Source organism: Achromobacter sp. UBA4530 (assembly GCF_002388205.1).
Taxonomy (GTDB): domain Bacteria; phylum Pseudomonadota; class Gammaproteobacteria; order Burkholderiales; family Burkholderiaceae_B; genus Achromobacter; species Achromobacter animicus.
Window position 1 is genome coordinate 239,522 of sequence record NZ_DGMA01000031.1, and the last position, 57,671, is coordinate 297,192.

At 66.2% G+C, this 57,671-nt stretch carries 44 protein-coding genes, 1 pseudogene and 2 riboswitches (2 of these 47 running past the window's edge); of the genes and pseudogenes, 24 read left to right on the plus strand and 21 right to left on the minus strand.

Going from position 1 to position 57,671, the window contains the following annotated elements; all coding sequences use genetic code 11:
* Positions 1–510, plus strand: the 3' portion of a protein-coding gene (locus B2W22_RS22260) for an EAL domain-containing protein (RefSeq protein WP_286939588.1). 255 nt of this gene lie to the left of the window's left edge; the window shows 510 of its 765 coding nt (coding positions 256–765); the start codon falls outside the window, past its left edge; the stop codon is at positions 508–510.
* Here B2W22_RS22260 and kch read toward each other — a convergent pair.
* Positions 487–1,698 carry a voltage-gated potassium channel protein gene (kch, locus tag B2W22_RS22265; RefSeq protein ID WP_175137823.1) on the minus strand — a complete coding sequence of 404 codons (1,212 nt, stop codon included), beginning with the start codon at positions 1,696–1,698 and terminating at the stop codon, positions 487–489. The genes B2W22_RS22260 and kch overlap by 24 nt on opposite strands.
* A 391-nt stretch (positions 1,699–2,089) precedes the next feature.
* Positions 2,090–2,905 (minus strand): response regulator transcription factor, encoded by an 816-nt coding sequence (locus tag B2W22_RS22270; protein WP_175122474.1) that lies wholly within the window; start codon positions 2,903–2,905, stop codon positions 2,090–2,092.
* Between B2W22_RS22270 and B2W22_RS22275 the strand changes: the two genes are divergently transcribed.
* Entirely contained in the window at positions 2,895–3,296 is a 402-nt protein-coding gene (locus B2W22_RS22275) for a hypothetical protein (protein WP_286939589.1), read from the plus strand. The genes B2W22_RS22270 and B2W22_RS22275 overlap by 11 nt on opposite strands.
* 175 nt (positions 3,297–3,471) lie before the next feature.
* Positions 3,472–3,870 (plus strand): helix-turn-helix domain-containing protein, encoded by a 399-nt coding sequence (locus B2W22_RS22280; RefSeq protein WP_175137991.1) that lies wholly within the window; start codon positions 3,472–3,474, stop codon positions 3,868–3,870.
* On the opposite strand, the gene B2W22_RS22285 is transcribed toward B2W22_RS22280, so the two are convergent.
* Positions 3,851–5,002, minus strand: coding sequence for an acyltransferase family protein (locus tag B2W22_RS22285; RefSeq protein ID WP_175122477.1), 1,152 nt, complete (start codon positions 5,000–5,002; stop codon positions 3,851–3,853). The two genes, B2W22_RS22280 and B2W22_RS22285, sit on opposite strands and share 20 nt — an antisense overlap.
* Before the next feature lie 306 nt (positions 5,003–5,308).
* Here B2W22_RS22285 and B2W22_RS22290 point away from each other — a divergent pair, with 306 nt between their 5' ends.
* From B2W22_RS22290 to B2W22_RS22300, 3 genes are all read left to right on the plus strand, one after another.
* Positions 5,309–5,839 carry an META domain-containing protein gene (locus B2W22_RS22290; RefSeq protein WP_175122478.1) on the plus strand — a complete coding sequence of 177 codons (531 nt, stop codon included), beginning with the start codon at positions 5,309–5,311 and terminating at the stop codon, positions 5,837–5,839.
* Between the two features lie 33 nt (positions 5,840–5,872).
* Complete coding sequence (locus B2W22_RS22295) at positions 5,873–6,670, plus strand: META and DUF4377 domain-containing protein (RefSeq protein ID WP_175122479.1); 798 nt, start codon at positions 5,873–5,875, stop codon at positions 6,668–6,670.
* Positions 6,671–6,796: 126 nt separating this feature from the next.
* Positions 6,797–7,534 carry a sulfurtransferase gene (locus B2W22_RS22300; RefSeq protein ID WP_175122480.1) on the plus strand — a complete coding sequence of 246 codons (738 nt, stop codon included), beginning with the start codon at positions 6,797–6,799 and terminating at the stop codon, positions 7,532–7,534.
* A gap of 67 nt (positions 7,535–7,601) precedes the next feature.
* On the opposite strand, the pseudogene metG reads toward B2W22_RS22300, so the two are convergent.
* Positions 7,602–9,701: pseudogene (gene metG / locus B2W22_RS22305) on the minus strand (methionine--tRNA ligase); the annotation flags it as partial.
* A gap of 228 nt (positions 9,702–9,929) precedes the next feature.
* The gene (locus tag B2W22_RS22310) at positions 9,930–10,205 is read right to left on the minus strand and encodes a hypothetical protein (RefSeq protein WP_056325207.1); all 276 of its coding nucleotides are present in this window, start codon (positions 10,203–10,205) and stop codon (positions 9,930–9,932) included.
* Positions 10,206–10,307: 102 nt separating this feature from the next.
* Between B2W22_RS22310 and apbC the strand changes: the two genes are divergently transcribed.
* From apbC to dcd, 4 genes are all read left to right on the plus strand, one after another.
* Positions 10,308–11,396 (plus strand): iron-sulfur cluster carrier protein ApbC, encoded by a 1,089-nt coding sequence (apbC, locus tag B2W22_RS22315; RefSeq protein ID WP_175122482.1) that lies wholly within the window; start codon positions 10,308–10,310, stop codon positions 11,394–11,396.
* Positions 11,397–11,399: 3 nt separating this feature from the next.
* On the plus strand, positions 11,400–13,295 hold the full coding sequence (locus B2W22_RS22320) for an autotransporter assembly complex protein TamA (protein WP_175122483.1): 1,896 nt from the start codon (positions 11,400–11,402) through the stop codon (positions 13,293–13,295).
* The gene (locus B2W22_RS22325) at positions 13,292–17,170 is read left to right on the plus strand and encodes a translocation/assembly module TamB domain-containing protein (RefSeq protein WP_414632010.1); all 3,879 of its coding nucleotides are present in this window, start codon (positions 13,292–13,294) and stop codon (positions 17,168–17,170) included. The genes B2W22_RS22320 and B2W22_RS22325 overlap by 4 nt, the downstream gene beginning before the upstream one ends.
* 110 nt (positions 17,171–17,280) lie before the next feature.
* On the plus strand, positions 17,281–17,844 hold the full coding sequence (gene dcd, locus B2W22_RS22330; RefSeq protein ID WP_008166733.1) for a dCTP deaminase: 564 nt from the start codon (positions 17,281–17,283) through the stop codon (positions 17,842–17,844).
* Between the two features lie 4 nt (positions 17,845–17,848).
* On the opposite strand, the gene B2W22_RS22335 is transcribed toward dcd, so the two are convergent.
* Positions 17,849–18,748 (minus strand): GNAT family N-acetyltransferase, encoded by a 900-nt coding sequence (locus tag B2W22_RS22335; RefSeq protein ID WP_286939590.1) that lies wholly within the window; start codon positions 18,746–18,748, stop codon positions 17,849–17,851.
* A gap of 105 nt (positions 18,749–18,853) precedes the next feature.
* Between B2W22_RS22335 and B2W22_RS22340 the strand changes: the two genes are divergently transcribed.
* Positions 18,854–20,095: a GGDEF domain-containing protein gene (locus B2W22_RS22340; RefSeq protein ID WP_286939592.1), complete on the plus strand. Its 1,242-nt coding sequence runs from the start codon at positions 18,854–18,856 to the stop codon at positions 20,093–20,095.
* A 9-nt stretch (positions 20,096–20,104) separates the two neighbouring features.
* Here the strand turns inward: B2W22_RS22340 and B2W22_RS22345 are convergent, their stop codons facing one another.
* Positions 20,105–20,623, minus strand: coding sequence for a GNAT family N-acetyltransferase (locus B2W22_RS22345; RefSeq protein ID WP_175122487.1), 519 nt, complete (start codon positions 20,621–20,623; stop codon positions 20,105–20,107).
* Between the two features lie 107 nt (positions 20,624–20,730).
* Here B2W22_RS22345 and B2W22_RS22350 point away from each other — a divergent pair, with 107 nt between their 5' ends.
* From B2W22_RS22350 to gcvP, 8 genes are all read left to right on the plus strand, one after another.
* The gene (locus B2W22_RS22350) at positions 20,731–21,183 is read left to right on the plus strand and encodes a hypothetical protein (RefSeq protein ID WP_175122488.1); all 453 of its coding nucleotides are present in this window, start codon (positions 20,731–20,733) and stop codon (positions 21,181–21,183) included.
* Positions 21,184–21,359: 176 nt separating this feature from the next.
* Complete coding sequence (locus B2W22_RS22355; protein WP_062839975.1) at positions 21,360–23,621, plus strand: arginine/lysine/ornithine decarboxylase; 2,262 nt, start codon at positions 21,360–21,362, stop codon at positions 23,619–23,621.
* A gap of 23 nt (positions 23,622–23,644) precedes the next feature.
* Positions 23,645–24,847, plus strand: coding sequence for an NAD(P)/FAD-dependent oxidoreductase (locus B2W22_RS22360; protein WP_286939593.1), 1,203 nt, complete (start codon positions 23,645–23,647; stop codon positions 24,845–24,847).
* 209 nt (positions 24,848–25,056) lie between these two features.
* Positions 25,057–25,671, plus strand: a complete 615-nt coding sequence (locus tag B2W22_RS22365; RefSeq protein WP_175122490.1) for a superoxide dismutase — start codon at positions 25,057–25,059, stop codon at positions 25,669–25,671.
* A gap of 30 nt (positions 25,672–25,701) precedes the next feature.
* Complete coding sequence (locus tag B2W22_RS22370; RefSeq protein ID WP_105240605.1) at positions 25,702–26,595, plus strand: ZIP family metal transporter; 894 nt, start codon at positions 25,702–25,704, stop codon at positions 26,593–26,595.
* 65 nt (positions 26,596–26,660) lie between these two features.
* Positions 26,661–26,762: riboswitch (glycine riboswitch) on the plus strand.
* Between the two features lie 45 nt (positions 26,763–26,807).
* Positions 26,808–26,930: riboswitch (glycine riboswitch) on the plus strand.
* Positions 26,931–27,016: 86 nt separating this feature from the next.
* On the plus strand, positions 27,017–28,117 hold the full coding sequence (gcvT, locus tag B2W22_RS22375) for a glycine cleavage system aminomethyltransferase GcvT (RefSeq protein ID WP_175137812.1): 1,101 nt from the start codon (positions 27,017–27,019) through the stop codon (positions 28,115–28,117).
* A gap of 98 nt (positions 28,118–28,215) precedes the next feature.
* Complete coding sequence (gene gcvH, locus B2W22_RS22380) at positions 28,216–28,593, plus strand: glycine cleavage system protein GcvH (RefSeq protein ID WP_175137811.1); 378 nt, start codon at positions 28,216–28,218, stop codon at positions 28,591–28,593.
* Between the two features lie 76 nt (positions 28,594–28,669).
* Complete coding sequence (gcvP, locus tag B2W22_RS22385) at positions 28,670–31,543, plus strand: aminomethyl-transferring glycine dehydrogenase (RefSeq protein WP_286939594.1); 2,874 nt, start codon at positions 28,670–28,672, stop codon at positions 31,541–31,543.
* A 189-nt stretch (positions 31,544–31,732) separates the two neighbouring features.
* Here the strand turns inward: gcvP and B2W22_RS22390 are convergent, their stop codons facing one another.
* From B2W22_RS22390 to B2W22_RS22435, 10 genes are all read right to left on the minus strand, one after another.
* A complete protein-coding gene (locus tag B2W22_RS22390; protein WP_175122493.1) occupies positions 31,733–33,688 on the minus strand; it encodes a DUF945 family protein in 1,956 nt (651 codons plus the stop codon).
* A gap of 229 nt (positions 33,689–33,917) precedes the next feature.
* Entirely contained in the window at positions 33,918–35,393 is a 1,476-nt protein-coding gene (locus B2W22_RS22395) for a M81 family metallopeptidase (protein WP_279974440.1), read from the minus strand.
* Positions 35,394–35,422: 29 nt separating this feature from the next.
* Entirely contained in the window at positions 35,423–36,832 is a 1,410-nt protein-coding gene (locus B2W22_RS22400) for an amidase (protein ID WP_286939595.1), read from the minus strand.
* A gap of 27 nt (positions 36,833–36,859) precedes the next feature.
* Positions 36,860–38,557: an ABC transporter ATP-binding protein gene (locus B2W22_RS22405; protein WP_175184662.1), complete on the minus strand. Its 1,698-nt coding sequence runs from the start codon at positions 38,555–38,557 to the stop codon at positions 36,860–36,862.
* 5 nt (positions 38,558–38,562) lie between these two features.
* On the minus strand, positions 38,563–39,468 hold the full coding sequence (locus B2W22_RS22410; protein WP_175137806.1) for an ABC transporter permease: 906 nt from the start codon (positions 39,466–39,468) through the stop codon (positions 38,563–38,565).
* A gap of 10 nt (positions 39,469–39,478) precedes the next feature.
* Positions 39,479–40,420 carry an ABC transporter permease gene (locus B2W22_RS22415; protein ID WP_175122498.1) on the minus strand — a complete coding sequence of 314 codons (942 nt, stop codon included), beginning with the start codon at positions 40,418–40,420 and terminating at the stop codon, positions 39,479–39,481.
* 66 nt (positions 40,421–40,486) lie between these two features.
* Complete coding sequence (locus B2W22_RS22420; protein ID WP_056559034.1) at positions 40,487–42,052, minus strand: ABC transporter substrate-binding protein; 1,566 nt, start codon at positions 42,050–42,052, stop codon at positions 40,487–40,489.
* A 79-nt stretch (positions 42,053–42,131) separates the two neighbouring features.
* Positions 42,132–43,643, minus strand: coding sequence for a M81 family metallopeptidase (locus tag B2W22_RS22425; RefSeq protein WP_286939596.1), 1,512 nt, complete (start codon positions 43,641–43,643; stop codon positions 42,132–42,134).
* 230 nt (positions 43,644–43,873) lie between these two features.
* Positions 43,874–45,367: a CoA-acylating methylmalonate-semialdehyde dehydrogenase gene (locus tag B2W22_RS22430; protein ID WP_175122501.1), complete on the minus strand. Its 1,494-nt coding sequence runs from the start codon at positions 45,365–45,367 to the stop codon at positions 43,874–43,876.
* Between the two features lie 105 nt (positions 45,368–45,472).
* Positions 45,473–46,798 carry an aspartate aminotransferase family protein gene (locus B2W22_RS22435; protein WP_286939597.1) on the minus strand — a complete coding sequence of 442 codons (1,326 nt, stop codon included), beginning with the start codon at positions 46,796–46,798 and terminating at the stop codon, positions 45,473–45,475.
* Positions 46,799–46,956: 158 nt separating this feature from the next.
* Between B2W22_RS22435 and B2W22_RS22440 the strand changes: the two genes are divergently transcribed.
* Positions 46,957–48,375, plus strand: coding sequence for a PLP-dependent aminotransferase family protein (locus B2W22_RS22440; RefSeq protein WP_175122503.1), 1,419 nt, complete (start codon positions 46,957–46,959; stop codon positions 48,373–48,375).
* Positions 48,376–48,473: 98 nt separating this feature from the next.
* Here B2W22_RS22440 and B2W22_RS22445 read toward each other — a convergent pair whose 3' ends face one another.
* The 4 genes from B2W22_RS22445 to B2W22_RS22460 form a co-directional block, all read right to left on the minus strand.
* Positions 48,474–48,959 (minus strand): dihydrofolate reductase, encoded by a 486-nt coding sequence (locus tag B2W22_RS22445; protein WP_286939598.1) that lies wholly within the window; start codon positions 48,957–48,959, stop codon positions 48,474–48,476.
* A gap of 74 nt (positions 48,960–49,033) precedes the next feature.
* Positions 49,034–51,097: a putative bifunctional diguanylate cyclase/phosphodiesterase gene (locus B2W22_RS22450; RefSeq protein ID WP_175122505.1), complete on the minus strand. Its 2,064-nt coding sequence runs from the start codon at positions 51,095–51,097 to the stop codon at positions 49,034–49,036.
* 407 nt (positions 51,098–51,504) lie between these two features.
* Positions 51,505–52,476, minus strand: coding sequence for a thymidylate synthase (locus B2W22_RS22455; RefSeq protein WP_175122506.1), 972 nt, complete (start codon positions 52,474–52,476; stop codon positions 51,505–51,507).
* A gap of 114 nt (positions 52,477–52,590) precedes the next feature.
* Positions 52,591–53,034: an OsmC family protein gene (locus B2W22_RS22460; RefSeq protein ID WP_286939599.1), complete on the minus strand. Its 444-nt coding sequence runs from the start codon at positions 53,032–53,034 to the stop codon at positions 52,591–52,593.
* A gap of 123 nt (positions 53,035–53,157) precedes the next feature.
* On the opposite strand from B2W22_RS22460, the gene coq7 reads away from it, so the two are divergent.
* The 4 genes from coq7 to B2W22_RS22480 form a co-directional block, all read left to right on the plus strand.
* Positions 53,158–53,835, plus strand: a complete 678-nt coding sequence (coq7, locus tag B2W22_RS22465; RefSeq protein ID WP_175122508.1) for a 2-polyprenyl-3-methyl-6-methoxy-1,4-benzoquinone monooxygenase — start codon at positions 53,158–53,160, stop codon at positions 53,833–53,835.
* A gap of 779 nt (positions 53,836–54,614) precedes the next feature.
* Complete coding sequence (locus tag B2W22_RS22470; protein ID WP_286939601.1) at positions 54,615–55,721, plus strand: MraY family glycosyltransferase; 1,107 nt, start codon at positions 54,615–54,617, stop codon at positions 55,719–55,721.
* Positions 55,722–55,814: 93 nt separating this feature from the next.
* On the plus strand, positions 55,815–57,092 hold the full coding sequence (tviB, locus tag B2W22_RS22475; protein WP_175122510.1) for a Vi polysaccharide biosynthesis UDP-N-acetylglucosamine C-6 dehydrogenase TviB: 1,278 nt from the start codon (positions 55,815–55,817) through the stop codon (positions 57,090–57,092).
* A 12-nt stretch (positions 57,093–57,104) separates the two neighbouring features.
* A protein-coding gene (locus B2W22_RS22480) for an SDR family oxidoreductase (protein ID WP_286939603.1) crosses the window boundary here: on the plus strand, positions 57,105–57,671 show its 5' portion. It continues 459 nt past the right edge of the window; 567 of the gene's 1,026 nt are visible here — the first part of the coding sequence; it begins with the start codon at positions 57,105–57,107; its stop codon lies off the right edge, out of view.

A 57,671-nucleotide genomic window follows, 5' to 3' on the forward strand; every position in this document is an offset into this window, starting at 1 on the left:
TTCACCACCGACGTCGAGCGCTTCGCCGCCAACATCGCCCATCGTGACCCGACCCTGGTATTGGAGATCACCGAACGCAGCCTGATCACCGATGACGGCCAGGCGCGGCGCAACATCGATACGCTGCGGGAGCAGGGGGTGCGTGTTGCCATCGACGATTTCGGCACCGGCCACTGCTCGCTGTCGTATCTGCAGCGCTTTCCAGTGGATTACCTGAAGATCGACAAGGGCTTCGTACATGCCATCGAACCCACTGGCGAAGACGCGCCGGTGCTGGACGTCATCATCACGCTTGCGCATCGCCTGGGCCTGGCGGTGTTGGCCGAAGGCGTTGAAACGGATCTGCAGTTCCGCTATCTCACCGGGCGCGGCGTCGCGTTCATCCAGGGCTACCTGTTTGCGCGGCCCATGCCGTCGGATCAGTTCGTGGCGTGGTACGCCAGGCACGTGCCACCGAACGCACCGGTGGGCGAGCCGCAATCGCGTTCAAGTGGTCTTGGCGTTGGATGACGGCTTGGCAAAGAACAGGTCCGTGATGGCCTGGCTGTCCATGGGTTCGCCGTTGATTGCGCGCGTCAGCATTTCCGCGCCCAGCAGTTGCACCGAAAACACCAGATCGGGCTGCACCCGGCGGATCTTCTCCAGATGCTTGCTGGTGTTGACCAGCGCCACCGTCTTGGCGCCGTCCGCGCCGGTCGCTTCCTTTGCGGCCAGCACGATGAATGCGTTTTCCGCGTCGTCGTCGCGCAGCGCCAGCACATAACGCGCTCGCGCGACGCCCGCCACGTGCAGCACGTCCACGCTGGAGGGATCACCTTCGATCAGGTCGGCGGCGGCGGGATAGTCGTGCGCCATGCCCGTTGGGACGATGACGGTGACTTCTTCGTTGCGGCTGCGCAGGCCCTGGTAGACGCTCAGCGCGAGGGGCGTCGCGCCGGCGATGATGATGTGGTTTTTTCTCATGGCCGAAGAAAACCTGCCTTTGACGAGCCGTTTCAGATTGCCGCCGATCACCGGTCCGGCGATCGCGCTGACGGAGGTGGCGAACACGGTAATGCCGAGGATGATAATCGACGCCGTGAACAGGCGCGCCGTGCCGCTATGCGGCACGATGTCGCCGTAGCCCACCGTGGACATCGAGACGATCGAGAAATACAGCGCGGTGCCCGCGTCCAGGATCGGCGGGTTGAATTCGTTGCCCAGGTATAGCGTGCCGAACACCGCGTAGATCATCAGCGACAGCACGCTGACCAGCGCAAACAGCGAGCCGGCGGTCACGCTGGCCCGGTCAAAGCGCCGCCAGTACGCCACCAGCGCAATCACCAGGACCAGCGTGTAGATGCCCAGCCCCGCGCGGCCCCCGTCGCCCAGGATGGCGAACGTGCCGATACCGATCAGCAGCACCAGCGAGAACGCCCACGCGATGCGCGCCTTAAGGATCAATCCCAGCGCAATCACCTGCAAACCGACGCCGAGCACCAGGCGTGGAATCTCCAGCAGACCGACCACGCGCATGATCTCGTGCCAGTTGTCCAGCGCGAGCCAGAACGAATACTCGCGGGCACGGACTTCGCGCAGCACCGGGTGCATGAACGCGTATCCGTCCAGCGCCACCAGGATGGCAAGGCACCAGTTTGGCGGGAAAAACGCCAGTATCTTGCGGAGGCGATGGCGCAGGGATGGCTGGGGCAGGGGCATGGAGGGGAGGGGCTTGCTATATCAATCTGGTATGGAAGACTATCAACAAAGAATTACTGGAAACGCGTCCGAGGTCCTAAACTTTCCTCATCAGGCGGCTATCCGGAAGGAACACCGCCGATATGGCAGTAACGCCCCCCAGCAGCACGGGTGGACGCATTGCCAGGCGTTGATCACGTTGCAGCCCGTGCAGGGACTAGAGACCCGGCGCAGGCCACGGTCGGACCGTGCGTGAGTAGTATGAGGCACGAATGTTGGAATCGCGTGATCCAGGTAGAAGGCATCGGTGCCGGCCGATGACTCCGGGTTCACGTGTTGTTTTAGCGCGGCGTCTTACCCTTCGGGGGCAGCGCCGCGTTTTTTTCGCCTGGCGGTCTTGCGCCGGGCGATTTCAGGCAGACGCGTTCGCGTCCGCTTCTTCGCTGCGCCAGGCTTGTTGCCCGTCCGTGCGCGCGGTTGGCGTTGACACCCGATAGTCCAGATCCAGCGTGATGTCGGCTGCAAACATGTAGCCCCATCCGTGGACCGCGCGGATCGGCAGCGTCATCTGATTGGCCGCGGCCTTGCGGCGCAGGCGGCTGATCATCACATCCACGAAGCGGCGGCGCGTGATGCCGCTGTCGGCTTCGTCCGCGCCATCGGCCAGAAAGGCGTCGCGGCTGATCTTGCGGTCGGGCGACTTCACCAGCCGCGACAGAAAATCGCGTTCACCGGTCGTCAGGCCCAGCGTCCGGCCCTTGGGGCTGATGAGCGTCCATCCCTTGTTTGCCAGCCGCCAGCCCTCCTGGGCCGGTTCTTCTATGGCTTCCGTACCCGCGCCCGGCTCCATCCCGTCCAGCCCGACCGCGCGTCGCACCAGCGCCTGCAGCACCGCCGCGAGCTCCAGGCCGGTCACGTCCGGCGGCAGGCAGGCGTCCGCGCCGCAGAGCAAGGTGCGGATACGGCTTTCGGAATCGGTGAATGGGGCGATGGCCACGATGCCCAGGCTGCGATCGATGGCGCGCAGCCGCACGGCGGCGTTGTGCACATCGGTAAGCGGGGCTTCCAGGACGACCAGCGGGCTGGGCCGGCGGGAAAATCGGTCGTAGACATCCACGAGATCGTGGCAGCGGCGGACGTTGAATCCCAGGTGGGAAAGGGACTCGACGAGTCTGGCATGCCTGGCGTCGTCATTGCCAAGAAAAATGACATCCAGCGTGTTGTTCATTGATGCTTCCAATGAGGCGCCGCGACGGGGCGCTGGCGCCTTGAAAAAGCCGGACGTCTGGCAGAGCCATGCCGTTTCCGGCCGTTGCGGCGCTTGTCCTTCCAGAGTCACGCCTGTGTTGCATTTAAACACGGGCGTGTTTTTTTGTGAAGATACGTTTCTATGGTTTCGGACGGTAACAGTCGTCCAGGGGGAAATAGCCCGGCATCCATTGAAACAGCGTTTGATCCCCGATTTGCGTCAGAAAAATATTATGTATTACCGATACATTATTTTCTCTTTCGGCCGATTTCTGCCCATAAACTCATGCGCCTTTTTTTGCTCCGATTTTGCTGCAACGTCGCGCGACGGCAGCGGTGGGATGGGCGGGCACGGCGCTGCAAGCCGATGAAAGATATGACTTTTAACGGGACGGACTGCGGCGTGAAGCGAGGGCGCGCGGCAGCATGCGCGCAAGGCCAGGGGGGCCAAGCGGCGATTTATGAATTAGCCCGGAAATTGGGGTCTAATCCCTTTATTTGGCCGTAGATTTGAAATGCTTTAATCCAAAAAAACCATACAAATTAATGTCTCAGGTTGATCGATTGGACACGTTTAGCCATCGTCTGCGCAACGCAAGAATGCTTCAGGGGTGGACTCAAAAAGACTTGGCGGTCGCAAGCAACCTGTCGCAAAGCGCTATTGGCAACTACGAAAGCGGACAGCGCCAGCAGCCGTCCAGCGAGGCGCTCATCAAGCTGACGCGCGCCCTGCGCGTCAACCCCCTGTGGCTGAGTACCGGCGAAGGGCCCATGCTCGACACGCCGTCCGGCCATGTTGCTGCGGGCAGACTGGGCGAAATCCCCGACCCGCCCGCCTGGCCCTTCGAAACCATCTCCTACGCGGCCTACGCCCGGCTTTCGCACCAGGAAAAACGGCAGATCGAGCTGGTGCTGGGCGCCTACATCAAGGCACGCGGCGAATAGTCCCCATCGGTTGCGCAGGAACCTGCGGGCGCGGCCGCACATCGGCGGGCGCGATGGCGCCGGTGCCGCGGGGATCGGTGCGCAGGCGGCTGCGCAGGCGTTCCACGGGATCCGCAATCAGGTAGTTCAGCACCGCCGAGACCCCGATGCATCCCGTGATGGCCATGGCGGCGAACAGCATGGGTTGATGCTCCTGCACATCGTGCATCAGCCAGCTGAACGCCATGATGACCAGCATGTGGCAGATGTACAGGGGATAGCTGAGTTCACCAATGGCCTTGTCCAGCTTGTGGCGCGATTGGAACAGGAATGCCAGCGGCAGCAGTGCGGCAAACAGCAGGACCGCCAGGCCATCGCGCACGGTGGGGTTGATGCCGATCGAGAAGTGCGCAACCGTATACAGGAACAGGATGCCGGTGCCCAGTTCGGGCAGTCGCTTCACGCGCTGCGTCCAGGCCTTCATGCGCGGCAGCAACACCTGATGCGACAGCGAACCGATCAGGAACAGCGCCAGCTCCGTGGGGAAAAAGCGATAGGTCCAAGGATCCGAGCGGCCGACCCCCGTCCAGATCAGGATCGCGCGCAGGGCCAGCGAGGCGGCCAGCAGCGCCAGCAACCGGCGCGGCGAGCGCAGGATGAAGGGCGCAACCAGGTAGAAGCTCATTTCCACACCAAGCGTCCACGCTTGCGGCACCAGCAGACCCTTGTAGAGCGGCACGTCGCTGTTCGCGAAGCTGCCCGTGAAGGCCAGCGCCGAATCGCGGATGCCGAAGAACATCAGCCAGTCCTGGCCGAAGATGAAGAGGTTGGAGAGGAACAGGAAGACTTCGGCGCTGAAGGGCAGGGCTTCGTAGATGCGGAAGAACGAGCCGCCGCTGACGATGTGGGCCGTCAGGGTCAGGGCCGCCACCGCCAGATAGATCGGGAAAAGCCGCAGGAAACGATTGGCGTAGAACTTGCCCGTGGCGCCCTGATAATGGTCCGTCGCCGTCAGCACGTAGGAAATGAGGAAGCCGGAAATCACATAGAAGAGCTGCACGGCAAGCCTGCCGCCGACAAGCTGATCGGCGTAGCCGCCGCCCAGGTGGTCCAGCACCACTGACAATGCCAGTAAGGTTCTCAAGAAGCCCATCGCGCATCTCCCCGGTCGATATTGTTCTCAGCCCCGATGGGCCGGACACTGCGCATGCGGTTGTCGCGGGCTCCGCTCCTCTTTCCCTGTATTACTTTTTAGGCCGGAGTCATCAACTGTCATCGATTCTGCTCGCGGCCACCCACCCCCGCCATGCGGCATTCGATGCAGAACCGGCGATCATCGGAGCTAGAACCTCCGGCTCAAGCGTGCATCTTTTGGATACGGCTGACGGACGGAGAAAATCGCGTGATGGTCCACGGGGCGGTTACATTACGACGATACGCATCAATTGGAGGCTTGCTCATGCCCAATTTCATGTCCACGCCCAGCAGAATGCTCTGCCTGGGGCTGTTGACCGCGGCCCTGGCCGGATGCGCCGGCATGACCGGCGGCGCGCGTCCCGAAGGCGCCGCTGCGGCCAGCGCGGCCACCAGCAAGGATTCGCTGGCGCAGACGAGCTGGGAACTGGTCCGCTGGGCACAACCCGGTGGCCAGCTGCGCGACATCCCGCACGGGGACAACGGCGAGCCCATCCGCCTGACGTTTCTTGCGCAGGGCAAGCAATACCAGGTCAACGGATTCTCCGGCTGCAACCGTTACACCGGCACGTACAAGCTCGAGCGCAACAAGCTCGTCATCGACGCGCCCGCCACCACGCGCATGGCCTGCGTGCCGCCCGAGCGCGCAAAGCTGGAAGCTGACTACCTGCGCGCGCTGCGCGCCATCGACACGTTCACGCTGGACAGCGGCGGCGCGCCGCGCCACCTGACGTTCAATCTGCGGGGTGGCGACGTGCTGGAGTTCGAGCGCCGCCAGGATCCGCCGACCCCCTGATTCCCGCTTCGCTGAACGATCCGAGAGACCTGCATGCGCTCATTCCTTTTCCAGCGCCGCCTGGCGTCCGGCCTGCTGTGCGCGGGTCTCGTTGCCTGCTCGCCGCCGCCGATGCGCGCGGCCGATGGCCAGGATCCGCGTTTCCAGCCGGCCTCGGCCTCCGACATCCTGGTGCAGACGAACTGGGACTTGGCGCGCTGGACGCTGCCCGGCGGCGCGCTGCGCCCCGTGCCGCATCCGTCGTCCTCCACGCGCCCGATCACGGCTGCGTTCATCCACGACCAGGGCTCGCCCCGGATGATGGGATTCAGCGGATGCAATACCTACAACGCGCCGTACACCATCGCCAATGGCCAGTTGATCGTGCGCGCCGACCCGGTGTCGACCCGCATGGCCTGCGCGCCGCAGACGATGACGCTCGAGCACGATTTCCTGGCGTCGCTCACCCGGATCACGGCCAGTTCCTTCGATAACGCCAACAATCCGCAACGCATGACGTGGAAGCTCAGCACCGGCGACACGCTGGACTTCGGGCGCCGCGCGGATCCCGTGGCGGGCGGCCAGCGCGGCCCCACCAAGCTGGTCTACGTCAACGCCGAGCGGGTGCCCTGCGACACGGCCGGTGGCCGCGGTATGTGCTATCAGGTGCGGGACAGCGCCTCGCAGCCCTGGCAGGCCTGGCCGGGCGAGATCACGGGGTTCAATTTCCAGCCCGGCGTGCACTACCGCCTGCGCGTGGTCGAGATCAATGACCCGAATGCCACCTTGGGAGCTGCCCCGCTGCGCTGGGTGCTGGACGCGGTGGTCGAGCAGCAGGTCGTCACCCGCTAGGGACGGCAGGCGGTCTGGGCGGTGCGCGGTCTGGGCACCGGCCGCCCAGCGGTACTCCGTTCTGCGGCGCAAATGGCCCAGCGATTATGATTACGGGCTTCGCCGCCTGTTTTCTATCGCTTTGCCATGACTTCCGTCGTCAATATCGCCGCTTACAAATTCGTTCCGTTGGATAACCTGCCTGCGTTGCGCGAGCGCCTGCTCGCCGAGGCCGGCGCCGCCGGGCTCAAGGGCACGATCCTGCTGGCCGGGGAAGGCATCAACCTGTTCCTCGCGGGGGCGGCCGGCGGCATCGACACCTTCTTGCTGGGCCTGCGCGCCGATGCGCGGTTCGCGGACCTGGAGGTCAAGTTCAGCCACAGCAACGACGTGCCGTTCCGCAAGCTGCTGGTCAAGATCAAGCGCGAGATCATCCGCATGAACCACCCTGCCATCCGGCCGGCAGCGGGCCGCGCGCCCGGCGTCGATGCGCACACGCTGGCGCGCTGGCTGGCGGCGGGCGTGGACGACAATGGCCGGCCCGTGGTCATGCTGGACACGCGCAACGCCTTCGAGGTGGACGAAGGCACGTTCAAGAACGCCATCGACTGGCGCATCGACCGCTTCACGCAGTTTCCCGCCGCGGTCGAGGCAAACCGGGCGCAACTCGAGGGCAAGACCGTCGTCAGCTTCTGCACGGGCGGCATCCGCTGCGAAAAGGCCGCCATCTTCATGAACGAGGCCGGCATCGAAAACGTCTACCAGCTCGACGGCGGCATTCTGAAATACTTCGAGGAAACGGGCGGCCCCGGCTATGAAGGCAAGTGCTTCGTGTTCGACGAGCGCGTCTCGCTCGACCCGGCGCTGGCGCCCAGCAACGCCTGATCGGATTTCCCGCAGAAACAAAAAAGCGCCCGCATTGGCGGGCGCTTTGCATTGGCAGTGACGCGGTTCAGCGCACGCGCATGCCGGGCTTGGCGCCGGGGAACGGCTCCAGCACGTAGATGCCGGCGTCGACGGCTTCATCCGCATGGCTGGCGGCCAGCACCATGCCTTCGGACACGCCGAACTTCATTTTGCGCGGCGCCAGGTTGGCGACCATGACGGTCAGCTTGCCGACCAGGTCTTCCGGCTTGTAGGCCGACTTGATGCCCGAGAACACGTTGCGGTGGCGGCCTTCGCCCACGTCCAGCGTCAGGCGCAGCAGCTTGGTCGAGCCTTCGACGTGCTCGCAATTGACGATCTGCGCGATACGCAGGTCGACGCGCGCGAAGTCGTCGATGGAGATGGTCTCGGCCAGCGGCTCGCCGCCGGGCACCGCGACGGGCGCGGCGGGCGGCTCGAACAGGTCTTCCAGCATCTGCGGTTCGACGCGCTGCATCAGGTGCTTGAACGGCGCCACGCGTTGCGGCAGGACCGAGGCATCGGCCCAGGTGAAGGGCGCCTGCGCGCCGAACAGTTCCAGGGCAACGCGTTCGGCCAGTTGGGGCAGCACCGGCGCCAGCATCACCGACAGCGCCTTAAAGCCGGCCAGCGAGCGCGAGCAGATGTCCTGCAGCGCGGCCTTCTGCGCGTCATCGGCGGTGGCGATGCCCTTGGCCAGCACCCACGGCTGCGCGGTGTCGAACGCCTGGTTGATGCGGTCGGCGTAAGCCATGATCTCGCGGATGGCGCGGTTGTACTCGCGGGCCTCGAATGCGGCGCGGATGGACTCGGCCTGTTCGGCGTATTCAGCGGACAACGCGCTGGTGTCGCCGGAATAACCCAGGACGCCGTCGAAATGCTTGGTGATGAAGCTGGCGGCGCGGCTGGCGATGTTGACGTACTTGCCGACCAGATCGCTGTTCACCCGGGCAATGAAGTCCTCGGGATTGAAGTCCACGTCTTCGACGCGCGCGTTCAGCTTGGCGGCGATGTAGTAGCGCATCCATTCGGCGTTCATGCCGAGTTCCAGGTAGCGCAACGGCGAAATGCCGGTGCCGCGGCTCTTGGACATCTTTTCGCCGCTGACGGTGATGAAGCCGTGCACGTTGACCGCGTCCGGCGTCTTGCGGCCGGCGAACTTCAGCATGGCGGGCCAGAACAGGGCGTGGAAGTACACGATGTCCTTGCCGATGAAGTGGACCTGTTCGGTGTCGCCGTTGGGGTCGAGCAAGGCGTCAAAATCCATGCCCTTGACCGCGCAATAGGACTTGAGCGACGCCAGATACCCGACCGGCGCGTCCAGCCAGACGTAGAAATACTTGCCCGGCGCGTCCGGGATCTCGATGCCGAAATAGGGCGCATCGCGGGAGATGTCCCAGTCGCCCAGCTTGGCCTCGCCGTCTTCGCCGCCCAGCCATTCGCGCGTCTTGGCCAGCATTTCAGGTTGCAGATGCTTGGCGCCTGCCTTGTTCGAACCCGTGGTCCACTGCTGCAGGAATTCCACGCAGCGCGGATCGGACAGCTTGAAGAAGAAGTGGTCGGACGACTTCAGGACGGGCGTGGCGCCCGTCAGCGCGGAGTACGGATTGATGAGTTCGGTGGGCGCATACACCGCGCCGCAGACCTCGCAGGAATCGCCGTACTGGTCCTTGGCGTGGCACTTGGGGCACTCGCCCTTGATGTAGCGATCGGCCAGGAACATGCCCTTGACCGGATCGTAGAACTGCTCGATGGAGCGCGTTTCGATCAGGTCCTGCGCCTTGAGCGCGCGGTAGATGTCCTGCGACAGCGCGACGTTTTCCGCCGAATCGGTGGAATGCCAGTGGTCGAAACGGATGTGGAACCCGTTCAGGTATTGCGGACGCTCGGCCGCGTAACGCGCAACCAGCGCCTGCGGCGTGATGCCTTCCTTTTCGGCCTTCAGCATGATCGGCGCGCCATGCGCGTCGTCGGCGCCCACAAAGTGCACCGTGTGGCCCGCCATTCGCATCGAACGAACCCAGATATCGGCCTGGATGTACTCCATGATGTGGCCGATGTGGAAAGATCCGTTGGCGTAGGGCAGCGCAGTGGTGACAAAGAGGGTGCGAGACATGGTTGTCGACTGAGGTTGAGGGGAAAAGGGATTTGGCCGGCCATTTTAGGGCAAGCGCGCGCGCCTGCCGCTGATGCGGCCCCGGATGCGGTCCCGGACAGGGTTCCGGAGATGGTCCCGGAAAGTACACAACCCGCCCATCGCAGTGATGCGAATCAGGCGGGTTGAGGGAAGCGTGACCAGGCGATGAGCGCGATTTCAGCGCAGCACGCATTGGCCGGCTTGCGCGGAATCACGCGCAAGCCAGGTTGAAAACCGCCGTCAGCGGATTTCGCGGGCCTCGACGTCAATCACATCGCCACGCGGTTGCGTGGCGAACGGGGCAGTGGCGGACTGGAATGGTCCAGGGCGGGCGCCTTGGCGCTGGCTCCAATAGGCGCGAACGCCGAAGGGCTTGCCGCGCACCTTGGCGACCACATAAAGGATCGCCACGGCGAATGCCGTGGAAAGCATGAACACCAGCGCCATCGCCATGCCGATCAAGGCCAGGGCGGCGAATAAGACGGCACGAAAGAAGCGGATAAGTGTGTTGGTCATGAATGGTCGGATGCAAAACGCAGCGAAAGGTTCCCGTGTATCCGCTATCCTTTAGGGGATGGCGGCCCGCAGACGCCGCGCTGCCTACGGAACCATAGTGACATGAGTATAACGATAGAAAACATCCGCGCCGCACTGCGCGCCGCGCAAGACCCGAATACCGGTTTGGATTTGGGCGTTTCTGTAAAAGATCGTGACATTCAACTGGCCGGCGGCCGCGTCGCGTTGACGCTGGAGCTGGGCTATCCCGCCGATGCCGTTCGCGACCAGATCCGCGACATCGCCGTGCGTGCGTTGGCGCAAGCCGGCGCGCCCGATGCGCAAGTCACCGTCACCTGGAAGGTCGCCGCGCACGCGGTGCAGAAGGGCCTGAAGCCGCTGCCCAACGTGCGCAACATTATTGCGGTCGCCTCCGGCAAGGGCGGCGTGGGCAAGAGCACCACCGCCGTGAACCTGGCCCTGGCGCTGGCCGCCGAGGGCGCAACGGTCGGCGTGCTGGATGCCGACATCTACGGCCCCAGCGTGCCGACGATGCTGGGCATCTCGGGCCGTCCCGAAAGCCGGGACAACAAGAGCATGGAGCCGCTGACCGGCCACGGCCTGCAGGCGAACTCCATCGGTTTTCTGATCGACGCGGACTCGCCCGCCATCTGGCGCGGCCCGATGGTGACGCAGGCGCTGGAACAACTGCTGCGCCAGACCAACTGGCGCGACCTGGATTACCTGATCGTCGACATGCCGCCCGGCACGGGCGACGTGGCCCTGACGCTCGCGCAGAAGGTGCCGGTCGTTGGCGCGGTCATTGTCACCACGCCGCAGGACGTGGCGCTGCTGGACGCGCGCAAAGGCCTGAAGATGTTCCAGAAGGTGGAGGTGCCGATTCTGGGCGTGGTCGAGAACATGGCCATCCACATCTGCTCGCAGTGCGGTCACGCCGAGCACATCTTCGGTGAAGGCGGCGGCCAGCGCATGGCCGAGCAATACCAGACGCCCTGGCTGGGCAGCCTGCCGCTGACGCTTGCCATTCGCGAACAGACAGACGCCGGCACGCCGACCGTCGTGTCGGACGCGGGCAGCGAAGCCGCGTCGCTGTACCGTGCGATCGCTCGAAAGCTGGCCGCGGGCGTTGCGGCGCTTCCGCGCGACATGGCCGGAAAGTTTCCCTCCATCGTCGTTCAACAACCGACCTGACGCATGCGGTGGGCTGCCCGAGCCTTATTGGCAGGACTTTGCATGATGGCGGGCGAGGCGTTGGCCAAGCGCCCGGAGGTTATTGTCGACCCCGGGGGCGTGCCCCCGGCCGCGCTGCAGGCGATCACCCAGGCGGTCGATGCGATCGCGCGTCTGGCCGAAGACCAGGACGGCGGTGAAATCAACCGCCTGCGCCGACGCGCGCGCGACGCGACGCTGGCGGCGCTGGCCACGCAGGGCTATTTCTCGCCCAAGGTGACGCTCGAAGCCGGTACGGATATCGGCGGCGAAACCTGGGACATCGCGATCGTGCCGGGCAAGCGCACGACCGTCGAATCCGTGAACCTGGAATTCTCCGGCCGCATCACGCGCCCCGAGTACGCGCAGCGCGTGCAGAAGCTGCGCGATGACTGGAGCTTGAGGAAGGGCCAGCCGTTCATCAACGGCGACTGGAACCGTGCCAAGGCCACGCTGCTGGACGACGTGTCCACGCGCGACTTCCTGCTGGCGCGCATGACGTCCTCGCGCGCCGACATCGACGCGGACAACGCGGCGGCGCATCTGCACGTCACCATCGACAGCGGGCCGCAGGTGCGCATGGGCGAGCTCAACACCCAGGGCCTGAAGCGCGTGCCGGAGACGCTGATCGACCGCTACGTGCGCTACAACGTGGGCGCCGCATTCGACCAGAACCGGCTGGACCAGTGGCAGCAGGACCTGCAATCGACCGCGTTTTTCCGCGGCGCGTTCGTCTCGCTGCAGGAGCCGCCCAGCCAGAACGATCAGCCCACCGATCCCATTTCCGACCGCGCCCGCGGCCCCGGATCCGAAGACGCCGCTGCCGCCGCGCCGGCGGGCGATCCCACGGTGTCGGGCGGCATGCCCCCGCCGCCGGCGCAATTCGATTCCGACGGCGAGATCACGCTGCCGGTGCAGGTGCGCGTGGTCGAGGCGCCGCCCAAGCGGTTTTCCGCGTCGATCGGCGTGGACGATGAGGCCGGCGTACGGGTGGAATCGGTGTATCGCCAGAACGTCGTGTTCGGCCAACCGGTCACCATGGAAACGGGCTTTGGCGTGGACCGGTTGCGCCAGCGCGCTTTCATGGACATCCTCTTGCCCCCTTCCGAGCGCGGCTACCGCGATTCCGTCGGGATCTTGGCGGACCGGTCCGACATCCAGGGGCTGGAAGTGACCCGCTACGCGCTGGGCGCCACGCGCACGCAAGAGCGCAAGGGCGCGGGCGACAGCCGCGTCGAATATGAAACACGCTACGGCGTGCTGCTGGCGCAAGACCACGTCAAGATCGACGGCGGCGACAGCTACACGCTGCCCACCATCACCACCACGGCCGAATGGCTGCGGCGCGATGTCGACAACAAATACGATCCGCGCGAGGGCAACCTGATTTCCGTGGGCGGCGGTGTCGGCGTGACGCTGGATACCGGCGAGCCCTACACCCGCCTGCGGCTGCGCGGCCAGAAATGGTGGCCTTTCGGCAAATGGGACGTGCTGACGATCCGTGGCGAGGTTGGCCGCGTGTGGTCCAACGGCGACGTGCAGGTGCCGGACGACTTCGGTTTCCGGACGGGCGGTGCGCGGTCGATCCGCGGCTATCGCTATCAAAGCATCGGCGTGCACCGCGACAACGCTGTCGTCGGCGCGCCCACGCTGCTCGTGGGCAGCATCGAGTACGACCATTATTTTGACGAGCGCTGGGGCATGGGCGTGTTCGTGGACGCGGGCGATGCCGCCGAATCGTTCGGCGACATGAAGATGTCCGTAGGCTACGGCGTTGGCGCGCGCGTGCGCACGCCCGCCGGGCCGCTGTTCCTTGACGTGGCCTACGGCCAGCGCGAACGTGACCTGCGTCTGCATTTCTCGCTGGGGATCGCGTTTTGAAGTTCGTGCGTAAATTCCTGCGCCATGTGCTGGTGTGGTGGCTGCCCGGCCTTGCCATGCTGGTTGCGCTGGCGGCTGGCTTCATCTTCTGGCTGGTGGCCTCGCAGAACGGCACGCGCCTGTTGCTGACGACCGCCGCGCAGCAACTCGAAGGCCAGGCGCTGGACGTGAACGGCTCGCTGCTGCACGGGGTCACCGTGGGGCGTCTGGAGCTGACGGCCGGCGGCACGCACGTCGACATCCACGACCTGGATTTGTCCGTGCGCTGGAGCGCGCTGGGCGACCGGCTCTTGCATGTGCGCAATCTGTCCGCCGGCTCGGTCCGCGTGGACATGGAGTCCTCGCCCGAGACGCCGCCCGCCGAGGAAAGCAGCGAACCCTTCACGTTGCCCAAGCTGCCTGTGACTATCGCCGTGGACCGGCTGGCGCTGGGCGACTTCCAGTTCACCCAGGACGGCGAGCCGCTGCCCGTCACCTTGAATGACCTGAACGCGACCTTTGCCGCCAGCCAACAGGGCGCGCAATTGCGCATCGCCAGCCTGCGCGTTGGCCACGAGGTGGGCGAGGCCGATGTGACCGGCCAGGCCGATCTGCAGGCTCTGGCCGACCCCTGGCCCTTTGCGGCGCGCCTGGACGTGACGGCGCGCGGCGCGGGTCCCGACTCTCCCCTGTGCCAGGCCGATCGGCTGAGCGGCGTGTTTGGTCCGGTGGCGGGGCAGGCGCCGGCCAAGGACAAGGCCGAAGAATCGGCCAAGGAGCCCGCTGCGGCCAAGAAATCGGCTGCGTCCAAGGCCCAGGCTCCGGCCAACCGCGCAGGCGCTCGCAAGGCCGAGGCCGCCGCCAAGGGCACAAATGCCGCCAAGCCGGCGGAAACGGCCAAGGGCCGCATCGACGCCGCAGCAGCTTCCAAGGGCAAGGCAGAGCCTGCCGCCACCGCGGCCGCGCCGATGGGGCCGCCCGTGCCTGCGTGCCTTGTCGTGCTGCACGCCGACGCCGCGGGATCGCTGGACGGCATCCAGGCCAAGATCGACGGCACGGGATCCAATTTCGTGCTCGATGTGGTGGCCGATCTGGCGCCGCGCACGGCGCTGGTGCTGCGCAGTGCCAGGGCGCGAGCGCAGTTGCCGGACAAGTCCACGCTGGCCGCGCAATTCGACCTGCAGGCGGGCGACGCGCCCGGCCGCGACCGCATCGTCGGATCGCTGGATGCGCAGCGTCTGGACCTGGCGCCCTGGACGGGCAATGCCATTCCACCCGCGCTGCTGACCGTTCGTGCCGATGTGCAGGCCGACATTGAAAACCTGAGCGCGCTGCGCCATGCCGCCGTCAACCTGCGTTTTGAAGAGGGCAGCCGCTGGAACCGCCAGCCGCTGAGCGGGGATCTGAAGGCGCAGGTGGATGTGACTGGGACGGGGGGCGGTGCGGCAGCCGGTGCTGCGGCAGCCGATGCTGCGGCAGCCGGTGCTGCGGCTGGCGCCGCAGTGGCGCCTGCCGGGACTGCCGCGCGTGATCCGGCGGTGGACCCGTTGGCCGGCCTGCGCATCCATGGCCTGGACGTGGACCTGCGGCTGGGCCGCAATCGCGTCCGCGCGACGGGCGAACTGGGCGCATCCAGTGGCGCCATCACGCTGGATGCCCAGGCGCCGCAACTGGACGCCTTCTGGCCCGACATACCCGGCGGCGCCGACGTGAAGGCCCGCATCGACGGCACGGTGGCCGCGCACCGCGGCGAGCTCACCGCCAGCTATACGCCGCCGCGGCCCCGGCCCGGCATCATCGGGCAATCCCGCGCGCAGGCCAATCTGACCTTCAACGGCGGCTGGGGCAGGGGCCCCACAGGCCAGCCCGACGCGGCGCTGGTGGGCTGGCGCGGCACGTTTTCACGGCTGAGCGCGGATACCGCCGGATTCGCCGTTTCCCTGGAGCGCCCGGTCACGCTGTCCTTCCTGCCCGCTGCCGTGGCGCCGCAATGGCAGTGGCAGGTCGGCCAGACCGGCGTGAGCCTGACCCTCCCGGGCAAGGAGCGCCTGTCCGTGGCGCACCAGGGATCGCGCGGCGGCGGCAAGCGCTGGGAAACCGCCGGGCAGTCGGACAACCTGGTCATCACGGCTGGCGTGGCGCGCCAGGTGGTCGGCGCATTCGATCCGGAAGCCGCGGCCAAGCTGGGCCGCAACGCCGGCCGCGTGAACGCGATGGTTCCCGATGGCCAGCGCCGCATCGCGCTCGACCTGCTGTGGGACTTGAAATTCGACGGACGCCTGGCCGGCCGGGCCCGCATCGCGCGCCGGGCGGGCGACCTGCTGATTCCGGGCGATCCCCCGGTGCCGCTGGGCGTGAAGGCGCTGGTCGTCGACGTGACCGCCACGCCCACCTCGGCCAACGCCAGCCGGCTAGACGCCCGCCTGGACCTGTCGACGGAAAAGATGGGGTCGATCAACGGCACCGGCACGGCGGTCCTGCTGGTGGACGCGCAGGGCGGGATGGCGCTGGATTCGCGCCAGCCGCTGCGGGCGCGCCTGAATGCGGACATCGCCGACCTGGCGTGGGTCGGCCTGTTCGTGGGCGACGCCATGGAAGTGGGCGGTACGCTCAAGGCCAACATCGACGTGCAGGGCACGCTTGCCGGCCAATGGGGCGCCACCGGTTCGATCCGGGGCGACAAGCTGAGGCTGGTGCGCATCGACGATGGCGTGCGGCTGATCGATGGCACGCTGTCCGCCCGCCTGGACGGCCAGCGGCTCATTCTGGACAGCCTGCGCTTTCCGGCGTCGCTGCGCGTGATGCCTGCCGAATGGCGCACCAAGGAATGGATCACGACCAACGCGGGCGCCAAGGGCGGTTACGCCGAAGCGAAGGGCGACTGGAACATCATGGACGGCGGCGGCGCGATCAAGCTGACGCTGTTCCGATTCCCGGCCCTGCAGCGATCGGACCGCTACGCCATGGTGTCCGGCACGGTCGAGGTGCGGGCGGCCATGCCGCGCCTGGAGATCGTGGGCAACCTTAGCGCCGACGCGGGCTGGTTCAGCCTGGAGATCCTGCAGGGCGTGCCGACGCTGGATGACGACGTGCGCGTGATCCGCGCGGGCGACGATCCCAACAAGGTCTCGACGCCGCTGCAGACCAGCATGGACCTGAAGTTCGACATGGGGCCGCGCTTCTACATCACGGGCATGGGGCTGGACGCCGGCCTGCTCGGTTCCATCCAGATCCGGCTGAACGAGGGCCGGCTGACAGGCTGGGGCCAGTTGCGCACGCGCGGCGGCGGCATCGAGGCCTATGGCCAGCGGCTGCGCCTGAGCCGCGGAACCCTGACGTTCCAGGGCCGTCTGGACAACCCCATCCTGGACATCGAGGCGCTGCGCACGGGTGAACTGGTCGAGGCCGGCGTGCGCGTGGTGGGCACGGCCCAGCGTCCGCGCATCGACCTGGTGTCCTATCCGGAAGTCAGCGACGTCGAAAAGCTGTCGTGGCTGCTGCTGGGCCGGGGGCCGGACGAAAGCGGCGGCGACGCGGCCTTGCTGGTGTCGATCGGCACCGCGCTGCTGGGGGGCGGGCAGCCGTTCTACAAGCAGTTCGGGCTGGACGACGTGGCGGTGCGCACCGGCAACATGGGCAGTTCGGGCAGCATCCTGCCGGACCGTACGGTGGCCGGCAATGTGAACCGCGATATCGGCAGCGACCTGTCCACGCAATTCCTGGTGGCCAGCAAGAACTTCGCCAACGGCATCACGCTGAGCGTCGAGCAGGCGCTGTCCGGCAGCGATACCGTAGGGCGTGCCAGCTACCGGCTGGCGCGTGGTCTGTCCCTGGATTTGAAGGGCGGCTCGGTCAACGGGATTTCGCTGGTGTACCGCACCCTGTTCGGCAATTGAGCCGGCGCCCGGCTTGAGGCGGGACAAGTCTGTCCCGCCCGGCCGGAATCAGGTCCGGCGCGCTCGGGATAAAATGATGCCCATTCCAAATCCCTAGCACCACACCCACCATGAGCATCAAAAGCGACCGCTGGATCCGCCGCCAGGCCGAAGCCGGCATGATCGAACCCTTCGAACCGGGGCAGGTTCGTACGGCCAATGGCGGGCGCATCGTCAGCTACGGCACCAGCAGCTACGGCTACGACGTGCGCTGCGCCGACGAATTCAAGATCTTCACCAACATCAATTCGACCATCGTCGATCCCAAGAACTTCGACGAAGGCTCGTTCGTGGATTTCAAGGGCGACGTCTGCATCATCCCGCCGAATTCCTTCGCCCTGGCGCGCACGGTGGAATACTTCCGCATCCCGCGCAGCGTCCTGACTGTCTGCCTGGGCAAGAGCACGTACGCGCGCTGCGGCATCATCGTCAACGTGACCCCGCTTGAACCCGAATGGGAAGGCCACGTCACGCTGGAATTTTCAAACACCACGCCGCTGCCCGCCAAGATCTACGCCGGCGAAGGCTGCGCACAGATGCTGTTCCTGGAAAGCGACGAGGTCTGCGAAACCTCGTACCGCGATCGCGGCGGCAAATATCAAGGCCAGCGCGGCGTCACGCTGCCGCGCACCTGATCGTTCAGCCTGGCTGCGCCGGGCGCGGGTTATCGCTCGGGCAGTCACGCAGGTAGTCGATATCCCACTCGCCTTCGCCGGTCTGCACGAAGCCGTGCCGGCGATAGAAGCGGTTCGAATTGCTGCCGCGCAACGCGCTCAATGTCACCCCGACGCCGCGGCGGTCGGCGTCCTGCAAGATCCGGCGCAGCACCTGGCCGCCCACGCCTCGCCCCTGCGCAGAGGGATGCACGTACAGATGATCCAGCCGCAATCCCTTTCCCTCCGGCCGCAGGCAATAGAACCCGATGCGTGTGCCGTCTTCTTCGATGTGCCAGGTGCACTCGGGGCGGAAGGTGCCGCGCAGCCGCTCGCGCGCCCGGTCCGGGTCAAAGCGGCCCAGCCGTTCCAGGCTGTCGCGCATGGCCTCGATCCGCAGCGCCAGCAGCGCTTCGAAGTCGGCCTCGGCTGCAGGCGTGAAGCGCAGCGACGCAGGCGCCAGCTCGTCATAGCCCCGGCCCAGAAACTGCAGGATGCAGATGCCGTGGCCATAAGGATCGGCCAGATGCGCAATGCGGCCCCAGTCATGCGTGATGGGCGGATCCTCCAGGCGCGCGCCCGCGGCGACCGCCCGGGCCACGGCCTGGTCCACGTCCTCCACCACGACGTCCAGATGCACGGGCGTCCAATGCCGCGCGTAGTCGCGGCGCTGACGGACTGCGCCGCCGGCCGGCGGTCCGGCGGCCGCCGGACCGCCGGTCGGCGTGCCCGCCGCCTTTTCGAGCAGATAGATGGGGGCGTCGGCGCCCAGCAGTTCGGCCCCCGTGGAACCCAGCCGCCGGTTCAGCGTCAAGCCGAAGGCCGACTGGTAGAAACCGATCGCGTGTTCGAGATCGGGAACATCGATATTGACCAGGATTCTCATGGGGACATTCTGCGCTAAAGAACCTTATGCCGCGTCCGTAAAAAGATTACATGTGTTTGCCGATTTGGCGACGTCATTTCTGCAAGCGTTAGCAAGGCCCAATCCGTGCGTTACCCCCATATTCCCTGGCTGCCCCTGTTGTTCTATCCCGCGTTGCCGGTGGCCGCAGCGGTCGGGCTGCTGTTCTGGCGGGATTGGCCGCCCGCGCTCAGCCTGATCGTGCCGTTCGTGCCATGGGTCATGGCGCTGATCGGATCGGCGATCTGCCTGATGTATCAACGCTCGCAGACCATGGCGCTGATGCTGTGCGTGCTGGCCGTCACGGCGGCCTGGCCCACGCTTGCCCGGGAAGCCCCGTGGGCCATGGGGCCGGTGCTGGCCTGGTGGTCGCTCGTCTACACCATCAATGCCCTGTGGTCCGAACGATCCAGCATGCTGATCGACGTGGCGCTGCGCATCGGCTTGATCGCCGCCGGCGTGGCTGTGATTGCGCTGGTGGGCAAGGACGGCGTGGGCGAAATCTTCAGCACCGTCGCGCTGCAGGGCATGCTGGCGCGCCTGGGCGTACCGGCCGAGGCGCTGATCGCGCTGCTGGGCACCGGCCTGACGTTGACGCTGCTGCTGTTGCGCTACGGGCGCCCGCAGCAGGCAGGGCAGTGGCTGGGCTTCGTGTGCATGGCCTGGGCGCTGCCGCGTGGCGCGGCGCATCCGCTCGAACTGGCGCTGATGTCCGCCGCGGCGTTGACGGCCCTGTGCATCTCGTTGGCGCACGAAGGCTTTCACATGGCGTTCCGCGACGAGCTCACCGGGTTGCCCGGCCGCCGCGCGCTGAACGAGCGGCTGCAACGCATGGGCCGCCTCTACACGCTGGCCATGGCTGACGTGGACCATTTCAAGGCCTTCAACGATACGCACGGCCACGATGTGGGCGATCAGGTGCTGCGCATGGTCGCCTCGCAGTTGCGGCGCGTGCCGGGTGGCGGCCAGGCCTACCGCTACGGCGGCGAGGAATTCACGCTGGTGTTTCCCGGCAAGACTGCGGCCGAGGCCATGCCGCACCTGGAAACGGTGCGGCGCGCCATCGAGGCCTACCAGATGCGCCTGCGCGACAAGCCGGCCCGGCCCAAGGCGGACCAGATCGGCCAGCGCCGCCGCGGCGGACGGGGAGGGCGCGGCACCCGGCCCTTGCGCGTGACGGTCAGCATCGGAGTGGCGGAACGCAGCGATGCCCTGCGCGCCCCGGACGCCGTCATCAAGGCGGCCGACCAGGCGCTCTACAAGGCCAAGGACGGCGGTCGCAATCAGGTGTGTGCCTTCGGCGCGCGCCGCCGCGCGGGCGCTGCCTGAAGCCCGGGGCTAGCGGTCGGCCAGCGGCATCGCCATCAGCGCTTCGTCGTACAGCTTGCCGTTGACGCACAGCGCCTCGCGCTCGTGGCCATACACGGTGAATCCCAGGCTGGCGTAAAGCGCGGACGCCGCGACGTTGTTGGCGGTGACGCTCAGCTGCACCTGCCGGATGCCGCGCATGGTGCGCGCATGGTCGATCGCCGCGTGCATCAGCATCCGGCCCAAGCCCCGGCCGCGCTCGGCGGGTGCGACGTACATGCTCCAGATGTGCGCCTTGTGCCGCACCTTCAGCTTGCGCTGGCGTCCCACGCCGACGATCCCGGCCAACGCCTCGCCCAGAAACACGCCAAACATCGCGCCATCGTTGGCCGGCGAAATCCATTCGCGGATGTCCGCCAATGTCAGCGTGTGTTCCTCTTCGTAACTCGATCCAAAGGACTCGGGCGTTTCGACCAGCGCATTCAAACGCAATTGCCGCAGGGGCGCGGCGTCGGCAGCGATCAGTCGTCGGACGACAGGCTCGTTCATGGCGGCTTTGAGAGTGTTGGGATTAGGTAACGTTTGAGGAGTATAGGGGGATGGGCTTGCCTATAATGGCTCCAACGCCGCTTGCGGTTTTCAACAAGGAGCCATTGATGTTCGGTTTCCTCAAGACAAACCAGGATGCGACGCGCCACGAAGTCCAGGAAGAATTCGTGGCCCGTGTCGCGGGTGCAGCGCAGGACTTCGTGGAGGCGGCCGGTTCAACCGGCGCCGTGCTGGACTACTCCCCGTCCAGCGTCCATGCGCTGGATGACGCACTGGAGGCCGCCCATCTGGGCACCCTGCCTCTGACCCCCATGCAAACCGTCGGTGCTGCCGCCTACCTTTACGAGGTTGGCCGCCGCGCGCATGGCGGGTTGTACGAGGTCTGCGACGACGAAGATCCCGTGGTCCTCGTCTGCGGAGAACCCGGGTCCGAAGTGTGCTTTGGCGCCATCGCCAAGGTCGAGCGGCGCATCCGTTACGGGGCCGCCGAGGCCATCCCCGCCTACTTTGAGCGCTTCATGACAGCCCTCCAGACTGGCGAAGCGCAGACCATCCGGTAGGCTGATCTGGCGCTTCTGGGGATTTCCCTTAGGGCTGTAAGAAAAACAGCCCTACAATTCCGCAATTCCCGCCGGCCGGCGGGTGCTCGTGCCGTCTGTCATCGGACGGTTTTTTACTCGCAGTACATTCGCGCCGCGATACGCGTCCGATCCGCCATGCCCCCAGGAGCGCCTGCATGAAATTCCGCTTCCCCATCTTCATCATCGACGAGGACTACCGTTCCGAGAACGCGTCCGGTTTGGGTATCCGTGCCTTGTCCGCAGCAATCGAGGCCGAGGGCGTCGAGGTGATCGGGGTGACCAGTTACGGCGACCTGAGTTCGTTCGCGCAGCAGCAGAGCCGCGCCAGCGCCTTCATCCTGTCGATCGACGATGAAGAGTTCGACGTGGACTCGCCCGAGGACGTGGCCAGCGCAATCAAGAACCTGCGCGCCTTCATTGGCGAGCTGCGCTTTCGCAACGCGGACATTCCCATCTATCTGTACGGCGAAACGCGCACGTCGGAACACATTCCGAACGACATCCTGCGCGAGCTGCACGGCTTCATCCACATGTTCGAGGACACGCCGGAGTTCGTGGCGCGCCACATCATCCGCGAAGCCCGCAGCTACGTCGACAGCCTGCCGCCGCCGTTCTTCCGCGAGCTGGTGAAGTACGCGCAGGACGGTTCGTATTCGTGGCACTGCCCGGGGCACTCGGGCGGCGTGGCGTTCCTGAAGAGCCCGGTCGGCCAGATGTTCCACCAGTTCTTCGGTGAAAACATGCTGCGCGCCGACGTCTGCAACGCCGTGGACGAACTGGGCCAGCTGCTGGACCACACCGGCCCGGTCGCCGAATCCGAACTGAACGCCGCACGCATCTTCCACGCGGACCATTGCTTCTTCGTGACCAACGGCACGTCGACCTCGAACAAGGTCGTGTGGCACGCCAATGTGGCCGCGGGCGACGTCGTGGTGGTGGACCGCAACTGTCACAAGTCGATCCTGCACGCCATCACGATGACGGGCGCGATTCCGGTGTTCCTGCGCCCCACACGCAACCACCTGGGCATCATCGGCCCGATCCCGCTCGAAGAATTCCACCCGGACAACATCCGCAAGAAGATCGAAGCGAACCCCTTCGCGCGCGAAGCGGTGAACAAGAATCCGCGCATCCTGACGCTGACGCAGAGCACGTACGACGGCGTCATCTACAACGTCGAAATGATCAAGCAGCAGCTCGGCAGCTATGTCGACACGCTGCACTTTGACGAAGCCTGGCTGCCGCACGCGTCGTTCCACGAGTTCTACCAGGACATGCACGCCATCGGCCAGGACCGCCCGCGCAGCCAGGACGCCATGGTGTTTGCCACGCACTCCACGCACAAGCTGCTGGCCGGCATTTCGCAGGCCTCGCAGATCATCGTGCAGGAATCCGAGACCCGCAAACTGGACCGCAACGTCTTCAACGAGGCGTACCTGATGCACACGTCCACGTCGCCGCAATACGCGATCATCGCGTCCTGCGACGTGGCCGCGGCCATGATGGAACCCCCGGGCGGCACCGCGCTGGTCGAGGAAAGCATCCGCGAAGCCCTGGACTTCCGCCGCGCCATGCGCAAGGTGGAATCCGAGTTCGGCAAGAACGACTGGTGGTTCAAGGTCTGGGGCCCGAACCGCCTGGTGGCCGAAGGCATCGGCAACCGCGACGAATGGATCCTGGAAGCCAACGATCACTGGCACGGCTTCGGTGAAATGGCCGAAGGCTTCAACATGCTGGACCCGATCAAGGCCACGGTCATCACGCCGGGGCTGGACATGTCGGGCAGCTTCGGCGAAACCGGCATTCCCGCCGCGCTGGTCTCCAAGTACCTGACCGAGCACGGCGTGGTGGTTGAAAAGACCGGCCTGTATTCGTTCTTCATCCTGTTCACCATCGGCATCACCAAGGGCCGCTGGAACACGCTGCTGACTGCGCTGCAGCAGTTCAAGGACGACTACGACCGCAACCAGCCGCTGTGGCGCATCCTGCCGGAGTTCTGCCGCGACCATCGCCGCTACGAGCGCATGGGCCTGCGTGACCTCTGCCAGCAGATCCACGAGGCCTACCGCGAGCGCGACGTCGCCCGCCTGACGACCGAGATGTACCTGAGCGACATGGTGCCGGCGCTGAAACCGTCGGACGCCTTTGCCCGCATGGCGCACCGCGAAGTCGAACGCGTCGACATCGACAAGCTGGAAGGCCGCGTCACGGGCGTGCTGCTGACGCCGTACCCGCCGGGCATTCCGCTGCTGATCCCGGGCGAACGCTTCAACCGCACCATCGTGCAGTACCTGCAATTCGCGCGCGAGTTCAACGAACGCTTCCCCGGCTTCGAAACCTACATCCACGGCCTGGCTGACGAAGTGGGTCCGGACGGCGAAAAGCGTTACTACGTTGACTGCCTGATCGAAGAGTAAGCACGGGCGGGCCGGAAATCTTGATGTTCGATGTTGCAGTGCTTGGCGCGGGCGCCGCGGGCATGATGTGCGCGGCGGTCGCGGGTCAGCGCGGCCTGCGCGTGGTGCTGGTCGACCACGCGCAGCGCCTGGCCGAGAAGATCCGCATTTCGGGCGGCGGGCGCTGCAACTTCACGAACATCGGGGCCGGGCCCGCCAATTTTCTGTCCGACAATCCCCATTTCTGCCGGTCGGCGCTGTCGGCCTACACGCCGCAGGACTTTCTGGCGCTCATGAAGCGCCACCGCATCGCCTGGCACGAGAAGCATCGCGGCCAGCTGTTCTGCGACGACTCCAGCGAAAACATCATCGACATGCTGCGCGCCGAGTGCGACGCGGGCAATGTGCAATGGCGCATGGGCTGTTCGGTGGCCGAGGTCGCGCATGGGGCCGAAGGTTTCGAGCTGCGCACCAGCCAGGGCGTCATCCGGGCCGCCAAGCTGGTCGTCGCGACCGGCGGCATGGCGATTCCGCAACTGGGCGCGACGGACTTCGGGCTGAAGATTGCCCGCCAGTTCGGCCTGAAGGTCGTCGAGCCGCGCCCCGCGCTGGTTCCACTGACCTTCGACCCCGCGCAGTGGCAGCCGCTGTCCGAGCTGTCCGGCGTGGCGCTGGAAGTGAACCTGCAGACGGGGCAGGGCAAGACGCGCGGTGAATTTCTGGAAGACCTGCTGTTCACACACCGCGGTCTGTCGGGGCCCGCGATCCTGCAGATCTCCAGCTACTGGAAGCCGGGCGAGCCCATCGTGATCGACCTGGCGCCGGGGCGCGATCTGGCGCAGGAACTGCTGACATCCAAGTCCGGCAACCGCCAGCAGCTTCATACGGTGCTGGGCGGGCTATGGCCCAAACGGCTGGCCGACCGCTGGCTGCAATTGGCCGAGCAGGGGGGCAAGCCGGGCCTCGCGGCGCTGCGCCTGGCCGACGCGCCGGACAAGACGCTGCGCGGGCTGGCGCAGGACATCCATCAGTGGGCGCTCGTGCCCAGCGGCACGGCGGGCTACAAAAAGGCCGAAGTCATGCGCGGCGGCGTGGACACGCGCGGCCTGGACCAGAAGTCCATGCAGGCCAAGGCCGCGCCGGGCCTGTATTTCATCGGCGAGGCCGTCGACGTGACCGGCTGGCTCGGCGGCTACAACTTCCAGTGGGCGTGGGCCTCGGGCGTCGCCTGCGGCCAGGCGCTGTAGCTGCGGCCAGGCGCGCTGGTTAGGCACCGGCCGCTTTCACCCCAAATCCTGAAAACTCCCGAAGCAACCTGCGTGGCCGCCATTGCGGCTTTCCGGCATTCCGGCATTCCGGCATTCCGGCATTGTGATATCAAATAAAAATACATATCATTTATGTTTTGATCTTTATCAAAGCCGTCCCGCGAGGGACGGATCAGCCGGAGACTCGCATGGCCTACACCCTTCCGCCCCTGCCGTACGCCTATGACGCGCTGGAACCTCACATCGACGCAATGACGATGGAGATCCACTACACCAAGCATCACCAGACCTATGTCACCGGCTTGAACACCGCGCTCGAAGGCGCCGGCATCGCCACGGATGAACCCGTGGAAGCGCTGGTCGCGCGCATCAAGGAATTGCCGGAAGCCGTGCGCGGCGCGGTGCGCAACCACGGCGGCGGCCACGCCAATCACAGCCTGTTCTGGTCCGTCATGTCGCCGCAGGGCGGCGGCGAGCCGGATGGGGCGCTGGCTGCGGCCATCGACGCCGAGCTGGGCGGTCTGCCCGCCTTCAAGGAAGCCTTCACCAAGGCGGCGCTGACGCGCTTCGGCAGCGGTTGGGCCTGGCTGAGCGTGACGCCGGCCGGTAAGCTGGTGGTCGAGAGCAGCGCCAACCAGGACAGCCCGCTGATGGACGGCAATACGCCGATCCTGGGCCTGGACGTCTGGGAACACGCTTATTATCTGAAGTACCAGAACCGCCGGCCGGAATACATCGGCGCTTTCTACAACGTGGTGAACTGGCCCGAGGTCTCGCGCCGCTACGCTGCGGCAAAGGGCTAAGCGCATCTCCCCAAAGGAGCGCAGCCGCATATGAATACCTTCAGCCGTCATCGCGTGCGGCCGGCGGCCACCAGCATCAGCGTCTGGACGCTGGCCGTGATGGTGTCCTGCCTGGCCCTTTACCAGCTCTGGGTTTACCTGGACGTGCGGGCGCCGCACGTGGCCGACGCGCTGCTGGGCGGTCTTGTCGCGGCCGCCGCCACCGCCCTTGGCACCCTGCCCATTCTCTTTGCCCGCACCATTCCGCAGAAGGCGCAGGACAGCATGTTCGGCTTTGGCGCCGGCGTCATGCTGGCCGCCAGCGCGTTTTCGCTGGTCGCGCCGGGCATCGCGGCGGGTGAGGAATTGGGGTACGGCCCCTGGGGCGCCGGCCTGACGGTCGGCGCCGCCCTCCTGTTGGGGGCGGCCGTGCTGCTGCTGATGGACCGGATCCTGCCGCACGAGCATTTCATCAAGGGCAGGGAAGGGATGGAGGCGCACCGCCTGCGCCGCACCTGGCTGTTCGTGTTCGCGATCATGCTGCACAACCTGCCCGAGGGCCTGGCGATCGGCGTGGGTTATGCAGCGGGCGACCCCGTGCGCGGCACGGCGCTGGCCACCGGCATTGCAATCCAGGACATTCCCGAGGGGCTGGTCGTGGCGGTGGCCCTGCTGGCCGCCGGCTACAAGCGCACGTTTGCCGTGGCCTTGGGCATGCTGTCGGGGCTGATCGAGCCCGTGGGCGCCGTGCTGGGCGCCGCCGTGGTCGGCTGGTCTGCGCCGCTCCTGCCGTGGGGCCTGGGTTTTGCCGCGGGCGCCATGCTGTTCGTCATCAGCCACGAGATCATCCCGGAATCGCACCGCAAGGGGCACGAGGTCTACGCCACCTGCGGCCTGATGATCGGTTTCGTGCTGATGATGCTGCTGGATACCGCGCTGGGATAGCGCCGGCGGGCGTGCAACAGGCCTAGGCTTACCCCGGGCTTTCGTTGTATGCTTTCGGCGCTGTCACGCATGCTGCGGGAGAGAGCGGCCGAAGGCGTCAAGCCCGGCCGCCGCCGAAGGCGCAATTCGCCCAGAATCGCTCAGGTAACCGATACCGCGCAGGCTTGTCCCGTCCCGCATTTGCCGCCATTGCCGGCTACGCAGACGTGGCAAAACAGCACTCTGGAGAGACCTGGCGCCGCGCCCTGAACAGGGACACTGCGAGCAGCCCAGGCGCCGAAGGTGCAAACCCGCCACGCGGGGCAACTCTCAGGCAAAAGGACAGAGGGGCGGAAGATTCAGCCGTTGCGCGGGCGCCGTCCGCCCGCAACCAGCGGCATTCCGTAACCCTGGCATCGCTGCCGTCCCGGAGTTCCCCCGCATGTCCGCATCCCTCAAACGCACCCCGCTCGCCGAAGAACACATCGCCGCCGGCGCCCGCATGGTCGATTTCGGCGGCTGGGACATGCCGCTGGCCTACGGTTCGCAGATCGAAGAGCACCATGCCGTGCGCCAGGACGCCGGCATGTTCGACGTCTCGCACATGCTCAACGTCGACGTGACGGGCCCGGATGCCTTCGCCTTCCTGCAGCGCCTGGTCGCCAACGACGTCGCCAAGCTGACGGTCCCGGGCAAGGCGCTCTACAGCTGCATGCTGAACCCGCAGGGCGGCGTCATCGACGACCTCATCATCTATTTCTTCTCTGCCGACGAATGGCGCGTGGTGGTCAACGCCGGCACGGCCGACAAGGACGTGGCCTGGATGCAGCGCGTCAAGCAGGCCGGCGCGTTCGACGTGACCATCGCCCCGCGCCGCGATCTGGCCATGGTGGCTGTGCAGGGCCCCAACGCCCGCGCCAAGGTCTGGGCCGCCCGCCCGGCCTGGCAAGCCGCCAGCGAACCGCTGACTCCCTTCGTCGCCGCCCGCGTGGGCGACGACACGCTGGTCGCCCGCACGGGCTACACCGGCGAAGACGGTTTCGAAATCGTCCTGCCCGCTGCTGAAGTCGTGCAACTGTGGCGCGACCTGATCGCCCAGGGCGTGCGTCCGGCAGGCCTGGGCGCGCGCGACACGCTGCGTCTGGAAGCCGGCATGAACCTGTACGGCCAGGACATGGACGAACTGACCCACCCCGGCGAAGCCGGCCTGACCTGGACCGTGTCCGGCAAGAACGCCGAGCGCCGCTTCATCGGCCGCGACGCGATCGAACAATTCGCCAAGCCCGCCACCTTCATCGGCCTGAAGCTGCAGGAACGCGGCGTCATGCGCGCGCACATGGCCGTGCGCACCGCGCAGGGCGTGGGCGAGCTGACCAGCGGCACCATGTCGCCCACGCTGGGCGTATCGATCGGCTTTGCCCGCCTGCCGCAAGGCGTGGCGCCGGGCGACAAGGTCGAGGTCGACATCCGCGGCAAGTGGGTGCCCGCCGTGGCGTGCAAGCTGCCTTTCGTGCGTAACGGCAAAGCCGTCGAACACTCGTAAACTCGAACCTCGCGCGTGCACCGGCCCGGTCTGGGCAACGGCCGCCCGCGCGAGGCGCGCAACACCATTCATCTACCCGCATTCCCTCAGGAGTTCCCATGAGTCTGCCCACCGATCGCAAGTACACCGAGTCCCATGAATGGGTCAAAGCCGAGGGCGACGTGTTCGTCGTCGGCATCACCGACACCGCCCAGGAGCAACTGGGCGATCTGGTCTTCGTTGGCGACGTGAACGTCGGCGCGAAGCTGAGCGCGGGCGAAACCGCCGGCGTGGTCGAGTCGGTCAAGGCCGCCTCGGACATCTACGCGCCCGTGTCCGGCGAAATCGTTGCCTTCAACGAAGAGCTGGAAAGCAACCCCAACCTGATCAACGAATCGGCCTACACCGCCTGGATCTTCAAGATCAAGCCGGACAACGCCGCCGACGCCGACAAGCTGCTGGACGCCGCCGGCTACGAAGCCGTCGCCAACGGCTGATGCTGTACGCGGGGGACGCGGGGCGCTGTCGCGCCCTGTCCCTTGCCAGACGCAATACCTATCCCGAGATCTCCCCATGTCGCGCGCCCTAGACACCCATACCGACTTCATCCCCCGCCACATCGGCCCCTCCGACGCCGACCAGGCCGCCATGCTTGCCGTGATCGGCAGCGACAGCCTGGACGCCCTGATCGAAGAAGTCGTGCCCCCCAAGATCCGCAGCAAGGAGCCGCTGGCGCTGCCCGCGTCGCGCAGCGAAGCCGACGTGCTGGCTGAACTGAAGCAGGTCGCGGGCCGCAACAAGGTCTACCGCAGCTACATCGGGCAGGGGTACTACGGCACGCAGACGCCCAACGTGGTGTTGCGCAACATTCTTGAAAATCCCGCCTGGTACACGGCCTACACGCCCTACCAGCCCGAGATTTCGCAGGGCCGCCTGGAAGCCCTGCTGAACTACCAGACGATGGTCGCCGACCTGACCGGCCTGGACATCTCCAACGCCTCGCTGCTGGACGAAAGCACCGCCGCCGCCGAAGCGATGACGCTTGCGCGCCGCAGCGCCAAGTCCAAGAGCCCGGTGTTCTTCATCTCGCGCCACGTGCATCCGCAGACCATCGAAGTCGTGCGCACGCGCGCCGAAGGCCTGGACATCGAGATCCGCGTCGGCGACGAAGCCGAAGGCCTGCCCGAGTGCTTTGGCGTGCTGCTGCAGTACCCGCACAGCACGGGTTCGGTGTCCGATTACCGCAAGCTGGCTGAAGCCGCCCACGCGCAAGGCGCCGTGGTTGCTTGCGCGACCGACCTGCTGGCCCTGGCCGTGCTGGCCGCGCCGGGCGAGTGGGGCGCCGACATCGCCGTCGGTTCGGCCCAGCGCTTTGGCGTGCCGTTCGGCTTCGGCGGCCCGCACGCCGGCTTCATGGCCTGCAAGGACGCATTCAAGCGCAACATGGCCGGCCGCCTGGTCGGCGTGTCCAAGGACGCGCAAGGCAATCCCGCGCTGCGCCTGGCGCTGCAGACGCGCGAACAGCACATCCGCCGCGAGAAGGCCACCTCCAACATCTGCACCGCGCAGGTGCTGCTGGCCGTGATGGCCGGCATGTACGCGGTGTGGCACGGCCCCGCCGGCATCCGCCGCATAGCCGAGCGCGTGCAGCGCGCCACCGCCATCCTGCGCGCCGAGCTGATCAAGCTGGACATCAAGGTCGCCAACGACACGTTCTTCGACACGCTGCTGCTGGAAACCGGCGCCGCGACGCCCGCCATCCTGACGGCTGCCGACTGCGCGCACATCAACCTGCGCCGCGTCGATGGCGCCCGCCTGGCCATCTCGCTGGACGAGACCGTCACCGTGGCCGACCTGGAAGCCCTGGTCAACGTCTTCGCCGCCGGTCTTGAGCGCGATGACGTCGAACTGGACATCGACGCGCTGGACGCCGCGGCCCCCGGCGGCATTCCCGCCTCGGTCGCCCGCGAAAGCGCGATCCTGAAGCACCCCATCTTCTCCAGCATCCAGTCCGAAACCGACATGCTGCGCTACCTGCGCAAGCTGGCCGACAAGGATCTGGCGCTGGACCGCACGATGATCCCGCTGGGTTCGTGCACCATGAAGCTCAACGCCACGGCCGAGATGATCCCCATCACCTGGCCCGAGTTCGCGCTGATCCACCCGTTCGCGCCGGCCTCGCAAAGCCAGGGCTACGTGGAACTGATCGACCGTCTGTCCGCCGCGCTGTGCGAAATCACCGGCTACGACAACATCAGCCTGCAGCCCAACTCGGGCGCGCAGGGCGAATACGCGGGCCTGCTCGCCATTCGCGGCTACCACCAGGCCAACGGCCAGCACCAGCGCAACATCTGCCTGATCCCGTCGTCGGCGCACGGCACCAACCCCGCCTCGGCGCAGCTCGCTGGCATGGACGTGGTGGTGGTGGCGTCCGACGCCAACGGCAACGTGGACCTCGCGGACCTGCGCGCCAAGATCGAACAGGTCGGCGACAAGCTGGCCGCGCTGATGATCACGTACCCGTCGACGCACGGCGTGTTCGAAGAAGCCGTCACCGAAATCTGCGATCTGGTCCACCAGGCCGGCGGCCAGGTGTACCTGGACGGCGCCAACATGAACGCGATGGTCGGCGTGGCCAAGCCGGGCAAGTTCGGCTCGGACGTGTCCCACCTGAACCTGCACAAGACCTTCTGCATCCCGCACGGCGGCGGCGGACCCGGCGTGGGTCCCGTGGCGGTGCGCTCGCACCTGGCGCCCTACCTGCCGGGCGTGGTGAACGAACAGGGCAAGCTGCCCGGCGACGCCAAGGTCGGCCCGGTCTCGGCCGCGCCGTTCGGCTCGGCCGGCATCCTGCCGATCCCGTTCGTGTACATCGCGCTGATGGGCGCCGACGGCCTGCGCCGCGCCACCGAAGTCGCCATCCTGAACGCCAACTACATCGCGACCCGCCTGCGCGGCCACTACGAGGTCCTGTACGCGGGCCGCAACGGCCGCGTGGCGCACGAGTGCATCCTGGACGTGCGCCCGCTCAAGGAAACCAGCGGCATCAGCGCCGAAGACATCGCCAAGCGCCTGATGGACTACGGCTTCCATGCGCCCACCATGAGCTTCCCGGTCGCGGGCACGCTGATGGTCGAACCGACGGAATCCGAAGGCGTGGCCGAACTGGACCGTTTCATCGACGCGATGATCGCCATCCGCGAAGAAATCGCCCAGGTCGAACGCGGCGAACGCGATCGTGACGACAACGTCCTGAAGAACGCGCCGCACACCGCGCAGATGCTGCTGGCCGAGGAATGGCTGCACGACTACCCGCGCCAGCAGGCCGCCTACCCGGTGGCAACGCTGCGCGACGCCAAGTACTGGCCGCCGGTTGCCCGCGTGGACAACGCCTATGGCGACCGCAATCTGGTGTGCGCGTGCCTCCCGATCGAGGCGTATGCGTAATCCTTGATTGGAAGGTGTCTGACACCCTGGGGAGATGCGCTTCAGCCTGTCGCAGCGTCTCAGTGGGTGTCAGACACCTTGGCAGCAGCCTCAGCAGGTGTCAGCCACCTAGGTAATCAGCATGAAAAAAGCCCCCGACCTTGACAGGCGGGGGCTTTTTTTCGGGACCGGCGTCAGGCCGGCCGCGTATTACTTGGCAGGCGCCTTGGCCGCGGCGCCGAAGTCTTCGGCGATGCTGATGAACGTGTTGAGCAGGATCTGCAGGTTGTCCTTGCCCAGACCGCCTTCGGCGTTCATGTCCATCTGCAGCACGGCCTGGTTCTTTTCATCGAGGTAGGCGCGGCTCCAGCGGTATTCCTGGTTCCAGGCGTTGATGGCCTTGAGCGTCATCGGCTTCTTGGTGGCGTACGTGGCGGTCGCGACCAGGTCCAGGCACTTTTCCGTGAAGTCGTTGCACAGGAACTCCAGGCGCAGGTCGGTGGCGCCGGTGGTGCCCGGGTTCAGGACCAGCACGGGGCCGTCGGTGCCGTCGCTGCGGGTCACGGTGTAGCCCATGTCGTCCAGCATGTTGGCAACGTCTTCCAGGTTGAAGTCCTGCATGACGCCGGCAACCGGGGCCGGAGCGACGGGTTCGGCGTCCGGATCCATGCCGATGCCGGACAGCTCGTCGTCGTCGTCCAGGTCATTCATGCCGGTCGCGCCCAAGAGACCGCTGAACAGTTCCTCGGCAGGAATCTTCTGGCCGTTCAGGTCGCCCATGCCGTCGGCAAAGGTGAACTTGCCGACGATGTTGTCGCCGTCGTTCTTACCCACGTTCATCATTTCGGCCATGCCGGCCATCTGACGGATGTTCTCGTCAGCGTCGGCCGCGGCCTTCTCGGCGGGCACGCCTTCGGTCTTGACGGCGTACTGCACCATCAGGTCCTTCACCATGGGCTTGGAGATCACCAGCGAGGCGTCGATCTTCTTGATCGCCTGCACTGCGATTTCCTGCGGGGTCAGGTCCTTGGCGTTGGCCGGATTGGCCAGGTCCAGCGTGAAGGTCAGCTTGCTTTCGCCCTTGGCCGTCTTCCAGCTCAGCGGATCGATGCTGAACGACGGATTGCCGGCCAGCAGTTTGCCGGCGTTGTCCAGCAGAACGTCGAACTGCTCGTCCTTCAGGCCTTCGTCGCTGGCGCCCAGCATGTATTGGCGCATGAGCTGGTTGTAGGTGTCCGAGAGCTGCTTGACGGCCTGGCCGTCAAGCCGGGCCAGCTTGATCACGGCCTGGCCGTTGCCCAGCACCACGTCGTTCACGGTGAGGTCGCCCGTCTGGTAGGCGGCCTGCACGTTGATGGACTTGTCGTCTTCGGACAGCTTCACGCCGTAGCTGAAGTTGTCCAGCCCGACCTTCATGTCGTCGGTGGGACGCAGCACGTCCACGCGCTTGATCTTCAGGTCCGAATTGCCCATCGAGATGCCGAACTTGCCCATGCGGCTGTCGACGTCCATGGTCAGGCCGGCGATGGTCATCTTGACGGGGTCGTGGCTCTTGCTGCCGTCCACCGACAGCTTGTCCATCACGCCGTGCGCGGTGACGGCCTGCGTGGCGCGGTCGAAGGTGCCTTCCATCCGCATGCCGCTGAAGTCGAGCGCGTTGCCGTCATGCGTGACGACGATCGGCGCGATCGCGGCGGTGGACGTGGCGTTGCCGCTGTAGCTGACGATGGCGTCGCCCATCAGCGGGGAGATGTCCTTGGTCAGTTCGAAGACGGGCTTGATGTTGTCCGTCTTGGCGATCTCGGTGTGGATGAACGCGAGCTTGGGCGCAATCGCGCCGCGCGACAGGGCGCTCTTGGGGAAGGGGCCGTGCTCGATGTTCGCGTCGAACTCGATCATGCCTGCGGGCAGGTCGTCCAGGCCCTTGTCGTTCTTGACGAGCGACACGCCATAACGTGCCTGCGTCGAGAACAGGCCGCGCTCGTACTTGAGCTGATCGATGCGCAGGCCGAACAGCGGCGTGATCTTGGCCAGCTTTTCGTTGGCCTGTGCCAGATGACGCTGCGCGTCTTCTTCGATGCGCTTGCCGGTGTACCACGTGGCCCCGACCCAGCTTCCCGCTCCCACTATGACCACGCCCAGGGTGATCGCTACGCTCTTTTTCATCGTTCTGCTTATATCGTTGATTGTCGAGTCATATCCGGCAGCGGCCTACGGCGCCACGCTCGTCCGCGCGAAGCGCAAGCGTCCTGGATACGCGTGTTCATCGGCCTGTCAGGCCCGCGGCGGAGTATACCGAGACGCGTGTCCCGCTGAACGCGCGCGCAGTTACCGAAGATTTCAAAATGAAAGCCGACGCCCGAGGCGCCGGCTTTTGTCGACAAAACGCCTGGTCTCAGAGCGGATCAAGCGGATAGATCGGACGGCGCACGTGCTTGAACTCGACCTGGCTGTAGTCGGACGTCGTGACGCCCACGCCGGTGCATTCGATGATCTCGGTCGCCATGTCCGAGAAGCCCGCGCGCCAGTGGATGCGGCTTTTCAGGACGACATACCGCTTTTGCAGCGGATCGATGCCGGCCGACAGCAGGCAGTTGATGTCGAAAGGTTCTTGGTGGCGCGAGACCACCACGATTTCCACGCGGCCGGTGTCGATGACCACCGTCAGGCCGGTGTCGTTGCGTACGCCGCGGTACATCGGGCCACGGTTCAGGTAGACGCCGTCGAACACCAGCTTGACGCGGCCGGTGACTTCAAGCGGTTCGCTGGGCTGCTTGATGGCCGGCATGGGCAGCTTGCCGCCCAGCTTGAGCGTGATGGTGTTGCCCACGCCCGCGGCGGCGGCTTCCTTCGCGGCCTGCGGATCGCAGATGGCGTAGAAGACCACATTGTCCAGTTCCTGGCGCAACACTTCGGCCAGCACGGCCGTCGTGTCCATCGTGCCGCCCGAGCCGGTGTTGTCGTAGTGGTCCAGTAGCACGACCGGGCCTTGTTCGATTCCCTTGGCGCGCGTGATGGTGGGCGCCAGCGGTTCCGAATGAAACACCCAGTCGGCGCGGCCCTGCCACGCGCGGTCCAGCAATTCGTCGCGATGCTGTTCGGCGGCGGCCAGATTGCCGTCCGTACAGACCACGGCGCTCAGGCCCGCTTCGCGAATGTCCGCATGGGGAAAGCCCACGAAGACGGACGCCGCCAGCACGCCGCTGGCCTCAAGTTCCTTGCACCGTTCCTGCAGCGGCTTGTTGGGCGCGGCGTGCGTGCCCTGGCACATGATGTGCGGCAGCATGGGCTTGTTGGCCCAGGTCATCACCGGCTTGATCTCGCCCTTGAGCGTGCGGACGATGACGTTCGCGGCGCGCACGCCCGCATCGCGGATATCCACGTGCGGATAGGTGTGAAAGCCGCTGATGACCGTGGCATTGCGCACGATGTCGTCATAGATGTTGGCGTGCATGTCCAGCGTCACGGCAACGGGCGTGTTGGGATCGATCTCGCGCAGGCGGCGCAGCAGGTCGCCCTCGGCGTCTTCCACGCCTTCGGCGACCATCGCGCCGTGCAGATCCAGCAGAATGGCGTCAAACCCGCCGCGCTTGACCTCGTCCAGGATCAGCGTGCACAGGCGTTCGTGCGTCTGTGCGCTGGTGGGGCCGCTGGGCCAGGACTCGGCCGCCACCGGCAGCACGATCTCGGCGCCCTCGCGGCGGGCGACCTCGATGTAGCCGCCCAGGCCGCTGTCGGTGTTCTCGTAGGCCTTGATGGCGCGATCGCCAGCCAGGATCTCGGGACTGCCGCGAAAGAAGCGTTCGAGGGGGGTAGGCACGGGCGAAAACGTGTTCGTCTCGTGCTTGATCATTGCCAGAAGCCAACGCATGGGAAGTTCCTGTGGGTTGCCGTGGAGGGTCAGTGTGCTGAGGGCGGCTGGGGCCAGGGGCGCTGGGCGGGACGCATCCGTTCCCAGGCGCGCGCCACGCGCAGCACGCCCAGATCGTCAAAGCGCGCGCCCGCGATCTGCAGGCCGATGGGCAGGCCCGCCTTCGTGTAGCCGCAATTGACCGAGGCTGCGGGCTGCTCGCTCATGTTGAAGGGCAGCGTGAACCCGATGTGGTGCATCGTCGTGGCGACCTCGTTCGTGGGCGAGGGCCATTCGGCGTTGTAGGCCACGACGGGCGCCACCGGCGACAGCACGTAGTCGTACGGCGCGCAGGCTGCGACGGTGCGCGCCCGCACGTTCAGCGTTTCGTAGTAGCTGCGGAAGACGTCTTCGCCGCTATGCCCGCCGCCGCTTTCGGCCCACGCGCGGATGAAGGGCAGGATCTTGGCACGGCGTTCCTCGGACAGCGCGCCCAGGTCGATGGCCGAGCGGGTGCGCCAGAACTTGTCCACGCCTTCCAGCATGCCGGGCGTCATCCACGGCTGCATCGGCGTGACGATGGCGCCCGCGGCTTCGAACGCGCGCGCCGCAGTTTCGACGGCATCGCGCGTCTCGGGATCCAGCGGCAGCCCGCAGCCGGCGTCCAGCAACAGGCCGATGCGCAGGCCGCGCACGTCGTGTTCCAGGTTCAACCAGTCGATCTTCTGGAAGGGCAGGCTCATGTGATCGCGCGCGTCGGGCTGGGACAGCACGCCCATCATGAGCGCCGTATCGGTGATGGTGCGCGTCATGGGACCGGCGCAGCGGCCCATGAAGGGCGGATCGATGGGGATGCGGCCCAGGCTGGGCTTGAGCGTGGCGATGCCGCACCAGGCGGCCGGCAGGCGGACCGAGCCGCCGATGTCGGTGCCGATGTGCAGCGGGCCATAGCCGGCTGCGGCGGCCGCGCCCGCGCCCGCGCTGGAGCCGCCGGGATTCTTGGTCAGATCCCACGGATTGCGCGTCAGTTCATGAAAGCTCGACAGCCCGGACGACAGCATGCCGTAGTCGGGCATCGTGGTCTTGCCCAGCAGCACGGCGCCCGACTCGCGCATGCGCGCCGCGGGCGGGGCGTCGGCGGCGGCCGGGGTCAGGTCGGTGGCGGCGGTGCCCAGCGGCACGGGCACGCCGCGCGTGGCGATGTTTTCCTTGATGGTGGCGGGCACGCCGTCCAGCGAGTACCCGCCGCAGGCCTGCGGTTCGCCTTTCATCCAGCGGGCCTCGGACGCGCGGGCCATCGCCAGCGCGCCTTCCGGATCCAGCGCGTAGGTGGCTTTCAGCCGGGGCTCCCAGCGCTCGATATGGTCCAGCACCGACCGCGTCGCCTCGACGGGCGACAGGGTCTTGCTGCGATACGCCTCAAGGAGTTCATGGGCGGACATTTCATGCGGTTGCGGCATCTCGGTTCCAGTGAGTCGGAAAAGGCGTCAGACGGCCGGGGAGGCGGACGGCAACAAGCCGGGCGCAATGGGCCGGAAGTTGCGGAAGTCCCAATCCCTGCCGGGGGCGGCGTCGATCAGGGCCCGCGTGTATTGGTGGCGCGGTTCGGTCAGCACCGTTTCGGCGGAGCCGGTTTCGACCACCTGGCCGCGCTGCATCACCATGATGGTGTCGCAGATCTGCGCGGCCACGCGCAGGTCGTGGGTGATGAACAGCACGCCCACGCCCGTGCGCTCGCGCACCTGTTCCAGCAGTTCCAGCACCTGCGCCTGCACGGACACGTCCAGCGCCGAGACGGCCTCGTCGGCCACGAGGATCTCCGGGTCCATGACCAGTGCGCGCGCGATGCAGATGCGCTGGCGCTGGCCGCCGGAAAACTGGTGCGGATAACGCCGCATGGCATCGGGGCTCAGGCCCACGACACTGAGCGTTTCGCTGGCGCGTTTGAGCGCCTGTTCGCGGCCCACGCCGAAGTTCAGCAGGCCTTCGATGATGGATTCGCCCACCGTGCGGCGCGGATTCAGCGACCGGTACGGATCCTGGAAAACGATCTGAATGCGGCGGCGCACGGGACGCAGCGCCGAGCCGGACAGCGTGCTCAGGTCTTCGCCGCCCATCATCATGTGGCCGGCCGTGGGCTCGATGAGCCGCACGATGCAGCGTGCCACCGTCGATTTGCCCGACCCGGATTCACCGACGATGCCCAGGATCTCGCCCTTGCGCAGCGTCAGGTTCACATCGGTGGCGGCGATGACATGCTGCGCCGCCTTGCGCGAAAACAGCGAGCCCTTGCCGCCATAGGTGCGGCCCAGGCCCTTGACGTGCAGCACCGGCGTTCCCGTCGGCGGCTCGCGGCGCGACGGCACCAGGCTGGGCACCGACGACACCAGCCGGCGCGTGTAGGACTGCTTGGGTTCGGCCAGGATCTCGTGGCGCGTGCCGCTTTCGATCAGGTCGCCGCGGTTCATGACGACGATGCGGTCCGCGATCTCGGCCACCACGCCGAAGTCGTGCGTGATGAACAGCACGGCCGTCTGGTGCTTGACCTGCAGCTCCTTGATGAGCGCCAGGATCTGCTTCTGCGTGGTGACGTCCAGCGCCGTGGTGGGCTCGTCGGCGATCAGCAGCTTGGGTTCCAGGATCAGCGCCATCGCGATGACGATGCGCTGGCGCTGGCCGCCCGAGAGCTGGTGCGGATAGGCGTCGTAGATGCGTTCGATGTCGGGCAGGTGCACCGACTGGAACATGTCCAGCACCTTGGCGCGGCGCTCGGCCGCCGACATGTTCTTGCGGTGCAGGCGCAGCACCTCGTCGACCTGCTTGCCCACCGTGTGCACGGGATTCAGCGCGGTCATGGGCTCTTGAAAGACCATTGCCATGCGCGTGGCGCGCAGCTCGCGCAGGCGGCGCTGCGTGGCCGTGGCGACGTCTTCGCCCTCGACGCGGATCGAACCCGCGCTGATGTTCAGGATGCCTTGCGGCAGAAGACCCATGACGGCCAGCGACGTGACGGACTTGCCCGAACCGGACTCGCCGACCACGCACACTGTTTCGCCGGCGTGCACGTCCAGACTGAGGTTGCGCACGACGCGGTTGCCTGCGCCGGCGACTTCGACAGATAGGTTGCGGATGGCCAGGATGGCGGACGAAGTGTCGCCCGCGGGGGGATTGGGGGAATAGTTCATCGGCATCAGATCCTGCGCACCATTTTCGGGTCCAGCGCGTCGCGCAAGGCGTCGCCCAGGATGTTCACGCTGAGCACGGTCAGCGACAGGAACAGTCCGGGGAACAGGATCAGGCCGGGCAGCATGCGGAAGTACATGCGGCCTTCGGACATGATGTTGCCCCAGGACGCGATCTCGGGCGGGATGCCCGCGCCCAGGAAGCTCAGGATGGCTTCGGTCAGCATGGCGGACGCGAAGACGTACGTGCCTTGCACCGTCAGCGGCGCGATGGTGCTGGGCACCATGTGCCGCCACAGCAGCAGCGGCAGCGGGGTGCCCAGCGCCAGCGCGGCCTCCACGTAGGGTTCGCCGCGCACGCTCAGGATCTGGCCGCGCACCAGCCGCACCACCCGCGGGATTTCCGGAATGGTGATGGCCACGAGCACGGTCGTGATGCTGGCGCCGGTGACCGACACCAGCGCGATCGCCAGCAGAATGCCGGGGATCGCCATGATGGCGTCCATCGTGCGCATGATGGGGCCGTCCAGCGACCGGAACCAGCCGGCGATGACGCCGATGACCAGCCCGAGGGCCACGCTGACCAAGGCAGCGCCCAGGCCCGCGATCAACGAGATGCGCGCGCCGTAGGCCACGCGCGACCACACGTCGCGCCCGAACGCGTCGGTGCCCAGGAAATAGTCGGTGAAGGGCTGCTTCAGGCGCCCGCCCGGGTTGAGTTGGGTGGGATCGACCGTGCCCAGCAGCGGCGCAAAAATGGCGATGAAGACGATCGCCGCCAGCACCACCAGCGCCAGCATGACGGGCCAGCTCTTGAGTCCCTGGCGGATCTGCCGCCAGGCGGTGATGTGGGGCGTGCCGCCTCCGGGGAGGTCGGCGGCCGCCTGCGCGGCGGCGTCGGTTGGCGTTTGCATGCTCATGGCGTCAGTACCGGATACGCGGGTCGAACACCGTGTAGGCGCAATCGACAACCAGATTGATGAACACGTAGACGAACGCGAAGAAAAGCGTCAGGCCCTGGATGACCGGGTAGTCGCGCGCCAGCACGGCTTCCACTACCAGCCGGCCGAGGCCGGGGATGTTGAAGACCGATTCGGTGACGACGACGCCGCTGATCAAGAGCGCGATGCCCACGCCCACGACGGTGGCGATGGGCACGGCGGCATTGCGCAGCGCATGGCCGAGCAGCACGCCGGTTTCGCCCAGGCCCTTGGAGCGTGCGGTGCGGATGAAGTCCTCGCCCATGACCTCGATGACGCTGGTGCGCGTGATGCGCGCGATCAGCGCCACATACACAGTGGACAGCGCGAGCGAGGGCAGGATGAGCCGGTGCAGGAACGGCCAGAATCCTTTCTCAAGCGGCACGTAGCCCTGCACGTTGAACCACCCCAGCTTGATGGCGAAGGCCCAGATCAGCAGGTAGCCGGTGACGAACACCGGCACCGAGAATCCCAGCACCGAGAAACCCATGACGGCGCGGTCCAGCAGCTTGCCTTGCCGCCAGGCGGCCAGTACGCCCAGCGGAATGGCGACGAGCAGCGTGAAGACCAGCGTCAGCACCGCCAGGCTCATCGACGGTTCAAGGCGCTGCGCGATCAGCTTGGTGACCGGCACGCCGGACATGAGCGAGGTGCCCAGGTCGCCCTGCAGGAGCTTGCCGCCCCAGATGAAGAACTGTTTGACCACCGGCTGGTCCAGGCCCATCGTCTGCCGTATCTGGACGATACGTTCGGGCGTGGCGCCGTCGCCCGCCATGATGATGGCCGGATCCCCGGGGCTGAAACGCAATATCGCAAAGACCACCACCGCGACCATCACCAGAACCGGGATGGTCGCGAGGAGCCGGCGTGAGACAAATGCCAGCATGTATTTCCCCCTGTACCAATTAGGCCTGCGCGGACTGCTTGCTGCGGCGCGCAGGCCCCGAGCCCGTCAAGGGGCCTTTTTGACGTTCCAGAACGCGAAGACCGGCGCGTGCACCAGGCCTGACAGCTTGGTCGAGTAGACGGTGGGCACGGACATCTGGCCCAGCGGCACGTACAGGCCTTCGTCGATGCCGATGCGCTGCACTTCCTCGGAGATCTTCTTCTGCTCGGCCGGATCCGAAGTCAGCGCCATCTTGGTGCGCAGTTCTTCGATCTGGGGGAACTCGGGCCAGCCGAACCACGCGTTGTCGCCGTTTGCAGCCGCGGGGGCGGAGCGCACCGGGTCCATCACGTCGGTGGCGTACCAGTTGGTGTTGTGGACGTTCCAGCCGCCTTCGGCCGGCGCGGCCTTGGAGGCGCGGCGCGTGGCCACGCTTTGCCAGTCCATCGCCGCCAGGTTGACGTTGAAGCCCGCCTTGCGCAGCGCTGCGGCCATCACGACCGGTTGCGCGGACAGCGTGCCCACGTCGGTGGCGTGCATGACCAGGATCGGCGTGTTGTCGTAACCGGCTTCCTTGAGCAGGGCCTTGGCCTTTTCGATGTTCGACGGGACGACCATGTCCTTGCCGATATCGCTTTCCAGCGGCGTGCCGCAGCCCCACAGCGAGGCGCAGGTCTTCCAGTACTTGGGATTGCCGACCAGCGCCTTCATCACGTCTTCCTGGCCGATCGCGTACATGGCGGCCTGGCGGATCTTCTTGTTGTTGAAGGGCGGGTACTTGAAGTTGAAGCGGTACATCGTGAAGTAGCCAACCGGGCTGAGGGACTCTTCCTTCAGGTCCGGGTTGCCTTCGATCATCGGCAGCAGGTCGTACGGGAACTGCTCGACGAAATCGATCTCGCCGCCGAGCAGCGCGTTGGCGGTGGTCAGCGCATCGGGCATCACGTCCCATTCGACCTTGTCGACGTGCACGACCTTGCCGCCAGCCAGGCCGCTGACGGGCTCCTTGCGCGGCACGTAATCGGCGTTCTTGACGTAGACGGTCTTCACGCCCGGCTTGAATTCCGCGACCTTGAACGGGCCGGAGCCCGTCATGTCGGTGATGGGCTTGCCGATGGCCTGTTCAGCGATGCGCTTGGGCATCATGAACGGCGCGGTGCCGGTGGGCTTGGACAGGGCGCGCAGCGCCAGGTCCGTGGGTTCCTTCATGACGATGCGAAAGCTCTTGTCGTCGATGACTTCGATCTTGTCGGTGAACTTGAGCAGCGTGCGGCCCATGCCGTCGCCGCCGGCCCAGCGCTTGATCGACGCCACGCAGTCCTCGGCGGTCACCGGCTGGCCGTCATGCCATTTCTGGCCGGGGCGCAGCGTCATGGTGTAGGTCTTGCCGTCGGGCGAGACTTCCCACTTCTCAAGCATCTGCGGCTGTACCTTGTTGTCGGCATCGGTGGCCAGCAAGGTGTCGTAGATCATGTAGCCGTGCCACGTCGTGATGTAGGCGGTGGTGGCGTGCGGATCGGTCAGGCGCAGCGGTGAGTGCATCACCGTCTTGATGACGGTCTCGGCATAGGCCCCATGTGCCATGGCGAGAGTGACGCCGGCGAGCGCGGCCGCTCGGACAAACTTGAGCATGTATTTCCCCTTGAAGCGTAGTGAGCGGCGCGTGGGCCGCTACGTCGTTGACGCGCCGCGTTCAAGCGGCGCGCGAGGGTCAGGCTGTCGCAGCGGACCGGCCGTCAAACACCGGCCCGCAAGGCGCCATTCTGATGCCGGGACGCAACCGTGTCCATGGTTGTTTTGCCGCATCCATCAGCATGGAACCGGGCGCCGCGCAGACCAGAATCGTGTGCGCGATGGGCGTGAAATCGGCGCGAAAATGCGCCGAACTCTTGACCACCAGGATGGCGGCGCGCGTGGGCTCCACGCCCGCAAACCGGAACATCTCCTGGTCAGCCATCTGCACCTTGTTCGAGGCCAGGATGATGCGCACGCCGCCGATGCGCAGGCACGCGCTGGGCCCAAGATCCATGTGAAAGCCGCGATAGAACGCACCATGCGTATCGAAGCGTCCTTCCGAAGTTTTCTCGACGATGAACTCGGTGTCCAGCGGTTCGTCGTGGGGAATACCCGAATGTCCACCCAGCGCAATGCGCACCGTGTTGCCTGCACCAGCGCGGTGGGCGGCCAGCGCGGCGGCGGGGTCCACAATCAGACCAATGGCCGTATCGCGCGCATCGTGGCGGATCAGCGCGCGCAGTACGCCGGTGGTATCGGAACTGCCGCCCGCGCCGGGGTTGTCCTGCGCGTCGGCGATGACGACGGGTTTGGAGGCATCGCGCGCCAGCCGCAACGCTTCCTGCACGGCTTCGTCCGGCGTGTAGAGCTTGCCGCCGAAGTCCTGTTCGGCATTCATCACCGCGCGCGTCATCTCGTCGGCGGCGGCATCGGCCTCGGCTTGCGTCATGCCGTAGGCCCAGACCGTGGGCGCGCATTCGGGAAAGTCCGCGGCCGGAAACCCGGTCGCAAAGGAAACGCTGGCCGCGCCCCGCGCTTCAAGATCGCCCACCAGCTGATACAGGCTGCGCGCCGGCTCGATGTCGGTGGACTGCCAGCACAGGGGAATCAAAAAGGGCAGGCTGCGCAACGCCACGTAATGCCGCGGCATGCCGCCCAGCCGCTGCGCCAGCAGGCCGGCGGCGCGCTGCCCGGTCTCGGCCATGTCGATGTGGGGATAGGTGCGATAACAGACCAGCGCATCGGCATGGCGCACCATCGCGCGCGTCACGTTGGCGTGCAGGTCCAGACTGGCCACGATGGGCACGTTGGGGCCGACCAGTTCGCGCACACGCTTAAGCAGCTCGCCCTCGCCATCGTCCAGATGCTCGGTGACCATGGCGCCGTGCAGATCCAGATACACGCCATCCAGCGGCATCGCCTGCGACAGCCCTTGCAGAATCATTGCGCTGATGCGCTCGAACGCATCACGGGTCACATGCCCCGAAGGACTCGCCGCCGCCCACGTCGTGGGAATCAACGCATGCTGCCCCATGGCCTCGATAAATCCCGCCACCGGAATATTGGCCCCCGCCACCGCTTCGAACATCGCAGGGCCGCTGACCAGCTTCGGCCACCCCCCACCCTTGTCCGCAAAATCCTCCCACGCCGCGCGCGACGGCGCGAACGTATTGGTCTCATGCTGAAAGCCGCCGATCCCGATGCGCATCAGGTTTCCCCTTGTCGTACAGATATTCGGAAGGCGCGGCGAAGCGCCGCGCCTGTTTCAGTGCTGCATGACGCTAACCCGCCGTCCGCATCTCAATACGAGGCACAGCGTGCGAGGCACCGCGCCACAATTTGGCAACCCCTGCCCCAAGCGGGGTCGCGCGGATCCGGGCTCCGCCGGTCCGCTGCGACGCCCCTGGGGGAAGGCGCGAAGCGCCTCGGGGGGGACATCTACTTAGCCACGGGCATGGTGAATTCGGCGCCCTTGGCGATGCTGTCGGGCCAGCGTTGCATCACGCTCTTGTAGCGCGAGTAGAAACGGATGCCTTCCTCGCCGTACGCATGATGATCGCCGAACAGCGAGCGCTTCCAGCCGCCGAACGAATGCCACGCCATCGGCACGGGGATCGGCACGTTGATGCCCACCATCCCCACCTTGATCTGCCGGGCAAACGCGCGCGCCACGCCGCCGTCGGACGTGAAGCACGCCACGCCATTGCCGAACTCATGCGCATTGATCAGCTCCACCGCGCTGGCAAAGTCGGGCACGCGCACGATGCACAGCACCGGCCCGAAGATCTCTTCGCGGTAGATGTTCATGGCGGGCTTGACGTTGTCGAACAGCGTGCCGCCCAGGAAGAAACCCTTCTCGTTGCCTGCCACCTTCAGGTCGCGGCCGTCCACCACCAGATCGGCGCCGCTGGCGATGCCGTCCTCGATGTAGCCCATCACCTTCTTGCGGTGCTGCGCGGTCACCAGCGGACCCATCTCGGCGTCCGACTGCATGCCGTCCTTGACGATCAGCGCCTTGACGCGCGGCGTGAGGCGTTCGACGACCTTGTCGGCCACGTCGCCCACCGCCACGGCCACCGAGATCGCCATGCAGCGCTCGCCCGCGGAACCGTAGGCCGCGCCCATCAGCGCGTCGGTCACCTGGTCCAGGTCCGCGTCGGGCATGACCACCAGGTGGTTCTTGGCGCCGCCCAGCGCCTGCACGCGCTTGCCGCGCTTGGTGCCTTCGGCATAGATGTATTCGGCGATCGGCGTGGAGCCGACGAAGGACAGCGCCTCTACGTCGGGATGCGAGATCAGCGCGTCCACCGCCTGCTTGTCGCCGTGGACCACGTTGAAGACGCCGGGGGGCAGGCCGGCTTCGGTGAGCAGTTCGGCCAGGCGCACGGACGCGGACGGATCGCGTTCCGACGGCTTGAGCACGAAGGTGTTGCCGCAGGCGATGGCGACCGGGAACATCCAGCACGGCACCATCATCGGGAAATTGAACGGCGTGATGCCGGCCACGACGCCCAGCGCCTGACGCATGCTCCAGTTGTCGATGCCGCCGCCGATCTGGTCGGAGTACTGACCCTTGAGCAGTTGCGGAATGCCGCAGGCGAACTCGACGATCTCGATGCCGCGCATCACTTCGCCCTTGGCGTCCGAGAACACCTTGCCGTGCTCGCGCGTGATCAGTTCGGCCAGTTCATCCTGGTGCTGGTCCAGCAGCGCCTTGAAGTTGAAGAGGATGCGGGCGCGCTTGAGCGCCGGGGTCTCGGACCAGGCCGGAAACGCCGCCTTGGCGGCGGCCACGGCCAGCGCCACGTCGTCGTTGGACGCCAGCGGGATCGACGAGGAGATCTCGCCGGTGGCCGGGTTGAAGCCGTCGGCGTAGCGGCTGTTGCCGCCGTCGTAGGGTTGGCCGTTGATGAAATGGGGAATCTTCTTCATGGATGCAAGGCTCGGTGATTCGTCAAAAATGCGGTTGGGCGGCCTGGGCCGCCCATGTGCGGGTCTGTTGCGCCGCGCGCCATGCGGGCGTGCGGCGGGGGAGGATCAGGCTACCTCTTTCAGGATCTTGCCGATCTGCTCGAAGATCTGGCCGATCTGCGCCTCGTCGATGATGAGCGGCGGCGAGACGGCGATGATGTCGCCCGTGTAGCGCACCATCAAGCCGCTGTCGAAGCAGCGCTGGAAGACTTCGGCGGCGCGCGCGCCGGGGGCGCCCGCGCGCGGCGCCAGTTCAATGCCGGACACCAGGCCCAGGTTGCGCACGTCGATGACATGGGGCGCGCCCTTCAGGCTGTGCGCGGCTTCCTGGAACGCGCCCGACAGCTTGCGGGCGCGGCCGAAGAGGTCCTCGCGGCGATAGATGTCCAGCGTGGCCAGGATGGCGGCGGCGGCCAGCGGGTGCGCCGAGTAAGTGTAGCCGTGGAAGAACTCGATGCCGCCCGCGGGGCCGTTGACGATGGCGTCGTGCACTTCGCGCTTGACCGCGACCGCGCCGGCCGGCACGGCCGCGTTGCTGACGCCCTTGGCCATGGCGATGATGTCCGGCGTCACGCCAAAGAACTCGGAGGCCGTGGCGGCGCCCAGACGGCCGTACGCGGTGATGACCTCATCGAAAATCAGCAGGATGCCGTGCTTGGCGGTGATCTCGCGCAGCTTTTCCAGGTAGCCCTTGGGCGGAATCAGCACGCCCGTGGAGCCGGCCATGGGCTCGACGATCACCGCGGCGATGGTCGACGCATCGTGCAGGGCGATGATGCGCTCAAGTTCTTCGGCCAGGTGCGCGCCCCACGCGGGCTGGCCCTTCGAGTAGGCGTTCTGCTCGATGTTGTGGGTGTGGGGCAGGTGGTCCACGGCGGGCAGCAGGGCGCCCGAAAACGTCTTGCGGTTGGCCGAGATGCCGCCCACCGAGATGCCGCCAAAGCCCACGCCGTGATAGCCGCGCTCGCGGCCGATGAGGCGCGTGCGCTGGCCTTCGCCGCGCGCGCGGTGGTAGGCCAGGGCGATCTTCAGCGTGGTGTCGACCGATTCAGAGCCCGAGTTCGTGAAGAACACACGGTCCAGCCCCTGCGGCATCAGGCCCGCGACGGCGGTGGCGGCCTCGAAGGCGAGCGGGTGGCCCAGCTGGAAGCCCGGGGCGTAGTCCATGACGCCGGCCTGGCGGGCGATGGCTTCGACGATCTCTTCGCGGCCGTGGCCGGCATTGACGCACCACAGGCCCGCCGTGCCGTCCAGGATCTGGCGGCCGTCCGTGGACGTGTAGTACATGCCCTTGGCCTTGGCCAGCATGCGCGGTTGGGCCTTGAACTGCTTGTTGGCCGTAAAGGGCATCCAGAGATGGGACAGGTCGGGCAACTGGGCGGGGGCGTTCATGGTGACTCCAGAAGGGGGACAACCGCAGCCGCCGCGAAACGCGCGCGGGCAGCGGGATTCGGACGATTCTGGAACGTCCCGCAGGGAATGAAAATATACAATCCGCGCATTTGCCGCTAACTGTATAGTCGAGAGCGTTGCAACTGTACAGTTAGCCCGTGATCGACTTCCAACCCGTCCGCGGCCGCGGGGCCGCGCCCACCCTCGTCGAACAGCTCGTCGCGGCCATTCTGCGCGCCGTCGAGGCGCAGACCCTGCGTCCGGGTATGTCCCTACCCTCGGTCCGCGAGTTCGCGCGCCAGTACGGCGTCAGCACTTTCACCGTGGCCAGCGCCTACAGCCGGCTGGTGTCGCAGGGGTGGCTGGCGGCGCGGCCGGGCGCGGGCTACCGGGTGGCGTCGCCCGACGCGCCCGCCCGCCGGGTCGAACCCCTGTCCTGGGAACCGCCGCGGCTGAACGCGGGCTGGCTGCTGTCGGACATCTTTGCCGACCACTCCATCCCCATCAAATCGGGCTGCGGCTGGCTGCCCGGCGAATGGCTGAACGAAGAAGGGCTGCACCTGGCGCTGCGCCATATGGGGCGCGTGCCCGCGATGCGGATCGCCAACTACGGCCATCCCTACGGCTACGCGCCGCTGCGCGAGACCATCGCGGCAAGTCTGAGCGCGCAGGGCATGGAAGTCGAGGCGTCGCAGGTGCTGCTGACGCAGGGGGTGACCCACGGGCTGGACACGGTGATCCGCACGCTGCTGCGGCCGGGCGACACGGTGGTCGTCGAGCAGCCGGCCTACGCGAATCTCCTGCAGATGCTGCGCCTGGCCGGTCTGCGCGTGATCGCGGTGCCGCGCACGGTCGACGGCCTGGACTGCGACGCGCTGGAGCGCGTGGCCGCCCAGCACCGGCCGCGCGCGCTTTTCATCAATACGGCGCTGCAGAATCCCTCGGGCGCCAGCATCACCATGGCCAACGCCTTCCGCATCCTGCAGGCGGCGGAGCGGCATGGGTTGTGGGTGGTGGAAGACGACATCTCGCGCGAACTGGCGCCGGGCGTGACGCCGATGCTGGCCGCGCTGGACGGCGCGCGCCGCGTCGTCTACCTGGGCGGCTATTCCAAGGTCATCAGCCCGTCGGTACGGGTGGGCTACGTGGTGGCGCATCGCGATCTGGTGCGCGACATCGCGCGCACCAAGATGGCGGTGGGCCTGACGACGCCCGAGATCATGGAGCGCATCGTGCACCAGGTCATCCGCGAGGGCCGCTACCGCGCCCACATCGCGCGCACCCGCGAGCGGCTGGCCGAGGCGCACACCGAGGTCGCCGAGCAGATGCGCCAGCATGGATTCGAAGTGTATGGAAAGCCGCAGGGCGGCCTGTTCCTGTGGGCGAAGGTGGCCGGGCAGTGGCGCGAACGGGGCGCCAATGGCCTGGCGGAGCTGGCGCTCAAGGACGGCATCTGGCTGGCGCCCGGTTCGTACTTCGAAGCGGACGAGGCCGACACGGCGTGGGTGCGCTTCAACGTGGCGTACTCGGCGGCGCCCGCGCTGTGGCGGTTCATGCGCAACGCGGGCGCGGCGTAGTTCGGCCCGATGCGTTCGGGGCGATGCGTCCGTGCCGATGCGTGCGGCCCGATGCATCAACGCCGATGCATCAACGCCGATGCGTCACGCCTGAATCCTCACACGCGTTCGTACATGACGAAATCGTAGTCGTAGCCGTTTTCGGCAGGCTGCTTCTCGCGCGCTGTTTCCTTCCACTGGAAAGACGGCAGCAGCGGAAAGAACGCGTCGCCGTCGACGTCGGCATGGACCTCGGTGGCCAGCACGCGCCGGGCCAGCGGCAGGGCCTGCGCGTAGATCTGCGCGCCGCCGATCACGAAGGCTTCGTCGATGTCGCCGCAGGCGGCCACCGCGGCTTCCAGCGTGGGCGCCAGGATGGCGCCGGCGGCGCTGAAATCGGGATTGCGGCTGATGACGATGTTGCTGCGGCCGGGCAGGGGACGGCCCAGCGAGTCCCACGTCTTGCGGCCCATGATGATGGGGTGGCCCAGCGTGCTGCGCTTGAAATGCGCCAGATCGCCCGGCAGTTTCCAGGGCAGGGCGTTGTCGCGGCCGATGGCGCGGTTGGTGGAATAGGCGACGATCAGGGTAAGGCTGGCGGGCATGCGTGCTTGCAACGGTAAGGGTTGAGCCGGAACGACCCCGTAAGCGTAGCAAATTGCGGGGGCCCGCCCGCCCGTCAGGTCGCCGCGTGTTCCAGGAACTCGGTGGCCGGCATGGGCTTGCCCAGCAGAAAGCCCTGCAGCGAGTCGCAGCCCAGTCCGGTCAGGAACTTCTGCTGCGCCGCGGTCTCGACGCCTTCGGCCACGATGCGCAGGTTGAGCTGCTGCGCCAGCGCCACGATGGCCGAGACGATGGCCGCATCTTCGTTGTCGTTGTCCAGCTGGTTCACGAAGCCGCGGTCGATCTTCAGTTCGGTCGCGGGCAGCCGCTTGAGATAAAGCAGGCTGGAATAGCCGGTGCCGAAATCGTCGATGGAGATCGTGACGCCCAGATCGGACAGGCGCTTGAGCACCGTCAGGCTGGCTTCCGCGTCGCGCATGGCGGTCGATTCGGTCACTTCGATCGTCAGGCAGGCGGGCGGGACGCCATGCTTCGCCAATGCCGAGCGCACCGTCTCGACCAGGTTGGCATGTGAGAACTGCAGCGCCGAGATGTTGACGGCGATGGTCCAGTGGCCCTGGCCGACGTCGATCCATTCGCGCATCTGGCGGCAGGCTTCGTTGATGACCCATTCGCCGATCGACAGGATCAGGCCCGTTTTTTCTGCCGTGGGAATGAACTGGTCCGGGCCGACCAGGCCGCGCGTCGGGTGGTTCCAGCGCAGTAGCGCCTCGGCGCCCATGATGGGGCCGGCCGGCGCTTCGTACTTGGGCTGGTAATGCAGGACGAACTGGCCGCGCTCCTGCGCCAGCCGCAGGTCGTGCAGCAGCTCGATCTGCTCGTGGGCATCGGCGTTCATGGACGGTTCGAAGAAGCTGTAGCCCGTGCCGCCCAGCCGCTTGGCGTGGTACATCGCCGCGTCCGCATTGGTCAGCAGGGCGTGGGTGTCCTGGCCGTCGTTCGGATAGACCGCAATGCCCACGCTGGACGTCACCAGCACTTCGTGGCCGTAGACCGTGACGGGGCGTGCAATGGCGTCGATCAGCCGATCCGCGACGTTCGCGGCGTCAGTGGGTTCGATCACCTCGCTCAGCACGATGAACTCGTCGCCGCCCAGGCGCGCGACCGTGTCCTGCGTGCGCAAGGCCAGGCGGATGCGCTGCGCCAGATCGATCAGCAGCGCGTCGCCGGTGTGGTGTCCGTACGCGTCGTTGACCGCCTTGAAACCGTCCAGGTCAAAGAACAGCACCGCGAAATGGCCTCGGCGGCGGCTGGCGCTTTCGATGGCCTGCTCCATCCGGTCTTCCAGCAGGATGCGGTTGGGCAATTTGGTCAGCGTGTCGTGCAGCGCCAGTTGCACCAGCTCTTCGTTGGCTTCGGCCAGCGACGAGGCCAGCGCCGACGTGCGCGCCTCAAGCCGGTTGTCCAGCACGGCCACCACCAGCGCGATCGCCAGCACGCTCAGCGTGACCGCGGTCACGGCGATGGCCAGCCAGCCGGCAGAAATGCCTTCATCGGCCGCCATGCAGATGCTGCCCGCCGGAAAGCTCGCGGCTTCCATGCCCGTGTAGTGCATGCCCACGATCGCCAGGCCCATGACTCCGGCGGCCAAGGGGCGCGACAGCGCGACGCGCGGCGCGTCCTGACGCAGCCGGTAAGTGATCCACAGGGCTGCACCGGACGCGGCGATCGCGATCGCCACGGACAGCGCGAACCACGTCGGGTCGTAGTCGATGCCCGGCGACATGCGCATGGCGGCCATGCCGATGTAGTGCATCGCCGCGATGCCGGAACCCATCAGCAGCGCGCCCGCGGCCAGCCGGCCCCACGGCAGTTCGTCCTTGCAGACCATCCACAGCGCGAAGGCCGAGCATCCGATTGCGATGGCCAGGGACAGCACGGTCAGGGGCAGGTCGTAGCCCATGGGGATGGGCAGGCTGAATGCCAGCATGCCCACGAAGTGCATCGACCAGATGCCGATGCCCATCGCGAACGCGCCGCCCGCCAGCCAGAATTTCGCGGCGGGCAGCCCGCTCGACGCCTTCACGCGGTTGGCCATGCCCAACGCCGTATACGACGCCAGGATGGCGACCCCTAAGGATACGAGGACGAGCGAAGGGTTATAAGTTCCAACGAGCATTTGTGGGGTCCTGTCCTAAGCGCATACAGCCGCGGCGCGGGGCACGATTTTCAATTCAATTGGTAGTCAACAGTTGCAGTCCGGTCGCAAGGAGAATCCTGCTCGCGTCGCTGGCTTTTCTCACACTCTATTTATAGGGATGGGGAATTGGGCGCGGCAACGCCAGCGGTCGGCGCGGTTCGGGCGCTCGGCATGGCGCGTCCGAAGGGCCGGTCGAAAGCAACGGGGCGCGCGGCATGCTGGACGCGCGTCCGTGGCTAAGGGATGGGTTATACCGAAATCGCGCTTCCAGAAGCTCACCAATCTTCACCTGCTGCGGGGCGTGCAAGGAATCGGACGCCGGACGGGCGTCCGGCGTGTTGCTGATATGACCTGAAAGGCGGTCGCCGGCGCTGCCGGCGCAGGGGTCAGACGGCCATCGCGGCCGTCAGGGGAGCGTGGTGCGTGTAGCCCGACAACGAAAAGTCGCCGGGTTCGACCTTCTCGAGCCACTCGGGTTCGTAGCGGCCGGTCACGGCGAAATCGGGAATGCGGTCCGACAGCACGAGGCGGGGCGATTCATACGGCGTTCGCGTCAGTTGCTCGCGCAGCATCGGCAGGTGATTCTCATAGATATGCGCATCGCCGATGAAGTAGGTGAACCAGCGCGGGGTGTAGCCGGTCAGGCGCCCGACCAGATGCAGCAGCGCCGCGCCTTCCGTCAGGTTGAACGGCGTGCCCAGGCCCACGTCATTGGACCGGATGTACAGGCACAGCGAGATCTCGCGCGTCGTTGCGTTGGGCAGGAACTGATAAAGCAGGTGGCAAGGCGGCAGCGCCATTTCCTCGATCTGCGCCCAGTTCCAGCCGTGGAACAGGATGCGCCGGTCGCCCGGGCGTTCGTGAATGGTGTCCAGACATTGCCGCAGCTGGTCGACCGCCTTGTACAGCAGCACCTTCGGCACGCCGCCTTCTTCAAGGTCGGCCACCTTGGCGTACCCGCGCGACAGCGCGTCTTCGATCTGCGCGGGGCGGCTGGCGTCCAGCATCTTGTAGGCCGGCCATTGGCGCCACTGCACGCCGTAGACCGGTCCCAGATCGTCAGGACCTTCGCGGTAGGGGTTGGCCAGCCACTGCGCGTTCTCGTTGGCGTTCTGGTCCCAGACCTTGCAGCCGAGTTCCCGGAATTCTGCCGCGCTGCGCGAGGCGCGCAGGAAACCCACCATTTCGCCAATGGCCGACTTGAACGCCAGCTTTTTGGTGGTGACGGCGGGAAAGCCCTGCTGCAGGTCAAAGCGCAGCGAGGCGCCCGGCATGCTGAGGGTGCGGATGCCGGTCCGGTTTTCCTGCCACGAGCCGGTGTCGAGGATGGATTGAACGAGGTCCAGGTATTGTTTCATGACGATCCTTGTGCCTGCGGTCCCGGGTCGGGAAGCAAGCGCGCCGCCGCGGACGTGCCGCGGCGGCGCCTATATATGGTGAATGCCGAATTACACCACGGCCGCGCGAGCGGCTCAGGCGGTAGCGGCAGCTTCCTGCGTGTCGACGATGTCGACGGAGAAAGTCATTTCGGCGGTCTTTTCCAGCATGGCCGACGCCGAGCAGTATTTCTCGTGGGAAAGTTGCACGGCGCGTTCGACGGCCGCGCGCGGCAGGTTGGCGCCGGTGACGGTAAACGCGAAGTGAATCTTCGTGAAGACCTTGGGGTCGGCGCCGGCGCGCTCGGCCTGCAGCTTGACGCTGCAGCCCGTGACCGCGTGGCGGCCGCGCTTGAGGATCAGCACCACGTCATAGGCCGTGCAGCCGCCCGTGCCGGCCAGCAGCATTTCCATGGGGCGGGGCGCCAGGTTGTGGCCGCCGCCATCCACGGCGCCGTCCATCACGGCCACGTGGCCGCTGCCCGTGCTGGCGGTAAAGAGCATGCCGCTCGGGCCGCCCCAGTCGATCGTGCATTCCATTTCAGTGAGTCCTTGAGCTTGAGCGCAGTCAATGGCTGATGATACCCGTTGCGTACAATCCCGGGCAGGAGAACCCCACCCCGCATCAGGGGTGCAGGGCGTCCGCTTTGCCTAGGAGTTGCCATGTCCACCACGTTGTCCAAATCCGGCCCCGTTTCCCTGCGCCGCCGCCACGGTCCCCTGGATGCCCTGCTGGCCGAGACCGACCGTGCGCTGCGGGTGCTTTCGGGCAACGCCAGTGCCGGCCGCGCCTATCCCGCAACCGCCCAGGAATCGCCGCAAACCCTGTCCGTGCAAGAAAAACGCCACGCGGCGGGCCTCATGCGCGTCAACCACGTCGGCGAGGTCTGCGCCCAGGCGCTGTACCGCGGCCAGGCGTCGGTCTGCAAGGAGCCCGGGCCGCGCGCGCTGCTGCTGAATGCCGCCACCGAAGAAGTCGACCATCTGGTGTGGTGCAACGAGCGCCTGAACGAATTGGGCAGCCGGCCCAGCCTGCTCAATCCGGTCTGGTACGCGGGCTCGTTCGCCCTGGGCGTCATGGCCAGCGTGGCCGGCGTGCCGCGCAATCTGGGCTTCATGGCCGAAACCGAAAAGCAGGTCGAAGCCCATCTCGACGAGCACCTGCGCACCTTGCCGGTGCAGGACGAACGCTCGCGCCAGATCGTGCAAAAGATGAAGGACGACGAGGCCCAGCACCGCGCCAGCGCAGAGCAGGCCGGGGGCGTGCCGCTCCCTGCACCCGTGAAAATGGCCATGCGCGCCATGTCCAAGGTGATGACGACCACCGCGTATTGGATCTGACCGGCCACTTGAAACCGCATCTGATAAAAATGTTGCAATGCGCAAATTTGGCCGCCTCGTGGTGCGTGAAGCACCATTTTGGTGCGGCGGCCAGGGTGGGAATACCCGCTATTATTCAGGGTTAGTCCGAAAGGGGAAAACCCTTTCGGCAAAAACCCCGTTTTTGGTCAGGGCATTGCCTGGTGCGGGTTTCCAGAGGGACGCCGCGAATCTTGCAGCAAAAAAGCAACGCGGCTAACGCCTCTGAAAATAGATCAAAAAAAATCTTGCAACGCACAAAAAACGTAGGTACTATTCAGTCATTGGATGTTGAAACGCAGACGGCGCGGTGAAAACCCCGAAAGCGCAGCGAGCTGAAGTCCCGCTCCCAACATGCCACGGTTGTCTCCTCCACCCTCCTCCTTTGGTGGATTTAGCCCGAGATCTCACGATCTCGGGCTTTTTTTTGTCCCGAATCGTTGCGTCCCTATTTGTAAGCGATGTCGGCAAAAAACCGTGCAGCGCAACGCCGCGCGGAGCCTCGGGGCCTTCGCGTTTTCCCTTGCATATTTCGCGTGCCCAGAGGCGGAACGCTCTACAATCCCCCACATGAAACCAGCACTGCCAGGCGCTCGCGCGCCAGCGCGTTCCAGTCACATGCGCGGCGGACGGATAACCCGCCTGCGCGCGTTACGTTCTGTGCCTCGGAATTGCACTTCCTTATCCCTCCCATATATGGGCGTTACACCTGCCTCCGATAATGGCGGGCCTGTCTCGATAGACCAACCAGAGGTGATCCAGTGACCTGGCTGTATATATGCGTGGTCGCGTTCATGGTGGGGGGACTCATCGTGGCGTCCGAGCGCTGGCATGGCGCTTTCACCGGCGATAGCGACCTCAACAAGCCCCAAGCCAATCACTCCCGCGCGACGCCCCGCGTCGGCGGTCTGGCGGTGCTTGCCGGTACGCTGGCTGGCCTGCTGGTCCTCGGACCCAGCAACATGACCCTGACCTGGCTGTGGCCCGCGCTCTTCGTCGCGGCGTTGCCCGTTTTCGTGGCCGGCCTGCTTGAAGACATTACCAAGGACATCGGCGCCAGCAAGCGTTTGCTGGCTGCTTTTCTATCTGCAGCCATCGCGTGGTGGCTGCTGGGCGGTGTCAGCCGCGTCGGCATGGCGCCTGTGGATTACGTGCTGTCGTACTGGCCCGTGTCGCTGCTGTTCACCATGTTCGCGGTGGGTGGCTGTACCCATGCGCTGAATATCGTTGACGGCATGAACGGCCTGGCCGGCATGGTCGCCACGTTGATGGCGGTGTCGATCAGCCTCGTTGCCCTGCAGGTCGGCGACGTGCCGATCTTCCTGGTGGCCGCGGCGCTGGCGTCGGCGACCTTGGGCTTCCTGGTGTGGAACTTCCCGTTCGGACGCGTGTTCCTGGGCGATGGCGGCGCATACTTCCTGGGATTCATGCTGGCCGAACTGGCCGTGCTGCTGGTCGTGCGCAACCCGTCCGTGTCGCCGTTCTACGCCCTGGCGGTCCTGTTCTACCCCGTATTCGAAACCGGTTTCTCGATCTGGCGGCGCCGCTTCAAACGCGGCGTGCCGGTTGACCAGCCCGATGCGTTGCACCTGCACCAGCTCGTGTTCCGCCGTCTGGTCCGGGTGACCTTCAGCCGCGGCCGGCGCCATGCCGTCCCCGCGCTTTGCAATGCGCTGGCGTCCCCGTACATGTGGGTGCTGGCGCTGATCGGGCTGGTGCCGGCCACGATCTGGTGGGACAACGCCTGGGCCCTGAGCGCCAGCCTGGTTGTCTTTGCCAGCGTCTATATCTGGCTGTATTCACGCCTGGTCTCCTGGCGCCGCCCGGGCTGGCTGTTGTTGCCGTCCGTGCTGCGAACCACCGAATAGTTCGAGTGCCCCGGCGATCGCCGCCGGGGGCTCGGTATCCATCACCAGACCATCTTTAAAATGCCGTAAACGTTCTACGGTGAAGGGAGAGTTATGTTGCGAATCCAGGATGTGAAACTCGCTGTCGTCGGCCTTGGCTACGTCGGTCTGCCCCTGGCCGTTGAGTTCGGCAAGAAGCGCCCGGTCATTGGCTTTGACATCAACACGCGCCGTATCGACGCGCTGAAGGCGGGTCACGACCATACGCTGGAAGTCAGCGACGCCGAGCTGGCCGAGGCCAGCCAGTTGAGCTACACCGCCGAACGCGCCGAACTGGGCGAGGCCAACGTGTTCATCGTGACCGTGCCCACCCCCATCGACGAGTACAAGCAGCCGGACCTGACCCCGCTGGTCAAGGCCAGCGAAACGATCGGCGCAGTGCTCAAGCGCGGCGACATCGTCATCTATGAATCCACCGTCTACCCCGGCGCCACCGAAGAAGACTGCGTGCCCGTCCTGGAGCGCGTGTCTGGCCTGAAGTACAACGTCGACTTCTTCGCCGGCTACAGCCCCGAGCGCATCAACCCGGGCGACAAGGAACACCGCGTCAGCACGATCAAGAAGGTCACCTCCGGCTCCACCCCGGAAGTCGCCACCCTGGTCGACCAGCTGTACAAGGAAATCATCACCGCCGGCACGCACAAGGCGTCCAGCATCCGTGTGGCCGAAGCCGCCAAGGTGATCGAAAACACGCAGCGCGACGTGAACATCGCGCTGATCAACGAACTGGCCCTGATCTTCAACAAGATGGGCATCGACACCGAAGCCGTGCTGCAGGCCGCTGGTACCAAATGGAACTTCCTGCCGTTCCGTCCGGGCCTGGTCGGCGGCCACTGCATTGGCGTGGACCCCTACTACCTGACACACAAGGCGCAATCCATCGGCTACCACCCCGAGATCATCCTGGCGGGCCGCCGCCTGAATGACTCCATGGGCAGCTACGTGGTGTCGCAGCTGGTCAAGTGCATGACCAAGCGCCGCATCCACGTGCAAGGCGCCCGCGTGCTGGTGATGGGTCTGGCGTTCAAGGAAAACTGCCCCGACCTGCGCAACACGCGCATCGTGGACATCGTTCGCGAACTGGGCGACTACAACGTCGACGTGGACATCTACGATCCGTGGGTCGACACCGAAGAAGCCATGCACGAGTACGGCCTGACCCCGGTGGCCAAGCCCGAGGAAGGCAAGTATGACGCCGTGATCCTGGCCGTGGCGCACAACCAGTTCAAGGACATGGGCGCCGAAGGCATCCGCAAGCTCGGCAAGCCGCAACATATCCTGTACGACCTGAAGTACGTGCTGTCGCCCGCTGAATCCGACCTGCGTCTGTAAAAGGATTTCGCCATGACCACACGATTCGAAACTGTCACCCAGGAACTGGCCGCCTCGCCGCGCAAGTGGCTGGTGACCGGCTGCGCCGGCTTCATCGGTTCGAACCTGCTGGAAACCCTGCTCAAGCTCGGCCAGTCCGTCACCGGCCTGGACAACTTCGCCACCGGTCACCAGCGCAACCTGGACGAAGTCCAGGCGTCCGTGTCGCCGGAGCAATGGTCGCGCTTCACCTTCATCGAAGGCGACATCCGTGACCTGGACGCCTGCCGCCGCGCGGCCGAAGGCGTGGACTATGTGCTGCACCAGGCCGCGCTGGGTTCGGTGCCGCGCTCGCTCAACGACCCCATCACGACCAACGACGTCAACATCGGCGGTTTCCTGAACATGCTGGTGGCGGCGCGCGACGCCAAGGTGAAGTCGTTCGTCTATGCGGCGTCCAGCTCCACCTACGGCGATCATCCCGCGCTGCCCAAGGTCGAGGAAAACATCGGCAAGCCGCTGTCGCCGTACGCCGTGACCAAGTACGTCAACGAACTGTACGCCGACGTCTTTGCGCGTTCGTATGGCTTCGAGACGGTG

Bases quoted from the DNA above. Each gene is read 5' to 3' on its own strand.
- kch (WP_175137823.1), bottom strand. From the start codon at position 1,698: ATGCCCCTGCCCCAGCCATCCCTGCGCCATCGCCTCCGCAAGATACTG.
- B2W22_RS22270 (WP_175122474.1), bottom strand. From the start codon at position 2,905: ATGAACAACACGCTGGATGTCATTTTTCTTGGCAATGACGACGCCAGG.
- B2W22_RS22280 (WP_175137991.1), top strand. From the start codon at position 3,472: ATGTCTCAGGTTGATCGATTGGACACGTTTAGCCATCGTCTGCGCAAC.
- B2W22_RS22285 (WP_175122477.1), bottom strand. From the start codon at position 5,002: ATGGGCTTCTTGAGAACCTTACTGGCATTGTCAGTGGTGCTGGACCAC.
- B2W22_RS22290 (WP_175122478.1), top strand. From the start codon at position 5,309: ATGCCCAATTTCATGTCCACGCCCAGCAGAATGCTCTGCCTGGGGCTG.
- B2W22_RS22295 (WP_175122479.1), top strand. From the start codon at position 5,873: ATGCGCTCATTCCTTTTCCAGCGCCGCCTGGCGTCCGGCCTGCTGTGC.
- B2W22_RS22300 (WP_175122480.1), top strand. From the start codon at position 6,797: ATGACTTCCGTCGTCAATATCGCCGCTTACAAATTCGTTCCGTTGGAT.
- B2W22_RS22310 (WP_056325207.1), bottom strand. From the start codon at position 10,205: ATGACCAACACACTTATCCGCTTCTTTCGTGCCGTCTTATTCGCCGCC.
- apbC (WP_175122482.1), top strand. From the start codon at position 10,308: ATGAGTATAACGATAGAAAACATCCGCGCCGCACTGCGCGCCGCGCAA.
- B2W22_RS22320 (WP_175122483.1), top strand. From the start codon at position 11,400: ATGCGGTGGGCTGCCCGAGCCTTATTGGCAGGACTTTGCATGATGGCG.
- dcd (WP_008166733.1), top strand. From the start codon at position 17,281: ATGAGCATCAAAAGCGACCGCTGGATCCGCCGCCAGGCCGAAGCCGGC.
- B2W22_RS22335 (WP_286939590.1), bottom strand. From the start codon at position 18,748: ATGAGAATCCTGGTCAATATCGATGTTCCCGATCTCGAACACGCGATC.
- B2W22_RS22345 (WP_175122487.1), bottom strand. From the start codon at position 20,623: ATGAACGAGCCTGTCGTCCGACGACTGATCGCTGCCGACGCCGCGCCC.
- B2W22_RS22350 (WP_175122488.1), top strand. From the start codon at position 20,731: ATGTTCGGTTTCCTCAAGACAAACCAGGATGCGACGCGCCACGAAGTC.
- B2W22_RS22355 (WP_062839975.1), top strand. From the start codon at position 21,360: ATGAAATTCCGCTTCCCCATCTTCATCATCGACGAGGACTACCGTTCC.
- B2W22_RS22360 (WP_286939593.1), top strand. From the start codon at position 23,645: ATGTTCGATGTTGCAGTGCTTGGCGCGGGCGCCGCGGGCATGATGTGC.
- B2W22_RS22365 (WP_175122490.1), top strand. From the start codon at position 25,057: ATGGCCTACACCCTTCCGCCCCTGCCGTACGCCTATGACGCGCTGGAA.
- B2W22_RS22370 (WP_105240605.1), top strand. From the start codon at position 25,702: ATGAATACCTTCAGCCGTCATCGCGTGCGGCCGGCGGCCACCAGCATC.
- gcvT (WP_175137812.1), top strand. From the start codon at position 27,017: ATGTCCGCATCCCTCAAACGCACCCCGCTCGCCGAAGAACACATCGCC.
- gcvH (WP_175137811.1), top strand. From the start codon at position 28,216: ATGAGTCTGCCCACCGATCGCAAGTACACCGAGTCCCATGAATGGGTC.
- gcvP (WP_286939594.1), top strand. From the start codon at position 28,670: ATGTCGCGCGCCCTAGACACCCATACCGACTTCATCCCCCGCCACATC.
- B2W22_RS22390 (WP_175122493.1), bottom strand. From the start codon at position 33,688: ATGAAAAAGAGCGTAGCGATCACCCTGGGCGTGGTCATAGTGGGAGCG.
- B2W22_RS22395 (WP_279974440.1), bottom strand. From the start codon at position 35,393: ATGCGTTGGCTTCTGGCAATGATCAAGCACGAGACGAACACGTTTTCG.
- B2W22_RS22400 (WP_286939595.1), bottom strand. From the start codon at position 36,832: ATGCCGCAACCGCATGAAATGTCCGCCCATGAACTCCTTGAGGCGTAT.
- B2W22_RS22405 (WP_175184662.1), bottom strand. From the start codon at position 38,557: ATGAACTATTCCCCCAATCCCCCCGCGGGCGACACTTCGTCCGCCATC.
- B2W22_RS22410 (WP_175137806.1), bottom strand. From the start codon at position 39,468: ATGCAAACGCCAACCGACGCCGCCGCGCAGGCGGCCGCCGACCTCCCC.
- B2W22_RS22415 (WP_175122498.1), bottom strand. From the start codon at position 40,420: ATGCTGGCATTTGTCTCACGCCGGCTCCTCGCGACCATCCCGGTTCTG.
- B2W22_RS22420 (WP_056559034.1), bottom strand. From the start codon at position 42,052: ATGCTCAAGTTTGTCCGAGCGGCCGCGCTCGCCGGCGTCACTCTCGCC.
- B2W22_RS22425 (WP_286939596.1), bottom strand. From the start codon at position 43,643: ATGCGCATCGGGATCGGCGGCTTTCAGCATGAGACCAATACGTTCGCG.
- B2W22_RS22430 (WP_175122501.1), bottom strand. From the start codon at position 45,367: ATGAAGAAGATTCCCCATTTCATCAACGGCCAACCCTACGACGGCGGC.
- B2W22_RS22435 (WP_286939597.1), bottom strand. From the start codon at position 46,798: ATGAACGCCCCCGCCCAGTTGCCCGACCTGTCCCATCTCTGGATGCCC.
- B2W22_RS22445 (WP_286939598.1), bottom strand. From the start codon at position 48,959: ATGCCCGCCAGCCTTACCCTGATCGTCGCCTATTCCACCAACCGCGCC.
- B2W22_RS22450 (WP_175122505.1), bottom strand. From the start codon at position 51,097: ATGCTCGTTGGAACTTATAACCCTTCGCTCGTCCTCGTATCCTTAGGG.
- B2W22_RS22455 (WP_175122506.1), bottom strand. From the start codon at position 52,476: ATGAAACAATACCTGGACCTCGTTCAATCCATCCTCGACACCGGCTCG.
- B2W22_RS22460 (WP_286939599.1), bottom strand. From the start codon at position 53,034: ATGGAATGCACGATCGACTGGGGCGGCCCGAGCGGCATGCTCTTTACC.
- coq7 (WP_175122508.1), top strand. From the start codon at position 53,158: ATGTCCACCACGTTGTCCAAATCCGGCCCCGTTTCCCTGCGCCGCCGC.
- tviB (WP_175122510.1), top strand. From the start codon at position 55,815: ATGTTGCGAATCCAGGATGTGAAACTCGCTGTCGTCGGCCTTGGCTAC.